Source organism: Odoribacter laneus YIT 12061 (assembly GCF_000243215.1).
Classification (GTDB): Bacteria; Bacteroidota; Bacteroidia; order Bacteroidales; family Marinifilaceae; genus Culturomica; species Culturomica lanea.
On sequence record NZ_JH594596.1, the window covers coordinates 984,968 to 1,042,638 of the forward strand.

51 protein-coding genes, 2 tRNA genes, 1 other RNA gene, 1 pseudogene and 1 riboswitch (2 of these 56 running past the window's edge) are annotated in these 57,671 nt (G+C 40.7%); of the genes and pseudogenes, 33 read left to right on the forward strand and 22 right to left on the reverse strand.

Annotated features, from left to right (window positions below; all coding sequences use genetic code 11):
• A protein-coding gene (locus HMPREF9449_RS04140) for a hypothetical protein (RefSeq protein WP_009135975.1) crosses the window boundary here: on the reverse strand, window positions 1–293 show its 5' portion. 205 nt of this gene lie to the left of the window's left edge; the window shows 293 of its 498 coding nt (coding positions 1–293); the start codon lies at window positions 291–293; its stop codon lies beyond the left edge, outside the window.
• A gap of 181 nt (window positions 294–474) precedes the next feature.
• On the opposite strand from HMPREF9449_RS04140, the gene HMPREF9449_RS04145 reads away from it, so the two are divergent.
• From HMPREF9449_RS04145 to HMPREF9449_RS04165, 5 genes are all read left to right on the forward strand, one after another.
• Window positions 475–1,560 carry an Mrp/NBP35 family ATP-binding protein gene (locus tag HMPREF9449_RS04145; RefSeq protein WP_009135976.1) on the forward strand — a complete coding sequence of 362 codons (1,086 nt, stop codon included), beginning with the start codon at window positions 475–477 and terminating at the stop codon, window positions 1,558–1,560.
• A gap of 67 nt (window positions 1,561–1,627) precedes the next feature.
• A complete protein-coding gene (gene tsaE, locus HMPREF9449_RS04150; protein WP_009135977.1) occupies window positions 1,628–2,044 on the forward strand; it encodes a tRNA (adenosine(37)-N6)-threonylcarbamoyltransferase complex ATPase subunit type 1 TsaE in 417 nt (138 codons plus the stop codon).
• A gap of 41 nt (window positions 2,045–2,085) precedes the next feature.
• Entirely contained in the window at window positions 2,086–3,300 is a 1,215-nt protein-coding gene (locus HMPREF9449_RS04155; RefSeq protein WP_009135978.1) for an alanine dehydrogenase, read from the forward strand.
• 177 nt (window positions 3,301–3,477) lie between these two features.
• Window positions 3,478–4,080, forward strand: a complete 603-nt coding sequence (locus HMPREF9449_RS04160; RefSeq protein ID WP_009135979.1) for a DUF4923 family protein — start codon at window positions 3,478–3,480, stop codon at window positions 4,078–4,080.
• Window positions 4,081–4,439: 359 nt separating this feature from the next.
• On the forward strand, window positions 4,440–6,080 hold the full coding sequence (locus HMPREF9449_RS04165; protein ID WP_009135981.1) for a M28 family peptidase: 1,641 nt from the start codon (window positions 4,440–4,442) through the stop codon (window positions 6,078–6,080).
• Between the two features lie 176 nt (window positions 6,081–6,256).
• Here the strand turns inward: HMPREF9449_RS04165 and HMPREF9449_RS04170 are convergent, their stop codons facing one another.
• The 3 genes from HMPREF9449_RS04170 to HMPREF9449_RS04180 all read right to left on the reverse strand — a co-directional run bounded on the left by HMPREF9449_RS04170 (window position 6,257) and on the right by HMPREF9449_RS04180 (window position 9,973).
• Window positions 6,257–8,050: an Ig-like domain-containing protein gene (locus HMPREF9449_RS04170; protein WP_009135982.1), complete on the reverse strand. Its 1,794-nt coding sequence runs from the start codon at window positions 8,048–8,050 to the stop codon at window positions 6,257–6,259.
• A gap of 787 nt (window positions 8,051–8,837) precedes the next feature.
• Window positions 8,838–8,942, reverse strand: a tRNA-Phe gene (locus HMPREF9449_RS16555).
• A 260-nt stretch (window positions 8,943–9,202) separates the two neighbouring features.
• On the reverse strand, window positions 9,203–9,973 hold the full coding sequence (locus HMPREF9449_RS04180) for a DUF4595 domain-containing protein (protein WP_040611206.1): 771 nt from the start codon (window positions 9,971–9,973) through the stop codon (window positions 9,203–9,205).
• A gap of 634 nt (window positions 9,974–10,607) precedes the next feature.
• Here HMPREF9449_RS04180 and HMPREF9449_RS04185 point away from each other — a divergent pair.
• Together HMPREF9449_RS04185 and HMPREF9449_RS16560 are read left to right on the forward strand one after the other, a co-directional pair.
• Window positions 10,608–11,525, forward strand: a complete 918-nt coding sequence (locus HMPREF9449_RS04185) for an IS1595 family transposase (protein ID WP_009135984.1) — start codon at window positions 10,608–10,610, stop codon at window positions 11,523–11,525.
• Window positions 11,518–11,667: a hypothetical protein gene (locus HMPREF9449_RS16560; RefSeq protein WP_009135985.1), complete on the forward strand. Its 150-nt coding sequence runs from the start codon at window positions 11,518–11,520 to the stop codon at window positions 11,665–11,667. The genes HMPREF9449_RS04185 and HMPREF9449_RS16560 overlap by 8 nt, the downstream gene beginning before the upstream one ends.
• 7 nt (window positions 11,668–11,674) lie before the next feature.
• Here the strand turns inward: HMPREF9449_RS16560 and HMPREF9449_RS16845 are convergent, their stop codons facing one another.
• From HMPREF9449_RS16845 to HMPREF9449_RS04200, 3 genes are all read right to left on the reverse strand, one after another.
• Complete coding sequence (locus tag HMPREF9449_RS16845) at window positions 11,675–12,238, reverse strand: hypothetical protein (RefSeq protein WP_009135986.1); 564 nt, start codon at window positions 12,236–12,238, stop codon at window positions 11,675–11,677.
• A gap of 523 nt (window positions 12,239–12,761) precedes the next feature.
• Window positions 12,762–13,049, reverse strand: coding sequence for a hypothetical protein (locus HMPREF9449_RS04195; RefSeq protein ID WP_009135988.1), 288 nt, complete (start codon window positions 13,047–13,049; stop codon window positions 12,762–12,764).
• 176 nt (window positions 13,050–13,225) lie between these two features.
• Entirely contained in the window at window positions 13,226–13,699 is a 474-nt protein-coding gene (locus tag HMPREF9449_RS04200; protein WP_009135989.1) for a JAB domain-containing protein, read from the reverse strand.
• 533 nt (window positions 13,700–14,232) lie between these two features.
• Between HMPREF9449_RS04200 and HMPREF9449_RS04205 the strand changes: the two genes are divergently transcribed.
• Window positions 14,233–14,442 carry a hypothetical protein gene (locus HMPREF9449_RS04205; RefSeq protein ID WP_009135990.1) on the forward strand — a complete coding sequence of 70 codons (210 nt, stop codon included), beginning with the start codon at window positions 14,233–14,235 and terminating at the stop codon, window positions 14,440–14,442.
• Between the two features lie 142 nt (window positions 14,443–14,584).
• Here the strand turns inward: HMPREF9449_RS04205 and HMPREF9449_RS04210 are convergent, their stop codons facing one another.
• The gene (locus tag HMPREF9449_RS04210; protein ID WP_009135991.1) at window positions 14,585–16,057 is read right to left on the reverse strand and encodes a DEAD/DEAH box helicase family protein; all 1,473 of its coding nucleotides are present in this window, start codon (window positions 16,055–16,057) and stop codon (window positions 14,585–14,587) included.
• Window positions 16,058–16,356: 299 nt separating this feature from the next.
• Between HMPREF9449_RS04210 and HMPREF9449_RS04215 the strand changes: the two genes are divergently transcribed.
• Window positions 16,357–16,965 (forward strand): hypothetical protein, encoded by a 609-nt coding sequence (locus HMPREF9449_RS04215; RefSeq protein WP_009135992.1) that lies wholly within the window; start codon window positions 16,357–16,359, stop codon window positions 16,963–16,965.
• 61 nt (window positions 16,966–17,026) lie between these two features.
• On the opposite strand, the gene HMPREF9449_RS04220 is transcribed toward HMPREF9449_RS04215, so the two are convergent.
• The 5 genes and pseudogenes from HMPREF9449_RS04220 to truA all read right to left on the reverse strand — a co-directional run bounded on the left by HMPREF9449_RS04220 (window position 17,027) and on the right by truA (window position 20,942).
• Window positions 17,027–17,410, reverse strand: coding sequence for a hypothetical protein (locus tag HMPREF9449_RS04220; RefSeq protein WP_009135993.1), 384 nt, complete (start codon window positions 17,408–17,410; stop codon window positions 17,027–17,029).
• 93 nt (window positions 17,411–17,503) lie between these two features.
• Window positions 17,504–18,707, reverse strand: a pseudogene (locus HMPREF9449_RS04225) (phage integrase SAM-like domain-containing protein).
• A 104-nt stretch (window positions 18,708–18,811) separates the two neighbouring features.
• Window positions 18,812–18,884: transfer RNA gene (locus HMPREF9449_RS04230), tRNA-Phe, on the reverse strand.
• 50 nt (window positions 18,885–18,934) lie between these two features.
• Window positions 18,935–20,086, reverse strand: a complete 1,152-nt coding sequence (locus HMPREF9449_RS04235) for a lipoprotein N-acyltransferase Lnb domain-containing protein (RefSeq protein ID WP_009135995.1) — start codon at window positions 20,084–20,086, stop codon at window positions 18,935–18,937.
• Window positions 20,087–20,192: 106 nt separating this feature from the next.
• Complete coding sequence (gene truA / locus HMPREF9449_RS04240) at window positions 20,193–20,942, reverse strand: tRNA pseudouridine(38-40) synthase TruA (protein ID WP_009135996.1); 750 nt, start codon at window positions 20,940–20,942, stop codon at window positions 20,193–20,195.
• A 265-nt stretch (window positions 20,943–21,207) separates the two neighbouring features.
• Here truA and HMPREF9449_RS04245 point away from each other — a divergent pair, with 265 nt between their 5' ends.
• Genes HMPREF9449_RS04245 through HMPREF9449_RS04265 form a run of 5 tightly spaced genes read left to right on the forward strand, consistent with a single transcriptional unit; the run spans window position 21,208 to window position 26,540 of the window.
• Window positions 21,208–21,909: a YggS family pyridoxal phosphate-dependent enzyme gene (locus HMPREF9449_RS04245; protein WP_009135998.1), complete on the forward strand. Its 702-nt coding sequence runs from the start codon at window positions 21,208–21,210 to the stop codon at window positions 21,907–21,909.
• 6 nt (window positions 21,910–21,915) lie between these two features.
• Window positions 21,916–22,896, forward strand: coding sequence for a dihydroorotate dehydrogenase-like protein (locus tag HMPREF9449_RS04250; RefSeq protein ID WP_009135999.1), 981 nt, complete (start codon window positions 21,916–21,918; stop codon window positions 22,894–22,896).
• Between the two features lie 24 nt (window positions 22,897–22,920).
• The gene (locus HMPREF9449_RS04255) at window positions 22,921–24,111 is read left to right on the forward strand and encodes a transglutaminase-like domain-containing protein (protein ID WP_232211404.1); all 1,191 of its coding nucleotides are present in this window, start codon (window positions 22,921–22,923) and stop codon (window positions 24,109–24,111) included.
• Window positions 24,108–25,634, forward strand: a complete 1,527-nt coding sequence (locus HMPREF9449_RS04260) for an outer membrane protein assembly factor BamB family protein (protein WP_009136001.1) — start codon at window positions 24,108–24,110, stop codon at window positions 25,632–25,634. The genes HMPREF9449_RS04255 and HMPREF9449_RS04260 overlap by 4 nt, the downstream gene beginning before the upstream one ends.
• Before the next feature lie 6 nt (window positions 25,635–25,640).
• Window positions 25,641–26,540: a transporter gene (locus tag HMPREF9449_RS04265; protein ID WP_040611207.1), complete on the forward strand. Its 900-nt coding sequence runs from the start codon at window positions 25,641–25,643 to the stop codon at window positions 26,538–26,540.
• Between the two features lie 378 nt (window positions 26,541–26,918).
• On the opposite strand, the gene HMPREF9449_RS16155 is transcribed toward HMPREF9449_RS04265, so the two are convergent.
• The 3 genes from HMPREF9449_RS16155 to HMPREF9449_RS04280 all read right to left on the reverse strand — a co-directional run bounded on the left by HMPREF9449_RS16155 (window position 26,919) and on the right by HMPREF9449_RS04280 (window position 32,188).
• Window positions 26,919–28,877 carry a thiamine phosphate synthase gene (locus tag HMPREF9449_RS16155; protein ID WP_009136003.1) on the reverse strand — a complete coding sequence of 653 codons (1,959 nt, stop codon included), beginning with the start codon at window positions 28,875–28,877 and terminating at the stop codon, window positions 26,919–26,921.
• A gap of 46 nt (window positions 28,878–28,923) precedes the next feature.
• Window positions 28,924–30,678, reverse strand: coding sequence for a phosphomethylpyrimidine synthase ThiC (thiC, locus tag HMPREF9449_RS04275; RefSeq protein ID WP_009136004.1), 1,755 nt, complete (start codon window positions 30,676–30,678; stop codon window positions 28,924–28,926).
• A 131-nt stretch (window positions 30,679–30,809) separates the two neighbouring features.
• Window positions 30,810–30,905: riboswitch (TPP riboswitch) on the reverse strand.
• Between the two features lie 107 nt (window positions 30,906–31,012).
• A complete protein-coding gene (locus HMPREF9449_RS04280; RefSeq protein ID WP_009136005.1) occupies window positions 31,013–32,188 on the reverse strand; it encodes an MFS transporter in 1,176 nt (391 codons plus the stop codon).
• A 280-nt stretch (window positions 32,189–32,468) separates the two neighbouring features.
• Between HMPREF9449_RS04280 and HMPREF9449_RS04285 the strand changes: the two genes are divergently transcribed.
• Window positions 32,469–33,377: a bifunctional enoyl-CoA hydratase/phosphate acetyltransferase gene (locus HMPREF9449_RS04285; protein ID WP_009136006.1), complete on the forward strand. Its 909-nt coding sequence runs from the start codon at window positions 32,469–32,471 to the stop codon at window positions 33,375–33,377.
• A 154-nt stretch (window positions 33,378–33,531) separates the two neighbouring features.
• On the opposite strand, the gene HMPREF9449_RS04290 is transcribed toward HMPREF9449_RS04285, so the two are convergent.
• On the reverse strand, window positions 33,532–34,239 hold the full coding sequence (locus HMPREF9449_RS04290; protein ID WP_009136007.1) for an OmpA family protein: 708 nt from the start codon (window positions 34,237–34,239) through the stop codon (window positions 33,532–33,534).
• A 176-nt stretch (window positions 34,240–34,415) separates the two neighbouring features.
• On the opposite strand from HMPREF9449_RS04290, the gene bioD reads away from it, so the two are divergent.
• The 3 genes from bioD (at window position 34,416) to HMPREF9449_RS04305 (ending at window position 38,189) form a co-directional block, all read left to right on the forward strand.
• Window positions 34,416–35,099: a dethiobiotin synthase gene (gene bioD, locus HMPREF9449_RS04295; RefSeq protein WP_071987180.1), complete on the forward strand. Its 684-nt coding sequence runs from the start codon at window positions 34,416–34,418 to the stop codon at window positions 35,097–35,099.
• A gap of 93 nt (window positions 35,100–35,192) precedes the next feature.
• Window positions 35,193–37,013, forward strand: a complete 1,821-nt coding sequence (locus tag HMPREF9449_RS04300; protein WP_009136009.1) for a peptidase U32 family protein — start codon at window positions 35,193–35,195, stop codon at window positions 37,011–37,013.
• A 3-nt stretch (window positions 37,014–37,016) separates the two neighbouring features.
• Window positions 37,017–38,189 (forward strand): hypothetical protein, encoded by a 1,173-nt coding sequence (locus tag HMPREF9449_RS04305; RefSeq protein WP_009136010.1) that lies wholly within the window; start codon window positions 37,017–37,019, stop codon window positions 38,187–38,189.
• On the opposite strand, the gene HMPREF9449_RS04310 is transcribed toward HMPREF9449_RS04305, so the two are convergent.
• Window positions 38,178–38,756, reverse strand: a complete 579-nt coding sequence (locus HMPREF9449_RS04310) for a D-glycero-alpha-D-manno-heptose-1,7-bisphosphate 7-phosphatase (protein WP_009136011.1) — start codon at window positions 38,754–38,756, stop codon at window positions 38,178–38,180. The two genes, HMPREF9449_RS04305 and HMPREF9449_RS04310, sit on opposite strands and share 12 nt — an antisense overlap.
• A gap of 68 nt (window positions 38,757–38,824) precedes the next feature.
• Entirely contained in the window at window positions 38,825–39,835 is a 1,011-nt protein-coding gene (gene holA / locus HMPREF9449_RS04315; RefSeq protein ID WP_009136012.1) for a DNA polymerase III subunit delta, read from the reverse strand.
• A 257-nt stretch (window positions 39,836–40,092) separates the two neighbouring features.
• On the opposite strand from holA, the gene HMPREF9449_RS04320 reads away from it, so the two are divergent.
• The 7 genes from HMPREF9449_RS04320 to HMPREF9449_RS04350 all read left to right on the forward strand — a co-directional run bounded on the left by HMPREF9449_RS04320 (window position 40,093) and on the right by HMPREF9449_RS04350 (window position 46,735).
• The gene (locus HMPREF9449_RS04320) at window positions 40,093–41,205 is read left to right on the forward strand and encodes an MBL fold metallo-hydrolase (protein ID WP_040611626.1); all 1,113 of its coding nucleotides are present in this window, start codon (window positions 40,093–40,095) and stop codon (window positions 41,203–41,205) included.
• 56 nt (window positions 41,206–41,261) lie between these two features.
• The gene (locus HMPREF9449_RS04325; RefSeq protein WP_009136014.1) at window positions 41,262–42,098 is read left to right on the forward strand and encodes an AraC family transcriptional regulator; all 837 of its coding nucleotides are present in this window, start codon (window positions 41,262–41,264) and stop codon (window positions 42,096–42,098) included.
• A gap of 151 nt (window positions 42,099–42,249) precedes the next feature.
• Complete coding sequence (gene araJ / locus HMPREF9449_RS04330; protein WP_040611627.1) at window positions 42,250–43,413, forward strand: MFS transporter AraJ; 1,164 nt, start codon at window positions 42,250–42,252, stop codon at window positions 43,411–43,413.
• 93 nt (window positions 43,414–43,506) lie between these two features.
• Window positions 43,507–44,073 carry a C-GCAxxG-C-C family protein gene (locus tag HMPREF9449_RS04335; protein WP_009136016.1) on the forward strand — a complete coding sequence of 189 codons (567 nt, stop codon included), beginning with the start codon at window positions 43,507–43,509 and terminating at the stop codon, window positions 44,071–44,073.
• A gap of 134 nt (window positions 44,074–44,207) precedes the next feature.
• A complete protein-coding gene (locus HMPREF9449_RS04340; protein WP_232211405.1) occupies window positions 44,208–44,897 on the forward strand; it encodes a rhodanese-like domain-containing protein in 690 nt (229 codons plus the stop codon).
• Between the two features lie 6 nt (window positions 44,898–44,903).
• On the forward strand, window positions 44,904–45,464 hold the full coding sequence (locus HMPREF9449_RS04345; protein ID WP_009136018.1) for a sugar O-acetyltransferase: 561 nt from the start codon (window positions 44,904–44,906) through the stop codon (window positions 45,462–45,464).
• Between the two features lie 128 nt (window positions 45,465–45,592).
• On the forward strand, window positions 45,593–46,735 hold the full coding sequence (locus HMPREF9449_RS04350) for an NAD(P)-dependent alcohol dehydrogenase (protein WP_009136019.1): 1,143 nt from the start codon (window positions 45,593–45,595) through the stop codon (window positions 46,733–46,735).
• Window positions 46,736–47,009: 274 nt separating this feature from the next.
• Here the strand turns inward: HMPREF9449_RS04350 and HMPREF9449_RS04355 are convergent, their stop codons facing one another.
• On the reverse strand, window positions 47,010–47,591 hold the full coding sequence (locus HMPREF9449_RS04355) for a DUF4294 domain-containing protein (protein WP_009136020.1): 582 nt from the start codon (window positions 47,589–47,591) through the stop codon (window positions 47,010–47,012).
• Window positions 47,592–47,636: 45 nt separating this feature from the next.
• On the opposite strand from HMPREF9449_RS04355, the gene HMPREF9449_RS04360 reads away from it, so the two are divergent.
• From HMPREF9449_RS04360 to HMPREF9449_RS04385, 7 genes are all read left to right on the forward strand, one after another.
• The gene (locus HMPREF9449_RS04360; RefSeq protein ID WP_009136021.1) at window positions 47,637–48,227 is read left to right on the forward strand and encodes a YqgE/AlgH family protein; all 591 of its coding nucleotides are present in this window, start codon (window positions 47,637–47,639) and stop codon (window positions 48,225–48,227) included.
• Between the two features lie 132 nt (window positions 48,228–48,359).
• Window positions 48,360–48,721, forward strand: an RNA gene (rnpB, locus tag HMPREF9449_RS15970) — RNase P RNA component class A.
• 78 nt (window positions 48,722–48,799) lie between these two features.
• Window positions 48,800–50,026, forward strand: a complete 1,227-nt coding sequence (locus HMPREF9449_RS04365) for an L-serine ammonia-lyase (protein WP_040611208.1) — start codon at window positions 48,800–48,802, stop codon at window positions 50,024–50,026.
• Between the two features lie 88 nt (window positions 50,027–50,114).
• Entirely contained in the window at window positions 50,115–50,702 is a 588-nt protein-coding gene (locus HMPREF9449_RS04370; RefSeq protein ID WP_009136023.1) for a bifunctional nuclease family protein, read from the forward strand.
• 120 nt (window positions 50,703–50,822) lie between these two features.
• The gene (locus HMPREF9449_RS04375) at window positions 50,823–52,154 is read left to right on the forward strand and encodes a glucose-6-phosphate isomerase (protein WP_009136024.1); all 1,332 of its coding nucleotides are present in this window, start codon (window positions 50,823–50,825) and stop codon (window positions 52,152–52,154) included.
• A gap of 110 nt (window positions 52,155–52,264) precedes the next feature.
• Window positions 52,265–53,476, forward strand: coding sequence for a 6-phosphofructokinase (locus tag HMPREF9449_RS04380; RefSeq protein ID WP_009136025.1), 1,212 nt, complete (start codon window positions 52,265–52,267; stop codon window positions 53,474–53,476).
• Window positions 53,477–53,629: 153 nt separating this feature from the next.
• Complete coding sequence (locus HMPREF9449_RS04385) at window positions 53,630–54,367, forward strand: hypothetical protein (RefSeq protein ID WP_009136026.1); 738 nt, start codon at window positions 53,630–53,632, stop codon at window positions 54,365–54,367.
• Between the two features lie 422 nt (window positions 54,368–54,789).
• Here the strand turns inward: HMPREF9449_RS04385 and HMPREF9449_RS04390 are convergent, their stop codons facing one another.
• A complete protein-coding gene (locus tag HMPREF9449_RS04390) occupies window positions 54,790–55,929 on the reverse strand; it encodes an acyltransferase family protein (RefSeq protein ID WP_040611211.1) in 1,140 nt (379 codons plus the stop codon).
• A 233-nt stretch (window positions 55,930–56,162) separates the two neighbouring features.
• On the reverse strand, window positions 56,163–57,347 hold the full coding sequence (locus tag HMPREF9449_RS04395; RefSeq protein WP_009136028.1) for a porin: 1,185 nt from the start codon (window positions 57,345–57,347) through the stop codon (window positions 56,163–56,165).
• Window positions 57,348–57,506: 159 nt separating this feature from the next.
• Here HMPREF9449_RS04395 and HMPREF9449_RS04400 point away from each other — a divergent pair, with 159 nt between their 5' ends.
• On the forward strand, window positions 57,507–57,671 hold the 5' portion of the coding sequence (locus HMPREF9449_RS04400; protein WP_147640019.1) for a hypothetical protein. It continues 582 nt past the right edge of the window; only the first 165 of its 747 coding nucleotides appear in the window; its start codon is at window positions 57,507–57,509; the stop codon falls past the right edge of the window.

The following is a 57,671-nucleotide window of genomic DNA, read 5'->3' on the forward strand; positions in this document are numbered from 1 at the left end:
TAGGGTAAAACAGCCGGGCGCTGCCATTCCATGTAATCAATGGTCAGGCGTACACTGTCGTCTTGAAAAGTGACGACGGAGCCTTCCTTGAAAAAAGTGTAGTCTGTCAGTGAATCGCGTAGGGCTGCTTCGTCTTCCCCGGGTCGGGGCCATACGGTAATGGTTTTGTTCTGGATGACCCAACTCCCTTGCAGTTGCTCGTTTTTAGAATCGTTATCGTCGTTTCCGCAAGCAATGAATAGAAGAAGACTGATGAGATAACTGATAAATCGAAAGTTGTTGTAAATACTCATTTCCGGTCGATTTTTTGTTGATAATAGATTACCTAGGAATAATACGGTGAAAAAAATAAGAGGTTATACAAATCCCCTTTTTTACTGAAATAAGTATGTAAAAAATCGTATCTTTGTGTCAGGAAGATATCCTGGACAAAGGGAAATTCGGAGTAAAAAAGAAAAATAAAATTTTAAAAATATGTTACAAAACCAATTAAAACACATACGGGACATTCTGTCGGAAGTAAAGTATCCGGGAACGTCTAAAGATATTGTATCCTTGGATATGGTGCAAGGAATTAAAATCGAAGGAGAAAAAGTGATTTTCCGTTTAGTGTTTCAGAAAGCAAATGATCCTTTTGTATCTGCCGTAAAAAAGAAGTGCGAGGCGGCCATACGGGAAAATACGGAGTTTAAGGACATAGACATGGAAGTTGTTTTCCAGCAGGATTTAGAACGACCTTTGTCTTTGGAAAAAGTTTCCTATATTATTGCTGTTTCTTCGGGAAAAGGAGGAGTCGGCAAATCGACCGTTGCGGCAAATCTGGCTGTTGCCTTGGCTTTGCAAGGTTATAAGGTCGGTTTAGTAGATGCTGATATTTTCGGACCTTCTATACCAAAAATGTTTGGTTGTGAAGAGGCTCAACCTTATATGACGGAAGTGGATGGTAAAGAATATATTGTTCCGGTCGAAAAATATGGGGTAAAATTGCTGTCTATTGGTTTTTTTGTAGATCCGGCTTCTGCAACGGTATGGAGAGGGCCTATGGCTTCCAACGCCTTGAAACAAATGGTGGAACAGGGGTATTGGGAAGAATTGGATTATATGCTGATCGATTTACCTCCCGGCACGAGTGATATCCACCTGACGTTGGTGCAAACTGTGGCGTTGACGGGAGCTATTGTAGTGACGACTCCCCAACAGGTTGCTTTGGCCGATGCCGTCAAAGGGATTAATATGTTTGAGTCTCCCGGTATTCAAGTTCCTGTTTTGGGACTCGTTGAAAATATGTCATGGTTTACTCCTGCCGAATTACCGGAAAATAAGTATTATCTCTTTGGGAAAGAAGGCGGTAAACTACTGGCAGAAGAGAAAGGATTGCGTTTGTTGGGACAAATACCGGTGGTACAGCGTATTTGCGAGGGAGGTGATGCCGGCACACCCGTCGCTTTGGATCCGGATTCTATTACAGGGAAAGCATTTACAGAGCTGGCTGAGCATGTCGTAGAGGCAGTAGAAGCTACTCCGGATCAGGCTCGTCGAGTGAGAGTCCAGAGACATTGAAAAGAAACCCGCGTATGAAAAATCTTTATAAAAGATCGTCTAAAGAATGCTTAAAAAGGAAGGGAATATGAAGTGGACAATAAATAGCCTGGAAGAGCTTCAGGAGGTGGCCCGGAAGTTTTTGGAATATGTGGGGGAGAGGAAAATTTTTGCTCTTTACGGGGCAATGGGTGTGGGGAAAACCACTTTTGTAAAAGCAATAGGGAATTGTGCCGGAGTTACGGATGATATCAGTTCGCCTACTTTTGCGATTGTAAATGAATATCAGACAAAGACGGGAAAAGTCATATACCATTTTGATTTTTATCGTATAAATACCATAGCGGAAGCGATGGATTTTGGGTATGAAGAATATTTTTACGGAGGAGCTCCCTGTTTTATCGAATGGCCTGAAAAAATTGCTGAGTTGTTACCTTCGGATACCGTGGGTTGCTATTTTACAGAATTACCAAACGGAAGCCGGGAACTGGAAGTAAAACTTTAAGGAAAAGGTAGATAAAAACAAGATTTATAAAACGTTCAGCTATGGATAATACCGGTAATAGGGGGCCTTTGGGAAAAGAGTGGTTATTCTGTCAGGAAAAGCATATCTTTTTGAGTAAAAAACAGAAAAAGTTGGTACTCGGTATTCCCTATGAACTGGATAAAAATGAAAATCGAGTGTGTTTGACTCCGGAGTCTGTGCAGATACTTGTCTCTATGGGGCATACCGTCTTATTACAAAGGGGAGCGGGGATGAATGCCAATTATTCGGATACAGAATATTGTGATTCCGGAGCTTTTATTGTAGAAACAGCCACAGAAGTTTATACAGCCGATATCGTTTTAAAAGCAACTTCTGTTTCCTTACCGGAAGCGCGGTTGATGCATGATAAGCAGATTATTCTTTCTCCGTTAAAATTATTTGATCTGCGGAAAGAAGCTGTTATGGAGATGATGCAGAAAAAGGTAACAGCTTTGGGGTTTGATTTTATAAAGGATGAAGATGGTTTTTATCCGGTGATGCGGATTATGAGTGAGATTGCCGGAAATTGCGCCATTATGATTGCCAGTGAATATTTGGGGAATTCCCGGGGAGGTAAAGGTGTCATATTGGGAGGGATAAGTGGGATTACTCCGACAGAGGTGGTTATTCTGGGGGCAGGGACTTTGGGGGAATACGCGGCTCGTACGGCTTTGGGACTGGGAGCAACAGTGAAAGTGTTTGATCATTCTGTAAACCGGTTACGGCAACTGACGACGAAGTTAGGACAACGAATTTATACTTCTGTCTTTCACAAACCCGTATTGGAGCGGGCTCTGTCAACAACCGATGTGTTGGTCGGTGCCATGCGGTGTTTTGGAAATGAGGAAGATATAGTGGTCAGCGAAGAGCAGGTGAAATTAATGAAAAGAGGATCCGTTATCGTCGATTTGTCAATCGATCAGGGAGGATGTATCGGTACTTCCGGTCCAACGACTCACGAACATCCCACTTATGCTTATGAAGGCGTCATCCATTATTGTGTTCCCAATGTACTTTCAAGAGTAGCCCGGACAGCTTCCATCGCTTTTAGCAATGTTTTTTTACCTTTACTACAGGAAGTAGCTTGGGCCGGAGGTTTTCCGAATGCTATCCGGAACAATGCGGGATTGAGAAATGGTGTTTATATTTATAACGGGATTCTCACTAAAGAAGCGATTGCAGATAAATTCGGCTTGCTTTCCAGAGATATAAACTTATTGATCGCCGCTTTGTAAAAACCGAACTTGCCTCTCCTTTCCGATTATCGTCGTTGGGTGAGTTACTTGTTCGCTTTAGAATGCTGCCTCTGTCAATATCGTTTATCTTATGCTGGAATTACACATTAGGGACGTGCCCTTTTGTGTAATTTTAAATAAGCTTGTACTTTTGTATGTTTTAATAAATATTATGTTATGAAAAATTTTTGTATAAAAAGCGTCGTCTTTCTGTCTTTCGTTTTGATAAATAGTGGAATACTTTGTGCTCAATCTTTAGAAGATTTGTTGAAATCTGAGACAGCAAAAAAAATGTTGAATACAGTAAAAGAAAAAACGGGAGTTAAAAGTATAGAGGGAACCTGGCAATATGAAGGGGCTGCGTGTCAGTTTAAAAGTGATGATTTGCTCCAAAAAGCCGGAGGGATAGCTATGGCAGAAGGAATGAAAACAAAATTAGAAGCGGCTTATGCTAAAGCTGGAATTGTATCTGGAAACTTATCGTATACTTTTTCTGCCGATTCAACGTTTACCAGTCAGTTTGGTCAAAAAACTTTTAAGGGTACTTATTCTTATAATGCTTCGACAGGAATTTTAACGCTTAATTATTATTCACTTTTCCGTATGGAAGCTAGTGTGGTAAAAACATTAAAGGGTATTTCTATATTGTTTGATGCCGATCGGTTGTTGAAATTTGTTACCCTGTTGTCTGGTATTTCCAAGAGCTCTACTTTAGCTGCCGTGGGTAAAGTTGCAGCACAATATGATGGAATGAGATTGGGATTTGAATTAAAACAATAACGTAACTTTGTCCGATAGTAAATTCGCCAGGCAATTCCTGTAAAGAAATTATTTTTACAGGGATTGCCTGAATTTTTAGATTATTAGGCGGTTTGCCTGTTATTTTTAATTTGTGTTTAAACTCTATTATAGAATATGAGGGGAAAAAGTAGCTATGGAATTAAAAAAGAAAATCAGGTTTATGTTGTATGATTCGGTTCCTTATGAACTTTATTTGAATATTCGGGGAAAAGGGAAAAAATTACACACTAGGGCACGTCCCTAATGTGTAAAAGTTGTATATTTACAGATAATGGGAATGCCTGGTGAATAAATTACACATTAGGGCACGTCCCTAGTGTGTAAAAAGGGAGGTTATTATGAAAAGATATATGTATGGTTTAGGAATAATGGTGGGGATGTTGGGATGTGTGGTATCTAGGTCTTCAGAGGAAATAGAATTAGCGAAACGGACTGTTACAATTGAGAAATTGAGACAGCATACAGAAATACTAGCGGATGATTCCTGTCAGGGGAGGAAACCTTTTTCAGAAGGGGCGCAAAGGGCTGTGAATTACATAGCGGGGCAAATGAAAGAAATCGGATTGAAGCCTTTTCGGGGAAATTCTTATTTACAGGAAGTTCCTTTGGTATTGTCGGTCACTGAAGTCTCGCCGGAGATGTGTCTAAGAACTCCAAAACAAAATAGGATTTTACGCAGATCTGATGATTTTATCGCTTTTACCGCAAGGATAGAACCATCCATTGAGATAGAAGAGGCTGAATTGGTATTTGCAGGTTATGGTATTGTCGCTCCCGAATATGGAAAGAACGATTATGCAGGTATTGAAAATCCCCAAAATAAAATAGCTGTAGTTTTAATTAATGATCCGGGATTGGGGAAAGGGGATGATTCTTATTTTAAAGGGGATGTAATGACTTATTACGGTCGTTGGACGTATAAATTTGAAGAGGGAGCCAGACAGGGATTGAAGGGGGTTTTGATTATTCATGAATCTTATGGAGCCGGTTATCCTTGGAGTGTACCTCAAAATTCTGCAAAAGCGAAGTTGTATATCGATGAAGATCAGCAAAATTATACCTGTGCTTTAACCGGTTGGTTACAGGCTGACGTGGCTGGAACTTTACTGGAAGATTGCGGGTTGGAGTTGGAAAAGTTGAAAGAGGCCGCAAAATTGCCGGAATTCCACCCTTTCTCCTTAAAGTCTTTTGTTTCTGTCTCTCTGAAAAATAAATTTGTAAAACAGACAAGTCCCAATGTGATCGGATACATTGAAGGTTCCGGAAAAACTGACGAGAGCATTGTTTACCTGGCCCATTGGGATCATTTGGGATACGGTACTCCGATTGATGGAGATTCGATCATCAACGGGGCTACGGATAATGCTACGGCTGTAGCTTGGTTACTTGAAACGGCCCGCTGTTTTCATGCCTTAAAGGAAAAACCTCGCCGGAATGTTATTTTTCTTTCTCCGACCTGTGAAGAAACAGGGTTCTGGGGTACGAAATATTATGTTGATCACCCGCTTTTTCCTATAACAAAAATAGCTGCTGTTATCAATCTGGACGTCATTCCTTTATGGGGAGAAAATAAGGATGTGACCATAACAGGATATGGACATTCCACTTTGGACGAAAGTGTAGCTGAATTAGCTTCTGCTTACGATCGCTACGTCCTGCCAGATCCGGACGCCCATAACGGTATGTTTTACCGTTCCGATCATTTCCCTTTTGTACAGAAAGGGATTCCTGCGATGTTTGCGAAAGGATGGAATGACAATCGTAGACATGGAAAGGAATGGGCAAAGGAAAAAATCAAGCACTATTGGATAGAAATTTACCATAAGCCTACGGATCAGACGCATCCGGAAACGGACGATTACGGTGGATTAATGCAAGAAGTAAAATTATTTTTCGATTTGGGTTATCTCTGGGCCAATACGGAAGATTATCCCCAATGGAAACCAGAATCTGAATTTGCCCGTATTTTGGAGCGATAAACAGGGATTTTTTGTCAAGAGGTAAAATGTTTATTTCTAGTGAGTAATCTTTCAATCTTTTATGGGAAAAAATAATCGTTCCACTGATGTATCTGGATTTACGGACATTTTTTATAAAAAAAGGATGACCAAAATCCTTACATTCTGGTCATCCTTCCCTATAAATTTACCTGTGTCTATTCGGCTGCAGGCATAAATATCACTTTTCCGAGCTGTGAGTTATCTACTTGGTGGAAAATCACCTGTTCGATATTTTGCTCATTTTGAACGGCTACGTTCCAAGTATTTCCTTGTGCATAGACCGTCATAGGCGAGTTATTGTAAAGGTCGTATAGTACGCCGTTATTGCCATTGTCACGGAAAATGTTGCCGCCAGGGTTATAATCGTTTCCTTGGGTAAGATTTCCTAAGTTTAGCGAAGGTCCTGTGCCTCCACTGACATTACCGATATTAGTAATACCCCACAGATGGCCTGTAATGGTGTTTCCACTCATATATATTTTTTGACCTCCTCCGGTATTATATATACTGACACCGCTACCCCCGTTCATCGGGTTCGAATCCCATTTGTTATTTTCCAGGATATTGTTGATGATGCGAATATCCATTACGCCGTTGGTCGTAATTCCGTATCGGCAGTCGCTCACCTTGTTTCCTTCAATGAGTACTTTGTTTGAACCTGCGATACTGAGCATATTGTTTACTGCGATCCCTCCATTTGTTGTGATTTCTCCCGGACCGATCACCGTATTGCCTATGATTTCCACCTTGTCATCACCTGCTACTGTCACATTAATCTGCGGCCTGTTGCGGGCATTATTAGAATTCTTATAGATGTAGTTATTTTTAAATAACAAGGGAGTTGTCATATTGGCTCCACCCATAATAGCCGGATAACCGTTTTCAAGGAAATCACATTCAGAAACGGTCATTAATCCGCTACCCCCCAGATTGATTGCTGCGTAGGAGTCGGTGATTCCTTTGAACGTACATTTTTCGATGGTCAAAGGAATAGAACCGAAGAAGCGGATCGGACATGCTGTAAAAGTTACATTGCGAATTTCTCCGCCGCCGACTTCCCCTGTAAAATAGAGCGGTGCAGGCACGGAATTATTGTCGTAAGGGAGAATCTCTGCTGAGTTTTCAGGAGTAAAATCCACCTTACCAAGTATTTTAATTTGGATGTCATGGCAGATTCGGATTTTTTCTCCATCCTCTATCGATAACGTATCTTCTTCGGCAATTATAAAATTAGCCGTAACTGTATAACCGCCTTCAACGGCTTGCACCCCGGAAGATTCCAGTTTACTTAGATCGGCAAAAGTATACTTGCGTCCTTCTCCGTCGGTCGTAAAGACGTCGGTAACTTCGAGTTCACATTCTGCTTTTAGGTTTCCCGACTGAGCTGTCACGACGGCTGTTCCGATTACGTGTGCTGTAGCCACTCCTTTGTCGTCCACTGACAGGACGGCAGGATCGGAGGAATTCCATATAACTTTTTCGGGAAGAATGGCACCTGCTGGTTCTGCTTCAACGCTTAAAGACATGATTTGTTCTATGGTGAGGCGTTTTTGAGGAGCTACAATCCGGATGGACTGTGCCTCTACAGGAGTTGCTTTTTGAATAATGCGTAAAGAAGCGATTGCTGTACCGGCGGAAATCGTTGCTTTCACTTCCCGGTCTACACTACTCTCTGTTTGCAAAAGCTTGACGGTAATCACGGCAGCTCCCGCCGGACCGCTTTCGGGCGTAATCTCTACCCAGTCGTTTTCATCCAAAGAAACCGACCACAAAGTTGTAGTAGAAAAGGAGACATCCCGACTCGTCGCGTCATCAGGCGTGAATATAATTTCAGAAACATCACCGGACAGGATAATCTGATCCGGAATCTTTTCGTCGTCACTACAGCCTGTAATAAGAGCTAGCAAAGACCACATAAATACTGAAAATCGAAGCAGTTTTGTCTTCATAAATCTAAAATTTAAGTAAATAAATAAAAGTCCACCTCTTTTAATATAAATCACCTTTTTTATTTATTTTAAATCAATAAATTAGAGAAAAATTTGATTACATAAATCTTAAAAATTTATATTTTTAAAAGAAGTTTGACGTTTTTCAACAATAAGGTTTTGGACAAAAATAATGATTTACTTTTTATTATGGGGCTTATTCCGAGAAAATATACATCTAAGGTAAATAAAGTTAATTTTACCTCGAAAGAAGGTACCAAGTAAAATTTCTCGTTGGTGAAAGTGTGAAGAAAATATAGTTCCTTAAAACAGGTATAATTTTTCATCTTTAAAAAATCTTCTTTTCTTGGTTCGAAGAAAGTTTTTGTTTCAAAAATTTATTTCTCCCCTCTTTTCATTAGTCCTTCTAAGCCTTTGTACATAATAGGTAAAATAATTGAAGGTTTCCATAGAGTACCCTTTTAACCGGATATATTTTTGATTATACTCTTAGAAAACAGCATTCGTATCCCAAATTTTTAGCGGTATTTCAATCTACTTGTTTCTTTCTCAATTTCCCCCAAGGGGACGGACCTTTTTGGCGAAAAACAGGAATCATTCTTCCACCTCCTCCTTCTGCTGGTTTTTGGAGAGTAAAATACGGTGAAAATTACACGTTAGGGCACGTCCCTAATGTGTAAAAAGAGGAGTTTGCCTGATTGGAGAAGAAGATAGGGAAGCCAATTCAGGGATTGAGAGAATAGGGAAAGAAAAAAGGATGACTGCAACAATCATCCTTCTTGCTTTGTGGTATCACCTGGAATCGAACCAGGGACACAAGGATTTTCAGTCCTTTGCTCTCTTCGGCTGTCGAAAGCTTCGCTTTCTCCTGCCCCAACTGAGCTATGCCACCTTTTGCAGTTATCTTCTTTTGTTCCAGTTTACCTCATGGTTTAACTTGTCAAATAAATGAGAGTATGTTAATACTATTGTTATTTCTCTCTGTTGTCTTGTTGTTTGTTGCGTAAAAATATACTTTATTTCCTAATTTATCAAATGGGATATTTTCATTTTTGGGTATATAAGTAATCAATTTTTCATTTTGTCTCACAAAAAAAAGAGCCGACAAACATATATTTGCCAACTCTTATATATTGCAAAAAGGGTTAGTGCTTATTTGTATTCAATTGTAGCTGTTACTTCTAATGTTTCAGTTTTGTCTATTGCTTTCATTACAGTGACATATCCGTCTTTGTCAAATTCATATTCATAATTGTAATATTGTGAACTTAATATTAAATTCTTATTTTTTGTACCAAAATAGCCAAAGCTGAAAAGTGAGTTGCAGAGTGTTGAACAGTCATAGAAATTTAACCCTGCTGTCTTGTTTTCATTGTTGTTATATGAGTAAGTATAAACACGATTTTCATAAAAATCACTACCTTCTTCTTTAGTTATATTGCCATCTTCCCAAGTAATCTTGAAATCTTCATAATTACTCTTTATGTTTATAAGTTGATTGTTCGTATTGTAAGTATAAGTTGTTATTTCATCGTTTTCTCCTTTGTATTTTTCGTTTGAATAAACACTAAGACCATCCGAATTAAGCAGATAGGTACTTTCATTGGTATAAGGTTTATTGTCACAACGGTCTATGCCTTCTGTATAACAAATAATTTTCTCATCAGTATAAGTGTAAGTACTTGTATAATACTCTTCCTTTTCTATATCACCTGTTTCTTGTATTATTCTTCCTTGTTTATCATAACTAAAGGTATATACTTCTTTCCAAGTATCACCTTTTTCCTCTTTATGAGTATATACTATTTTGCTGACTAACTTTTCTCCGTTAGCTCCTCTAACATTATCGTTTTCATCATCTTTTGAACATGACACAAACACCATAGCGACACAAGTCACTAATAACATAAAAATCTTTTTCATAGTAATAAATTATTTAGCACCTATGTTCCCTGTTCGGTAAGTTGTTATAAATAAAGAAAGCGTGGGAACTTAGTTTATTCACTTTGAGGTACGACCAAGCACCCACAGGAAAATAAACAGCCACCCACGCTTAACCTTATATATCACAAATGTGCATATACGGCAAGCATGAACGTTTGTACTGCTTATCCTTTCCTGTTAAAATTTGGTCGTTTTCAAAGTGAGGATAAAGCTAAACGCTTCTATTTTAGGTAATTATATACGAATTAACCTTGCTAAATAATACCGCTCCTAACAATTAGTTTTGGGCGGTATTTTATTTTTGTTAATAACTTTTCCGCTTTTTTGCGATGAATTTTCATACAAACCTGTTATAAGGTAGAAAACGTGGTTATGCTATGAACGACTACTTTGATACCTCATAATGTACATACTTGAATTCAAGTACAGCTATTTCGACTATTCCCCTCAACACGGATGGTCGGTGGTAGCTGTATATCGCAAGATATTTAAGTAACATCTGTTCATAGCATAACCACGTTTTTATCTATACCTGCTATACACAGATAACTGTTTTCCCAAGCAAATTTTCTTGCCAGAGTTATATATAGCAAGAACTATAAACTTTGGTAAGATGAACTTGCAATCTTTTAGCTCATTATTCGATTTACTACAAGCATTCCCAACGGAACAATCTTGTATCGAACACTACGAAAAACTACGTTGGTCGAATGGAGTTGTCTCTCCCTATGACCCTTCGTCTAAAGTCTATAACTATGGTAATGGAAAGTATCGTTGTAAGAACACTGGATTGAACTTTAATGTCAAGACAGGTACGTTATTCCAAGATAGTAAAGTTCCACTGCAAAAGTGGTTTGTAGCAATATGGTTAGATGCTTCCCATAAGAAAGGTATTTCATCTTGTCAGTTATCTCGTGATATTGGCGTTACTCAGAAAACTGCGTGGTTCATGCTACAACGTATTCGTGAATGCTTCTTTTGCGAGAATAATCATCAGTTAGAAGGAGACGTTGAATTGGATGAAACTTTCGTTGGCGGTAAAAATCATAATCGTCATGCTAACAAAAAAGTAAAGAAATGCCAAGGTAGGAGCTTCAAAGATAAAACTCCAGTCATGGGTATGCTCGAAAGAGGTGGAAAAGTAGTATGCCGTGTCGTAAAGAATACCTCAAAGAAAAGCCTTACCGCTCCGATACTCCGAACTATCAAACGTACCGCCACGTTATTTACTGATGAATGGTGCGGTTATGATACAGTTGGTAAAATATATACCCGATATATCGTTGACCATAGTCACGGACAATACGTTGACGGAGATGCTACCACTAATAGTATAGAAGGCTTCTGGTCTATATTGAAACGTGGTATTATTGGTATCTATCATAAGACAAGCCGTAAGCATTTACACAGATACGTTAATGAATTTGTATTCCGTTACAACACTCGCAAAGTTAGTGATAGTATGAGATTTAATTTGTTACTTTGCAATACGGAATATCGTATAACTTATAAGCAATTGACAAATGGCTAAAAAGAAACAAAATCAAGAAGAAGTCATGAAGATTTTAAGTGGAATCCGTCCAAAACAAAAGGAACAAACTTCTGTTCCTCTCGATGAGTTATTGCTGAAAACGATAAACGTTAAGCCACGCAAAACGAGAAAGAAGAAATAACAGCCTTCTAAAATTCGATTTTGGGAGCTTTTTCTTCCGTGGTTTTCTTTATCTTCTTAACCCAGCACTGCTTTTTGTCACTCCAATAAATACCGTTCTTTTTAAGAATAGCGTCAAAAGCTCTTTGTGATTCCTCATCTTCAAGTCCTGCACTATTCCAATCAGTATCGTTATCCCAGCCAGTGCTGGAATTGAAATAATCATTCAAATCAACTTTCCTCTCCGTATAGCTTTCTGCCCGTGGCGTAGGCATAGGTGCTACCACTTCTTCAATTTGATAACTCTTTCGGAGTTCTCTTTTTTCTACTGTACGATTGTAGAAGAATAGGGCAAATAATACAAGCGGTATAAGCACGATAGTCCATAAGACCTTGACGAGTGTATCACTTTCTCCTTTTTCTTTCTCTAAATGCTTGGAACATGCTAATACAATCAGTCCTACGATACCCCAGAATATAGATAGGAAGAACCAGTTTACAGAATTGCGTCCTTTTCGGGATGCTAATACAGCGGTGGCGATGGAAATGCCCAGTCCACACAAAATACAGAATAAACCTACAAAAAGTTCCATAATGGCGAATTTTTAACGAGTAACTCTGTAGGCAACCGATGAGAGTATATTTTTACCAATGTTACTAATAACAGAAGTGGGCTGCCATCCATGCATACTCGTTAGGTATCGCCAAACACCTGTATATACGCACAGATAGGCAGCCCACCATATATGAGCTGTCCTCTGCGCCTTGTATATACCTCTTTGATAATTTGGCGATTTCAACGAGTATAAGGCACTTCCTTTTATTTCCAAAACTTTGTCCCGAAGGACGTTGCAAAGATAATCAAAAATAAGAAAAGGGAACTATCCGTGAGGACGTTCCCTTCATATTTCCATAAATTCTTCTTATCTTTGCGATGCAATTCGCTCTCCCCAGAATGAATATGCAATCGTAAATCAAATTGGTATGTTCAACTCTTAAAAACAAAAGAATTATGGAAATGGAAATTCTTGTTGATTCTTATTGGGATGGTTACCATTTTGTAGGCAAATACATCAAAATACGAATCGGCTATGTTACCTACTTATAACTGGCTAATCATTTATCAATAGTCCTATAATCGGGATTAACCTTGATTTTACTCCGTATCTTAATATCTTCAAATAGTTTACGAATACAGAGAACGCCTAAACTATCACCAAGTTTAGGGAAATTCTTTGTGAACCTTTCTTTCAGAAGATGAAGACGCAAAGAGTGCTTTTCTTCGTCCTTATAATCAAATTGCTCCTCAAATAAAATCTGATTATTACGTTCTCCCTTTACAATGATAGTGGCTTCCTTGCCTCCGTTATCCTGTACTTCAATTGAAATTATTGTTCTGTTCATATCTACAAAGTTTATAGTTTATGAGATAGAAAACTTTGTAGGGTTAATTCGTATATAATTACCCTATTTTAAATATGTTTTGTCATTCCGTTTGTACCGAACGACACCACAAATATAGCAAATAAAAGCATCGCACAAACGTATTGTGGGTGGCTGTGTTGCAAAAGTAAACAATCTTATAGTTTTCCTTCATCAGAGTAACTGTAATAACTTTTTCTTTCCGGCGAAACTATAATGTGGTCCATTAGTTTAATATCGAATAGTGCTAATGCCTTTTTAATCTTTTCGGTTGTCATATCATCGTAAGTGCTTGGCGTTAATATTCCTGCTGGGTGGTTATGACTAATAATAGCCTGTGTTGCATTAGCCAATAAACAAGCCTGTGCGACCTGTTTAATATCTACTATTGCGCTTTCTGTTCCACCCTCACTCATATTAACTACTCCTAAAACCTTATTGGCATTATTCAATAACATGACCTTAAAACTTTCCTTATACTCAATAGTTGAAAGGTCATAACAAAATAAAGTTAATAAGTAGTTGCAGTCTTTTGAGGAGTTGATTTTGTATCTTTCCGAAACCTTAACTTTAGGCTCATAAGTAAGTTTCACTTCGCTCACTTTTAATGAATCCAGTAATGTAATTTCCATTGCTCAAAAATTAGTATTTAATTAGTATAATAATTTCAAAATAAAATTCATATTATCATGCCGTCCAAGTTGGCAAGTGTAAGCCTGTTGTGTAAATCACTCTATTAGTAATCAATAGTTGGATATTTCAAACTAATCGAAAATAGGCAAATTGTGTGCTGTCATTCCTGTGTCACTGTCAGCAATATATTTTAATGAGAGGAAGCCGAAGCTCCCCCTCACCGCATTACTGCTTATTTTTTCAAAATAAACAGTTCTGCTCCCCTATATCATGTAAATCAAATGATTTTTCTAAGATTTTCGGGAGGGGTTTAAATGGTCTCGCAAGTATAGGGAGTAACACATACACGTATTTTATATCCGGCATAGTTCGGAAACTCTCTAAGGTATAAATGAGCGTTATTTTCTAATGGTTATAATGTTTTGATTGTGTGCCCTGTTCATTCTTTTGCTGTAAATGGTCTTAGTATCTTTGTATCATAATTATGTAAAGATTATAGTTTTTCAAATTCCACTTTCAAAATCATTGCGCAATGAAACACACCAATAATGAAGTAAGCACTTCGGGTTGGTATGGAATGGAACACCACAAAGAAATTCACACAATCGACTTTTATCGGTTTATCAATATGGAAACACTTTGTAGGCTTCATCCCGAATTATTCAATCCCGATGTTTGGTTGTCCGACAATCCACTGAAAATAACCAGACCTAAAAAAGCCAAGTTAGTAAAGCGTAAGTAATCAGTAAATAGTCAGTATCCTTAAATCATACCGGATGCTGACTTTTGTTGTTTCTTCTTTTTATTATTGTTAAATCAAAATAAAGTTTCTATTTTTGAAACGCGAAACATATTCTAAATAGACCGAGCATTACTGTCTTATCTTAACGGATTATATCCGTTATTCTGATATACGGTTCTGTTCCTCCTTTAGTGGGGCGGCTTGCCGTCCTGCTGCTTCGGTCTATTTGGAGTGTTTCGCAACGGGGAGGGCGGAATCGTATTGTAAAGTAAATCGTTTCACTTTCTCCAACTGTCAGCCCTCTGTTTATATATTCTTTCTGTAAACTGTCACAAGTCAGATATATCTCATGTGTTATTTTAAAGTTCCTCATATCCAACTTAAATAAATTCCTGTCAAGCTGTAATAAATCATCTTCATAACTAAGATATTTAATATCCAATCCTTTTTGCATTAGTCCTTTAATCACAATTTGTCGGCTTGCCTTTGTCATGGTGTTAACCTCCGTAACAAGTTGTTCACTCCGTTGTAACTCATTTTCCGAGCTTGTTTTAAACTCCTCATAAGTAAGCGTAGTAGTGTACCGTGTTTCATTAAATATATGTGTTATCTCTCCTCCGTATTGGCTGTCTCTTATTCTTCCTGCAATCTGTATAAACAAGGTCGAAATATCCACCAAAGTATGCGATTTGTATTTATCACTCACAATGTAAGTTCTGCCGTCTTCATCGTAAATGTCGCATCCCTCAAAAGCGGTTGCTGTATAAAAGTTAATCTTCTTGACTGTTGTTGTCGTGTCCTCAATCGGATAGTCATTTCCTAACTTTGCTTGATTAGTCTTTTTTCCTCTGCCTTGTTTGCTATCATCGGCACAAATAACTCTGACCTGTTCCGGTGGTAGTTTTAATTGATGTATAATCGAAGCCGGAGAATCGACACTATTATAAAAGAAATGCAAGTTTCCTAATAATCTGCCCTCTAAAGCATCAGTAATCAGTTTGCAAACAACTCTATTTGGATTGTTAGTACAGTTCTGTATCACTTTAACCTCTCTAACATTTTGCCACTTAATTCTCGTAATCGGTAAGTCCTTTAGTTCATCCAGCATAAACTCCCTGTCTATCGGTGTAGCAGTCATAAAACAGACCCATTTAAACTGCTTGCTTATTTTCAATAATCCTTTAATTGCAGGATTCCTAAAAGCATAATGATTAAACAAAACGTGTTCTTCATCGACAAGTAAAAGAGTATTATCATACGGTCGTTTCCCGTATTTCTCCAATAGTCTCACAACTCGTCCGACACTATCATAAGTAACCATTATCTTAACTGTTGTATGAGAAAGTATATAACTAATAATCTCTGCATCTGTAACTCCACCGTAAACCCCTAACACGTGTTTATGCTGTGCGACCTTATTCCTAACCAAGTTCCTATAAAGCACTGCTATAATTGTAGGGTATTTATTATTAATTGCTAAATCTGTTCCTCCGCAATTCGGTTTCCCTTTGTCAAGTAATCCGTACGGGTGTCTTTCTATAACTGCATCTAAGTAATTTGCATTTTCATCTGCTTGTAAAGTTGTTTCATTTTGTTTGTAGTCTATGTTCACCATAGTAAAACGTAGTAATAGTATTATAAATTGAATAATCTTGTTACCGGATATTTTGATACTTCTTTCTTTATAAGTGATTTTCTCATTTCCGAATCAACAAATCCGGCTCATCTTGAAATTGAAACCGGATAAAATGAACTGTCTTTTTATATAAGAGAAAACCCCATTTCCCGATTAAGAAATCCGGCTCACATACCGGACAAAATGAAAAGTAGTTTCTTATAAGGAAAAAATGAAAAACTTTTGGTATGACACCTAAATAGGTGTGTTTTAGTATAAATCTTAAAAAATTAAGCACAATGAAAAATTATTCTATTTTATCACAAGACACTAAGGAGATTGCAAATTCTATTAACGTAGAGGATATTGTAACTGACTTTCTTGAAAAAGAAAGAAGAAGAGCAATTCGAGGTACTTTTTCATCGGGAAAAAAGAAAGACCCTTTCTATCTTCTAAATGAGAAGTACAGAGTATTGCTTTCTAAACAAGTTAGTCAATCTCTTGAAGTTAAAAAGGCGGTCTTTGAGCAAGCGTTGAAAGCTGTAAAAGGCATCAGCCGAGATGGTTATTTGAGCGCACTGCGTGATATAACGTTTAATCGACTGTTAGCCAATTTCAAGTTTATGCGTGATTGCTTGGAGTTGAAATTGAATCCATTTAATGCTGCTCTGAACATTGCTATGGCAGGAGCGAAACAAGTGGATAAGGTTTTGACTTTAGGTATCGAAGTTGTGTATGGGAGCGATGTAGATTCATTGAAAGACGCAATCTTTTCGGAAAAAGAATTGGCACATGCCAAATTTTCTTCTGTTTCAAATGTCGTTTCTAATAAGCAATTAACTGAAGCTCAAAGATTGATTTCTGCTATGGAACAAGTTCTCAACCTTGTGGAAACAGAGCAGAAATAATGTTTTAAAAGGATAGTTTTATTTGTTTGCAAACCTCAATTTTAATATGCTTACTATATAGTTATTTTTTCAGATATAAGATAGGTAGAGCCTTATTAGTCAATTTCAAATCTTTTCGTATAGCTTTTAATAATTCTGTCAAGTATTTATCATGTAAATCAGAATGCTTGCCAACGCCTTCGTTTTCGTAAGCTAACAATTTTATAATCACATTCTCCTTAGCTATAAGAAGTAATTTATCTCTTGCAAACACATAATTTTTCATAGTATTTTTATCAGTATTATTTGCCGCAAGATTGTGAAGGGCTTCGATATAGGCTATATAATGTTCTTCTTTTAATTTTCTTGTTTGTAGAATAATTGTATTTCTGTTAGCTAAAATCGCACCTAAAATTGATACGATGACAGCAACTAATGCCCCTATGATTGATATATATAATTCCATTTAGCATATTTTTAATATGCTTCAAAGTAATAAATAATTTCCTATATATAAAAATTCCCCTCACTTCCATTGTAGAGCAAGGGAAATATAATTTTAGAGTAAATTGCTCATAGCTTCATCAACTTGCGTATTTTCAAAACTGTCAAGGTAAATTTGTGTCACTTTCTCGCTGCTGTGTCCCATAGCTTCACAGATAATTGAAGTATTAACGCCCGAACGTTTTAGGACTGTGGCGAATGAATGACGGGCAACATAAGTAGTCAAGTCGATAGGTAAGTTTAATTCTTCGCCTATGTCCTTTAGATGATTATTGACTTTCGTAATGACCTTGTGTATTCGATTTCTTTGCTGTTGTTCCGTTTTATGGAACGTAGAAAGAATCGGGAATATATGGTCTTTCTTTTGTCCGGTATTTTTCGATTAATTCAATCGCTTTCGGTTGCAAGGGCAAATTTATTAGCTTATGTGTCTTAGTTCGGGTATATATTAATCGGTTGTCGATAATGTGCGCATGAGTAATATATGCCATATCGACAAAGTTAATACCGCCCATGAAATAGGAAAAGGTAAACAAATCGACTGCAAGTTCGGTGTAAAAGCTTTTGTTCGTGTAGTCGTAATTTATGACCGCTGTAACATTGTCCTTTGTCATGGCTCGCTTTGCTGTAACCGAATGTAGTTTGGAAACTTTATAGGATTTAAACGGATAGTAGTCCGGTTTGACTATCTTTTGTTCCAGTGCTATATTGTAAATGGCTCTTAAGGTGCGGAGCCGGATCCCGATCGTGTTTTCCGCAAATCCAGTACTGCGTAGCCATTGCTCGTATTTCTTTAGCCATGTAACGTCAATATCCGAAAAGTATATGTTTAAATGCTTGTTATACTTTATCAGCGAATTATAAACTTGCAGAATGGATAGGGCATAGCCTGTGCGCTTGGCAGTTTTGAAGCGTTCGATTTGTTCGGTAAACAGTTCGCCAACGGTTTTGGGTTTAGTCGGGTTGGTTAGTTTCTCGACTAATGTAGTAGCAGTAAACTCCTTGTTTTCGGCTTTAAACTCGATTAGTTGCTCTTGATACTGTTTCGTTTTTTCGGTGATAAGGCGTAAAATAGCATCCCGATTCGGACAACTCCGCTTAGGCTGATTCTTGGTAAAATCCCAAAATTGCGGATGAACGGACACGCCAATACTATTGTATTTTTTCTTGCCGTCTTTTGAAATTCGGAGCATTAACGGGTGTTCTCCGTTTGAAAGTGTCTTTGATGTGTAGTAAACGATTGAAATACAGGCGTTCATAGTTAAATTCCGGTTTAACTCTCGGTTTAACTTGACCGTTGAAAACGCATGAAAAACGCATAAAAAAGAAAAGCAGTTACTTTCGTAACTGCTTTATTTTGAGGTGGTATCACCTGGAATCGAACCAGGGACACAAGGATTTTCAGTCCTTTGCTCTACCGACTGAGCTATGACACCTTAAACAGGTTACAAATGTAAGGTATTTTACCGAAAAGGCCAAAATGATTTTATACTTTTCTTTTCCGAAGTAAAACACTCAGGTAAATGAAGAGGCAGAGGATCGGTAAGGTAGCGAGCGGGACAGCCGGTTGTAAAAAGAACCAGGAGGGGACACCTATTATTAACAAAATCTGATAAAGAACGAGATATTTGCGAATGAGGCCGGGTAGTTTTTTCTTTAAAAAGAAAAAAGCGGCAATGAAATTGAGCGGGTTTGCCCAGATTAAATTATAATTCGGGGCGGTCATCGGATGTAAGGTGAAATATCCTAAAAATAGCAATAACATACCAATTAATCCCGAAGTTAAAAAAAGAGGAATGGCGATTATTTTTACTGTTTTTCTGGAAGTAAATTTTTGTAAAATCAATACGATCAATACGCTACAAATGGAAAATACGAAAAAGGGAGAAAAATACCAGGGATTGAACACAGGGGTATCCGAGGCTTTGAAAACGGTAACGGCCGGTTGGGCCAGGGGTTGCCCCTGATCAGTAGCCGAAGCTAAGCCTTGCATAAGATAGTCCGGTAAAAACAGGGTCTCCTGAGGAGTGGCCACCCGGGAACCCGATTGACCCAGTATCGTATGAATTCCCCATTTTACCCAGGGCATACGGCAAAGGTATTCGTCTAACAAATTCCAGAAACTTTTATCTGTTTCCCGGATATGCCATTCTATAGGGGATTTTATACTTTCGCTGATCATGTCCCGCACCCGGGTTGAACAATTGTCAAATAAAAAATTGTAAAGATAGGTCCGATTTTCCGGTAGCTGGTTTTTCAACAGATTGTCGAAAAGTTGTTGTTTGGTTAAGGAATCGAGCTGCAAAGTTTGAGACCAGACACTCCGGTCATCTAAAATATAAAAAGAGATGAAATTTTCATACGAAGTGACGCTCAATTGATAGAGAAGGAGTCCCTTAGCATATTTCAGATAGAAATGAGGAGTTCGAAAATCGAAGGTGCCGTAATTGAATACCGCATCTATTTTCTGGTAGGGGTCGGAGACCCGGATAGCTGTATGTCCGAAGAGGGAATATAATTCTGTTCCAGGCGCGCAAGTTAGGATACTGATTTCAGCCTGGGGAGAGAGTGTAATGGCTGAGCTTGGAAGACTTATCCACAAAGTCAGGTATAAAATAAAACAACGGAGGATATTCATATAGATGTTGTTTTCAATTTTTAGTTAAAAATATGTCGTCTATTCTTCATTCTGACCTCCCGGATGTTTATACTTAAAACCTTATTTTCTGGCTTTTCGGAGGTTTCTATATTTTAATTTCTTTGGGATATTTTATGTCCCATAAAAAGAGAGCTTTTCCTGGAACAGAATTACCGGCTCGGCAACGGTCCTTGGACTCGATGATATTTTTTAATTCTGCTATTGAAATTTTTCCTTGCCCGATCTCCAGCATCGTTCCCACAATAGCCCGTACCATATTGCGTAAAAATCGATCGGCTTGTATCGTAAATACCAACTGTTCTCCGGTGTCCGTCCACTCTGCTTTCAGAATTTTACAATTATTCGTCTTCGTATCCGTATGTAGTTTTGAAAAACTTGTGAAATCAGTATATTCGAATAAAATACGGCAAGCTTCGTTCATTTTTTGCAGGTCCGGTAAAGGATAAGTTCGGATAGCATATTCTTCTGTAAAAGGATTTTTGAATTTATTGATAAAATATTTATATGTCCGGGATAAGGCTGAAAAGCGGGCGTGGGCTTCCGGCTGAACCGGATAAATAGAATATATCGCTATGCTTTTGTCTGTCAGACGATTCATTTTATAAATCGTCTGGCTGATATCCTGTAGAGACGTGGGTACGTCAAAATGAGCGACAAAAAATGCAGCGTGTACACCTGTATCCGTACGGCCTGCTCCGGTGAGACTGATCTCCTGACGTAAAAGGGTAGAAAACGCCCGGTTCAGTTCCTGTTGCACAGAGGGAGCATTTGGTTGTATTTGCCAGCCGTTATAAGGGGTACCGTTATATGCTAATTCCGTAAAATACCTGGGCATAAATAAAAAATTACGCTTCAAAGATAGTAAGAAAAAACAATAATTAATGAAGGAAGAAATACGGATTCTTATAAATTGTCAGCATAGTTTTCAGATACAGTTGTTTAAAGTGATTTGTTTTCCCGGTTTCCGGAAAGATGAATTCCCAAAAGATAAATATTTCTTCGTTAAAAAATTAACTTCGGAATTCTGTTAGAAAAAATGTATATAATTTAATATATTTGTATGCAGGATTGTAAAGTCTGAAGAACAAGAATTGGTAAAAATGAGTATTACAGAAAATATAGAGAAGATTGCGAATACCTTACCTGCACAGGTGTGTTTAATAGCTGTGTCTAAAACAAAACCGATAGAAGATATTGAAGAGGCTTATCGGTGGGGACAACGGGCCTTTGGGGAAAACAAAGTTCAGGAATTGATCCGGAAGCAGGAAGTGTTGCCGGAGGATATCGAATGGCACCTGATCGGGCATCTACAAACCAATAAAGTGAAAGAGGTCGTTCCGGTTGTCACGCTGATTCATGCGGTGGACAGCCTGAAGTTACTTTCTGTTATAAACCGAGAAGCCCATAAAATAGGACGGGTAGTAGACTGTTTACTGCAGTTGCACATTGCGGAGGAGAGCACAAAGTTTGGATTGAGTGAGGCTGAAACGGTTGAACTATTAGAAAGTGAAGCCTATCGGGAAATGCAAAATATAAGAGTTATCGGTGTAATGGGAATGGCTACCCACACGGAAGAGGAAGGGCAGGTCCGGAACGAGTTTCGCAGGCTTCGGGAAATATACGAAAAACTGAAAAGAACTTATTTTCCAACAGAGATTTCCTTCCGGGAAATATCGATGGGGATGTCCGGAGACTATTTGATAGCGGTGGAAGAAGGAAGCACAATGGTCCGGATCGGAAGTTCTATTTTCGGAGAAAGAGATTATAATAAACCAGAAGAAACTAATAACCAAAAGAAATAAGAAAATATGACTGATTTAAAAATAAAATTTGCTGGATTAGAATTAAAGAGTCCGATAATTGCCGGAAGTTGCGGATTGACGGCGGATATCAATAAGTTAAAAGAGATAGAGCGTTTCGGTGCGGGGGCTGTTATCCTGAAATCTGTATTTGAAGAACAAATTCTGATGGAGACGGAGCGGGTGATGGGGGATGGAAATTATCCGGAGGAAGGGGATTATATCCGGAACTATATTCGCGGGCACGCTCTGGGGCAGTATATCGAATTGGTGAAAGCTGCCAAATCTAATTTAAGCATTCCTGTTATTGCCAGTATTAATTGTCTGAAAAACGGTGAGTGGGTAGATTTTGCTCATCAATTAGAGATGGCTGGGGCGGATGCCATAGAATTGAATGCTTTTATTTTGCCCTTGGATGAATTTAAGGAAAGCGAAGAAATTGAGAATATGTATTATGACATTATAAAGCATGTCAAATCGCGGATTCGTATACCGGTAATTATGAAGATCAGTCATTATTTTACCAATCTCACCACATTTGTAGACAAATTAAAAGCTTATGGAGCGGATGCTGTAACGATATTCAACCGTTTTTATGAACCGGATATCGATATTGAACGGATGACAGTAGGGGTGGCCTCCGTATTCAGTATGCCGACGGATTTACGTACCACTTTGAGGTGGACAGGTATTTTGGCCGGAAAGGATCCTCAATTACAGCTGTCTGCTTCTACCGGAGTACATAGTGGGGAAGCTGTTGTAAAATTGTTGTTGGCGGGTGCAACGACAGTGCAATTATGTTCTGTCCTGTATGAGAGTGGATTGTCTGTCATTCAGACCATGAATCATTTCCTTTCTTCCTGGATGGATAGTAAATCTTTTAAAACTGTGGAAGATTTCAGAGGAAAATTGTCGTATGCAAACATAGACAATGCGGCTCGTTATGAAAGAGCACAGTTTATGAAATATTTCAGTGACCGGAAAGATTGATCAAGTCCATTCTCTTACTAAATTATGATGAAATACTGTATATTTTTTGTTGTGTTGTGTGCCTTTGCCTGTTCCGGGAATAAATACCCGGAGGTTCCGGAGAGGTATCATACGTTATTAAACGAGGCTTTGTCGAAAGCCGGTGATAATGCGGTAGAATTAAACAAGGCGCTCGATTCCTGTGATGCCCGTTATAAAGAAGGCGTCGCTTTTCTGATTGCTTATATGCCGGAGCGGGATTTAAAAGAATTGAAGGCTGGTTTTTTGATCAATAATGTGGAATATGCTTACAAAGCCCGGGAGCGTTTTTCCTGGGCGAAGGCATTGCCCGATAGTATTTTCCTGAATGAAGTGCTTCCTTACGTTTCATTGAACGAAAACCGGGAAGAATGGCGTCCGGATTTTTACGGTCGTTTTTCTTCTTATGTAGCGAATTGTCAGACGATTTGGGAAGCGATAGATTCGGTAAACCGGAACATCCGGGATGAAGTGAGGGTCGATTATAATACCAAGCGGGAGAAACCGGATCAGAGTCCTTACGAGTCTATGCGTCAGGGAATGGCATCTTGTAGCGGACTTTCTATTTTGTTGACAGATGCTTTCCGGGCTGTGGGTATTCCCGCCCGGGTGGCTGGTACCCCGAATTGGCACGATAACCGGGGAAATCACAATTGGTGTGAAGTTTGGGTAGACGGACAGTGGTATTTTACAGAATACTATCCCAATGCTCTGAATAAAGCCTGGTTTTTTGCGGATGCGGGTAAGGCTGTAAAGGGGGACGAGCAACATGCCATCTATGCTTCCTCTTTTAAACCGGCGGATACTTATTTCCCTTTGGTGTGGGACGAAAACATCCGTTATGTGCATGCAGAGAATGTGACAGACCGCTATGTGGACTTATATAAAGCGTATGAATCGACAATAAAAGCTGACGGAAGACACATTCCCGTGAAAGTGATGATGTTCCGTACAGAGCAATGTATGCAAAATTCAGATGACCGGATGGCTGCCAATGTAGATGTTTTTTGTGGTCGGGAGCAGATGGGAGGAGGGCGTACTGCCGGGTCTACTCAGGATATGAATGATGCGCTGGAATTTTTACTGGAGAAGAATAAGACTTATACTTTTAAATATACGGATGAAAAAGGAAGAGAAAAGTTAGCGGATGTGAAGGTAAAAGAGGAACCCCTAACCGTAAAACTATATATGCAATGATAAAAATAATCTTATTTATTTTATTTTTAGGGTATAGTATAACAGGCATCTATGCTCAGGAGATCACGCATACTGTGGTCCCCATCGGGAAGAATTATACGACAGGAAAAATAGTAGAAGGTCAAAAAATTGTCTTTCCTCAAGAGGTGTATCGGTTTGAAATCGATAGCGTAACGGAATATTGGTCGGTACAATTACGATCTCTTCGAAAATCCGGAGAAGGGTATGCTGTTAAAGGAGAGCTCCTTTCCTATCAGCCTTTTAAAAAGCAGGTGATATGGAACAATCAGATTTCATACAAGGGGGAAAGATTATTCTATAATTTCCCATACATTCTTCATCCCAATGGCAGCACGACAGTTTGTTACAACGGGCAGGACGGAGGAATGATATGGGAAGTGAAGGGGAGAGTTGTAGGGATATATAATTCTGTTGGTTTGTTGGCGAGAGGGGATGGGGCTGGAAAGAGGATAGCGGGTATTGATTTAGCTACGGGAAAAAGAATATGGAGTAGAAAAGTAAATGTTTCTACGGGAGTGGATGTGTATGGGCTTAATGATTCTGTTCTTGTTGTGAGAGGCATGGGGTTACATCAGATAAACTTACGGACGGGTCAGGGTTGGGATTATAAAGCGAATACCGGAGAGGGGGATATAGGCAGGGGAATAGCCTGGGGAGGAAGTATCTTTACACTGGGTATTTTTGCAACCATAGCTATCATGAGTGATGACGAAAAATATATAAAAAATGTTGCTTCTGGTTTATTGTTTGAAGACGATGATATTTATTGGGCGGGAAAAGATCGGATTGTGCGTTTGAAAAAAGACGGAAAAGTAGTGTGGGAAAAACCTTTACCCCAATCTTCTGTAAGTCGTTCCAGTTTGATTTTACAGGATTCTTTATTATACATGCTCAATTACGGAGAGACAGAAAAAGGGAAAGAAACGACTAGTTATGGGAATCCTTTTGTGGCAGCCTACAATAAAGATGATGGCAGGCAGTTGTTTTGTAATGTCGTATTCGATAAGGATGAAAAAATGAAGGATTATAGTCTTTCCGGTGCTTCTGTATGGATAGCCAATACCAATAAACTGATAAAATATACCATGCAGGATGGGTTGCCTGCGGAGAAGGTTTACAAACGTACGTCTTCCGAAAATTTCGATGCTTTTGTAGAGAAAGGGGTATATCGTAAGCGTGCAGATGATCTGTTTTATGATTGGGTACAGGCGATACCTCAATATAAGATAGTCCGGACAGATAGTTTGAAATATCTGGTTTTTGATGGAGATGTGAATTTGATAAAAACAGAAGACGGCAAAGCTATGTATACGGAATACCGTAACTGGAAAGGATATCGTTTTTTATACGGACAAGGGCAAACTTATATTATCGATAAAGAAAATAAACCTGTTGCGATTTTAAATGTTTCTCCGCAATCTGTTCTTGTCAAGAACAGACTCTATGAAAAGTATAAAAATTTAGTGATAACAGTGGATTTAAACCAGTTGGGGCTTAATTAACCAGAAGTGATTCAGACTTTAAAAAATTGGATGCTCCCGATCGCCATGTTGACGGGAGCATTATTTCATGTTTATATCGAGGTGTTGTCTTTTCTGACGCCCACCTTGATATTTTGTATGTTATTCCTGACCTTTTGTAAAATATCTCCCCGGAATATGAAATTTTCCGGGTTGCATATCTGGCTGATTTTGATTCAGTTGGCTGGAAGTTTGTTATTATACGGTTTGATTGCTCCTTTTAACGAGGAAGTGGCAGAGGGAATTCTAATATGCGTAGTTGCCCCGACGGCAACTGCTGCTGCCGTCATTACGGGAATGCTGGGAGGAAATGTGGCTTTTTTGGCGAGTTTTGTTTTTCTCAGTAATGTTACTGTGGCATTGACTGCTCCGGTTATTTTTTCGTTTTTGGGAACGAACCGGGATTTATCTTTCTGGGATTCTTTCGGTTATATTTGTCGGCAGGTCGTTCCTTTGCTGATATTGCCTTTATTGGGAGCTTGGGCCGTTCAATATATTCTTCCCCGGCTTCATCGATGGTTATTATCGGTGCAGATAGTGGCTTTTTATATGTGGTCGCTAGCTCTGACGATAGTAACCGGTCGCACCGTCAGTTTTTTATTGGTTCAGGAAAATCCTCATTATTGGACAGAAGGCATTCTGGCTTTTTTAGCTTTGATTGTTTGTGTTTTTCAATTCTGGTTGGGGCGGCGTTTGGGACGGCTTTATGGAAATACGATTGCTGGCGGACAGGGATTAGGACAGAAAAACACTATTTTGGCGATCTGGATGGCTCAGCTTTATTTATGTCCGGCTGCTGCAGTCGGTCCCGCAGCCTATGTATTGTGGCAAAATATAATCAATAGCTATCAGATATGGAAAAAGAGAAAGAAGGACGTGAAATGTTAAATAATATTCCTGAAAAGGAAACTTTTTTATTCATACTATAGAACAATTGTCTTTTTAATATACGATAAACGGAAACGATAAGCTTATGGCAGAACTGAATGTTTCTGCTGATCGTTTTATTGTAGAAAACCATTGTACAATATTTTGTAAATCAGTTAATTACAGATAATTCGAAAGGATTATCTTTGTAAGGGGAAAGAAAAAAGGTTAAACATCAGAGAGAAGCCTATGGTTTTTCTAATTTCCTGTCAGGTTTTTCTGTAAATATTTAAAATCTTGAGAAATGGTGTTATATGCTCAGACTTAAAGTTTCGTTTCCTACGTCATTTTATACAAAACAGTTTTAAGGTGCAAAAATTGAATTTCGGATTCTATTATTTATATACTTTCCAGTTCTTTTCGGATTTCCCGAACTTTTTGTTTTATATCCGGACTGTTTTTGATCAGCCCGGAGAGCGCTATTCCTTGTATTCCCGTTTGCAGAAGTGGAATAAAATCGGCATCCTGAATACCGCCGATCGCAAATACAGGTATGGAAATTCCTTCCCGGGACATAGAATGCAGGATTTTCTGGTAGCCCTCTACCCCCAGGACAGGACTTAATTTCTGCTTGGTCGTCGTATATCGGAAAGGTCCTAAACCGATATAATCGACTTTTTGAATTGCTCGTAAACGGATATCTTCCATCGTATTACAGGTTGCTCCGATAATTTTATCGGGACCTAAAATCTTCCGGGCTTCTTCCGGATTCATATCTTCCAAACCCAGGTGTACCCCGTCGGCATCCAGTTGGCGGGCTATTTCCACCTGATCGTTTACAATGAACAGAGCGTTGTAATACCGGCATATTTCTTTAATAAGCCGGCCTGTTTGCAAAATCTCCGCCTTGCTGTTTTTTTTCATGCGTAGCTGTATCCAGCGAACTCCTCCCTGACAGACGGCTTCTACCTGTTCACCGATTGTCCAGCCTTCTTTATAGTCTGTAATATATTGCAGGCGGAGGGTGGAGGGGAGAGGAATATTTTTTAGCGGGACCGGCAGATGATAGCCTAATAAACTATCGTTTGAATCCATAAAACGGGAAACATAAACCTGTGCTTTCCGGCAGGCTTCTACTAAAGAGATTCCTCTCGCCAGATAAGCAGTAATTGCTGCCGACAATATACAACCGGTCCCATGTTTTTGATAAATACTCCTTTCTACCGGAAAACAATGCAGGGTGTCGGGACCAATTAAGCGGTCCACGGAAATTTCTTCGGCATTATGTCCTCCTTTCCATAACAAATGAAATTGGTATTTTTTACATAGTTTCTGTAAGTCTGAAATACAAAGATTTTCTCCAAATAATTGATGTAACTCCTCGGTATTGGGCGTGATTAAAAAGAGTTGCCGTAAAAAATGATCCGGTAAAGAAAGCGAAGTATGGAAGGTAAATCCCGAAGACGTGCGGAGGATAGGATCCCATATAATTTTTATATCCGGAACTTTTTGAGTGAGATAACGGGTAAGGGAAAAAAGAATTTCTTGATCGGGTAATAAACCTATCTTTATAAAAGAAGGAATAGCGTAGCGGAATTGTAGTTCCAATTGGCGGATGATTTCCTCCAGACAAAAATTTTTTGTTGCCAGGTATTCTTTTTCATTTTGAAAGGTCAGTGCGGATAAAATGCCGCGACCGTAAACACTGCAACTTTCGAATGTTTTCAGGTCGGCTGTTATGCCGGCTCCTCCTGAAGGATCAAATCCGGCGATGCTGAATACAGTGGGAGTTTTCAAATCTCTGAAACGCATGACGGCTTCCTGCGGACGTTCCCAAATATAGCCTAGTACAGCTACTCCCGCGAAGCCTGCCCTTTGGCAGAGTCTTATTTTGTCCGGAGTAATGCCTCCCAATGCTATGACGGGTAAAGGAAGTTTTGCTTCTGTTATCTCCGGTAGCTCCCGGAAAGGTGAATAATAATCCGGTTTTGAAAGACTATCGAAAACCGGACTTAGAAAGCAGTAAGTCACTGTAGCGGGTAAAGTTTTTATTTCTGCTACTGTGTGACAGGAAATGCTGATATGGGAAAAATTCTCGTACATTCCTATTTTATCTCTTTGAGTGGACTTTAGATGTATCCCTCGTAAATGGTATATTGCCACTAATTCATAGAAATCATGGAGGACAATCCGGTTTCGGTAGCAAGGCCGGATTTTCTGAATAAAGTTTTCAAAAACAGTCCGGTCGGCTCCGGGTTTGCGAAGGTGAAGCAAATCCAGTCCGTAATCGAATAAAAGATTACAAATGGTTGTTTCTTCGGAGATAAAAAAAGGAGAAGTAATAAGAATTGTCAGCATAACACGGTTAAAAGGACATTTATATTTTAAACTATCTGAAGACGGATCATCCGGGGGAATTTAATTTTTTCCTCAGCTTTTGACTGGCTTGCATGGAGCAGAAGTGGGCACCACACATAGAGCAGAAATGAGCATTTTTATGTCCTTCTTCCGGTAAGGTGGCATCGTGAAAACGAAGGGCTTTTTCGGAATCCAAAGCTAGATGGAACTGGTCTTTCCAGCGGAATTCGAAACGAGCCTTACTCATGGCATAGTCACGATATGCGGCTGCCGGGTGTCCTTTTGCCAGGTCGGCGGCATGTGCAGCCAGCTTAAAGGTAATAACTCCTTCTTTTACATCTTCCCGATCGGGTAGGCCCAGGTGTTCTTTAGGGGTTACGTAGCATAGCATGGCGGTTCCGTACCAGCCGATCATAGCTCCTCCGATAGCAGAAGTGATGTGATCGTAGCCCGGAGCAATATCCGTTACCAACGGACCGAGCGTATAAAAGGGAGCTTCATGACAGTATTGTAATTGCAGCTCCATATTTTCCCGGATTTTATGCATCGGAACATGGCCCGGGCCCTCGATAATAGTCTGGACATGGTGTTTATGAGCGATTTCCGCCAATTCTCCTAAGGTTTTCAGCTCATCAATCTGTGCTTCATCATTGGCATCGGCGATACATCCCGGCCTCAATCCGTCCCCTAGGGAGATGGCTACGTCGTAGCGGGCCAGAATCTCGCAAATTTCTTCAAAGTGTTCATACAGGAAACTTTCCTGTTTAAAAGTGGTACACCAATGTGCCATGATAGAACCACCTCTGGATACGATGCCGGTAAGCCGGTTTAAAGTAAGAGGGATATCTTTCCAGCGAAGTCCGGCGTGAATCGTGAAATAATCTACTCCTTGTTCTGCCTGTTCGATAAGCGTATCCCGGAAAATATCCCAATTCAACCGGGTGACATCACCGTTTACTTTTTCCAGGGTTTGATAAAGGGGCACTGTTCCAACGGGCACGGGCGAATTCCGGATAATCCATTCCCGGGTTTCGTGGATATTGGCACCTGTAGAGAGGTCCATAATCGTATCTGCTCCCCAACGAAAAGCCCAGACGGCTTTTTCTACTTCTTCGGCAATTGTAGACGTGACCGGGGAATTCCCGATATTGGCGTTTATTTTTACCAGGAAATTCCGGCCGATAATCATGGGTTCACTTTCCGGATGATTGATATTAGCCGGGATAATGGCGCGGCCGGCAGCCACTTCCTGCCGGACAAATTCCGGTGTAATAGGAGAGGGAATATAGGCTCCCAGTGGGTTACCTGCTTCCTTTTTGTAGTTTTCCGTTATCCGGTCGATGTATTGATTTTCCCGGATAGCGATGTATTCCATTTCCGGCGTGATAATGCCTTGGCGGGCATAATACATTTGTGTGATACCATGTCCTGAACGGGCAATGCGGGGATGGGTATTGACATGTTCAAAGCGGAGAGCATCTAAGGAGGAGTCTGACTGCCGCATCCTCCCATATTCGGAACTCAGTTCCTCTAATTTTTCTGTATCCTTTCTGGCTACAATCCACTCTTCCCGGATACGGGGTAAACCTTTGCGTAAGTCAACGGCATAATCCGGGTCTGTATAAGGACCTGACGTATCGTAGACCACTACGGCCTCATTGGCTATCCGTTTCCCGTCCGCATCCAGGGTGTCGGACAATTTGATTTTTCTCATGGGAACACGGACATTGAATAATTCTCCTTTTACGTAAATCTTTTCGGAACCGGGCAAAGCACCGGAGGTGACTGTAAATTCTTGCATATTGAGGTAAACGTTTAGAATCCTTTCCGATAGCCGGATATTTCATAAATTACTGACAATTTATCAAAACATCTGCCTTCAGCATAGATCCGCAATTATACTTATAAAAGAAAAAGGAAAGTGTAAAACGGTAAGAGTGTATTCTATTTACCTCCGCCGGCATTATCCGGATCAGGTTATAGGGTATAATCTCAGCCCGTCGTATTAAGGCACCCCTTTTCTGTTGTTTACAAAGGTATATGAAATAAATGAAAAAAAGAAAAAGCGGGAAAAAATTGAATGAGAATTCTTTCGGCCGGTTGGATTTTTCCTTCTTCTTCTGTCTATAGGGCTTTTACTTTGTTTTTTTCCATTGGAGGATTAAAAAGAGCAAACCCGGGAAAAAAATGATGGCAGCCGTGACTCGTAAGGCTGTAGATAAAGAATAGGCATCACTTAGCCAGCCAATAAAAGGGGCCATAGCTGCAAATAAGAGACGGATAATAAAATTCCGGATCGAAAGTACGGTTGCCCGCATTTCGGAAAAAGTCTGCTTATTGATATAACCTTTGAGGATAGGGGTAGCGAATCCTCTGACAAGGTAAAACAAAAATAACAGGCCTAAACCCAGGTAACTGATATTATAAGAGACGGCAACATATCCGCCTGCAATGAACAAGAGAATAAAGAGATAAGTTCTGTTTTCCCCGAACCGACGGTTTAAATTGTCGGAATACAAGGCAGCCATTCCGACAGTAAGATTCAAAATTGTCCAAATAATACCGTACCAAGTGGTAGGGGTGTCTATAGCCATCAATATCGGTTGCACAAACCAGGCCATCGTCAGTGTCGCTGCTCCTATAATACCGGAAAACAGAATATCGTAGCAAAGACTTTTATTGGTAATCAAGGAATAGCGGATAATGTGGAGGATATTTCTCAAAGGATGCACGACTTTGGTACGTACGGAATATTCTTTTAGCGTTAAAGCCGCAGGGATACCGATAAAAGCGATGAGAGTTTGGCAATAAAATGGCATACGCAGGGAATAGGCAGCCAGAAAACCGCTTACCATACCGGCAGCTGCTTCCGAAAAATTTCCGATCATGGTAACCCGCCCTTCATATTTTAAATATTCTTCTTCTTTCCTGTGGTATAACATAGTATCGTACAGTAAGGCTGAGTCGGCCCCTGAGACCAGACTTTGTCCTATCCCCAAAAATACTTCCGCCAGAAAAAAAGCACCTAAAGTATAAGAAAAAGAATAACAGAGAAATCCCCCGAATGCTAAACTGCAACCTACCAATAAAGTATTTTTACGTCCCCATACGTCAGCCAGATAACCGGCCGGAATTTCAAAGGCAACGACAGCCACCGAATAAACACTTTTCAATAAAAAAATATCTTTTAATCCCAGTCCGTTTTCTTCATAAAATAAAACGATGACCGGCATCACCAAAGTAAACCATTTAGATACCTTTATAAAGTAAAGGGCTAAAATATTTTTTTTGAAAGGCGCAGAAAGTTCCATAGTTTATCAGACGAACAAAGGTATAATTAATTTTTGATTTACACTTTACCTTTATCCTCCTGTTCAGTATTCTTTGCCGGTTTCTACCAACTGTTCCGGCGCAAAGAAAAAAATATCGCTCTGACGATTGGAAATAAATTTATAAATTTTAAAAAAGGCTAAAGAATGGCACAATAATTGTATAAATGCACAAAATAGAATAAATTGTGCAATAAAGTTTTTGTTTTAAATAAAAACCTATATTTTTGTTACAGATTACAACTAATTACCTGTTTATACAATGAGAATCGAAAAAATCAGTGATATTTACGAATCACTTAAAAAAGATGTGCGTAAAAAGCGTCTGGTCGTTGCTTATGCAAATGACAGTCATTCTATTGAGGCCGTGTATACAGCTGTGCAGATGGGCTTGGTGGAGGCTATATTAGTCGGAGATCAGCAGGAGATAACCAAAGTGTGTCAGGAACAAGGGTATGATCTATCTTGTTTTGAGATCATACATGAACCTGTAGATAGCAAAGGAGCTCAGAAAGCAGTAGAATGGGTAAGAGAAGGGAAAGCCGACGTCATTATGAAAGGGTTGGTGAGTACAGATAAATACATGAGGGCTATATTAAATAAAGAGAGGGGATTAGTGGAACCGAATACCATTCTGTCGCATGTGACGGTTATGGAATGTCCTGGTTATCATAAGTTATTAGTAATAAGTGATGTAGCGGTTATTCCTTTACCGGATTTGAATCAGAAGATTGCTATGATCAAATATGTGACATTGACGGCCAAAGCATTGGGGGTAGATTGTCCAAAGGTTGCCCTGATTGCTCCGACCGAGCAGGTGTTACCCAAGATACAGTCGACGGTAGATGCGGCTATTTTGTCGAAGATGGCGGAACGGGGACAGATTTGCAGTTCTGTCGTTGTAGACGGTCCCATGGCTTTAGACCTGGCTATTGATAGGGAAGCCGCTCAGATTAAGAAGGTGCACTCTCTGGTAGCAGGAGATGCGGATTGTTTGGTATTCCCCAATCTGGAGTCGGGAAATGTCTTTTACAAAACCAATACAAAGATATGCAAGTCTAATCAGGGAGCTATACTTGTTGGGGCAAAAGTACCCAGCGTCTTATCCTCGAGGGGAGACAGCGTAGAGACGAAACTGAATTCGATAGCTTTAGCTGCTTTATTGGCATAAGAAGATCGGCCTGGAAAAGCCGGGCCGGAAAAATGACGCTTCGCCAGTTAACGTATTACGATTCTGAGAAAAGAATATTTAACTCAGAGTTCTCATTCCGTTAGTTGGCGAAGCGTCGATTGTTTTTACGGGCTCTAGTCAGATTGCCTGAATTTTAGTTAAGCGACCCGTTTTCTGCTTTTTGAATCATATCTTTATTGGCTGTAATATATATTTCCACACGGCGATTCAAGGCCCGGCCTTCTGCCGTACTATTATCTGCTACGGGCTGATCAAAAGCCAGTCCCTCTGTTTTGATACGGGAACGGCTGATCCCTTCTCCTACCAGAAAATTCGCAACAGCTTCGGCTCTTTCTTTAGAGATCCTTTCATTGACAGTCCGGCTTCCGGTATTATCGGTATGACCGTAAATCGTAATATCCGTATCCGGAGAATTTTTCAGAGAAGCTGCAAATTTTGTCAAAGCAGTTCTGGCGGCCGGACTTAATTCGCTTTTGTTGGTGGCAAATAAAATACCGTTATCAAAGGTCACTTTGATGGCCTGCAGATTGTTTGCGTCAGTAACAGTCTCCACTTTAGCTTCCTGAATAGCTTCCAGTTCTTTTTTCTGCTTGTCCATTCTCCGGCCGATTAAGGCTCCTGTACCACTTCCTACGGCCGCTCCGATAGCTGCTCCGATGGCTGCTCCTTTTCCTTTACCCGCTAAGGCGCCGATGCCTGCTCCTAAAGCTGCTCCTCCTCCGGCGCCAATGGCTGCTCCTTTCCCTGTATTACTCATACTGGCACAGCCGCCTAGAAAAGCGCCCGAAAAAATAATACTTCCGCTCAAGAGGAAGGTTACAAAAAAATTTCTTGTTTTCATTTCGTTTTAGTTTAGTTGTTTAGTATATACACAAAATTAAGAACTATCTGGCAAAGGTGAATGGATTCTGAGTGAATTTTATAATTTTGTCTGAATAAAGACAAGAAAAAAAGGAAAAGTATCTCTGGAAAATAGAAAGGTATACTATCCTCTAAATTAAAGGAAAATTAAATTATATTAAAATGGCTGTATATTTTGTTAGCGGTATTGATACGGATACGGGGAAATCGATTGTCACAGGGGTTATTGCCCGTACTTTAAGACAAAAAGGAGTAAATGTAATTACTCAGAAATTTATTCAGACGGGATGCAAAGGTATTTCGGAAGATATCCTGAAACACAGGGAAATCATGGGAATTGAGCCGGAGGAAGCGGATCGGGAGGGACTGACTTGTCCTTATGTTATGACTTATCCGGCCTCGCCTCATCTGGCTGCCGAAATAGACGGGGTGCATTTAGATAGGCAGGTAATTCACCGGGCTACAGAAAAGTTATTGCAACAATACGAGCTGGTCTTGTTGGAAGGAGCGGGAGGGCTTTATGTACCGGTGACCCGGGAGTATTTGACAATTGATTACATACAGGAGCACCATTATCCTTTAATACTGGTTTCTTCTTCTAAATTAGGTAGTATAAATCATACATTGATGAGTTTGGAATTATGCCGCTGGAGGGGAATTCAGGTGAGTCACGTGATATATAATGATTTTCCCAACGATAGTGAACAGATAAAACAAGATTCTATCCGAGTGATCCGGGATTATCTGGAAAAATATTTTCCCTGTTGTGAATTGTGGGAAATGCCGGTTGTAGAGGGAAAACAATGGCCGGAGCTTCCTATCACCTGGAAGGAAAAGTAAAATAGCGAATCTATAGATAGGTGGGTCAGGAAGGCGTGGGAAGCGGAGAATTTTATAGAAGATTGTAGCGTGCAAACAGAAAAAGCGGAAAGTATGAAAAAAATTGAGCTATTGGCTCCAGCCCGGGATGCTTTAATCGGTATAGCAGCGATAAATAATGGGGCAGATGCTGTATACATAGGCGCTTCTGCCTTTGGGGCCAGAAAGGAAGCCGGTAATCGTCTGGAAGACATTGAAACCTTGGTTGAGTATGCTCATCGCTTTTATAGCAAAGTATATGTTACTTTAAATACTATTTTATATGATGCTGAGTTGAAAATGGCCGAACAATTGGTGCGGAAATTATACGAAATCGGAGTAGACGCATTAATTATTCAGGATATGGGGTTGTTACAGCTGGATTTACCTCCCATTTCTCTTCATGCAAGTACTCAGATGCATAACTACGAATTAGAAAAAATAAAATTTCTGGATCGGCTCGGATTTCAGCGGATCGTCTTGGCCCGGGAATTGTCCTTAGAACAGATTGAAACCATCCGCAAAGAAGTAAAAGCGGAACTGGAAGTGTTTATACACGGGGCTTTGTGTGTGAGTTTAAGTGGTCAGTGCTATTTATCCCAGTATATGTTCGGGCGTTCAGCTAACCGGGGGGAATGTGCACAGGCTTGCCGGATGAAATGGACGGTGAAAGATAAGTCGGATCAAGTGTTGGTACGGGATAAGTATGTGTTGTCTTTGAAGGATTTAAATATGTCTGCTTATATAGATGATTTAATTCGTATCGGGGTAGATTCTTTTAAAATAGAGGGGCGTTTAAAGGATGCGAATTATGTGTCGAATGTGACCAATCATTATAATTCGCTTATAAATAATCAATTGAAAATTAATAATAATAAGATCGGACGCCTTTCGTCCGGAGAAGTAATATCCGATTTCACAGCAGATCCAGAGCGCAGTTTTAACAGGGGATTTACAACTTATTTTGCTCAGGGACGGCAGAAGGAACTGGTGAATAGGGAAAGTCCGAAATCGATGGGAAAACTGTTGGGTAGGGTAAAGAAAGTATATAAAAATGAATTGTGGTTGATTACAGCAGAAGAGCTGCACAATGGAGATGGACTTTGCTATATCGGGGAAGAAGGGTTAGAAGGGATACGGGTAAACCGGGTGGAAGGGGAAAAGATAATTTGCAATGAGATCTTACGGCTTATGCCCGGGACACTGATTTATCGGAACTACGACCACCAGTTTGCTATGCAGGTAGAAAAGTCAAAGACCGTAAGAAAAATCGGGGTTGAAATTCAAATCCGGGCAAAAGACGGTCGTGTAGAGTTATTTGCAGAAGATGAAGATAAAGTTGCGGTGGAATTTAAACCGGATCAGCATTTTGAGCGAGCGCAGCAGGCTCAACAGCGGGAACGGATAGAACAGCAATTAAAGAAGTGCGGGGACACTGATTTTTTATGTCGTTCGGTACATTATGAAGGAGAAGAAGTGCTCTTTATGCCGGTCGGGGTAATCAATGAGTTTCGCCGGGTTTTATTAATAAAATTAGCTCAGGCCCGGGAAGTCCGGCGACCGGTGGTGAGAATGAATCCGCTTGACCGGCAAGTTCCGTATTTACCTTATATCCCTTGGCAGGCTAATGTTGTCAACAAAGAGGCTGAGGCCTTTTACCGGGAGCATGGGGCTGTAGGAATAGAGGCGGGTTTTGAACTCACTGAAGCGATGGAAGGGAGAGTATTGATGCATACCCGTTATTGCCTGTTGTATGAGCTAGGCTATTGCCGCAAGCAATTTCCTGTTCAGACATTGAATTTTCCCCTTTACTTATGCAACGATAAATATCGGTATCGTTTGGAATTCGATTGCAAAGAATGCTTTATGAAAATTTTATCTTCAGGGAAAAGTTAAAGAATGGGAAAGCTTTATTATTTTAATCCGGATACAGAAATGGCGATAGCCAACGGGAGTCCTTATTATACGCCTCCCGCTAATATTGTCCGGATGGCTGATGAATTGGCTTATTTACCGGCTTATTTTTCCGAGCAGGGGGATGGTATTTGGATGAAACAGAGGCCGTCGCCGGATTTTTTAGCATCCCGATTGAAAATTTTCAATTTATCTCCTTCTATTTTTACAGATCAGGAGACGATTTCTCCGGATTTAAAACAGGAACCTTGGGGATGGAGCCCCAGAATGGCAAGTCTTTTGCAGACCGACCGGTGGAAGCCGGAAGACAAAGAGCATTACAGCCGAAAGGTGGCCCTTGACTGTTTGATACATCTACGGCATGTTTTACCGTTTGTGGAAGCCTCTGTTTTTCCCACTGTTTGTGCTTCCTTGGAAGAAATTACAGCGGTTTTGCGGGAGCAGAAAGATTATTTGGTAAAAGCTCCCTGGTCTTCCTCCGGTAAAGGATTATTAAAAATTCGGGGAGGAGAGGTAAATGCGAAATCCAGGGAATGGATAGGAGGAATATTGGATCGGCAAGGGTATATTATGCTGGAGGAGTTTTTAGATAAAGAATGTGATTTTGCTATGGAGTTTTATGCAGAGAAAGGAAAAGTTCGGTTTCTGGGTTTATCTCTTTTCTATTCCGGTAAAAAGGGGGAATACAAAGGAAATTACATTGGGGGACAGGAAAAAATAGAGCAAAAGCTCCTCTCTTATCTGGATGAAAGTTCTTTCGCTATGTTGAAACGACAGCTTGAAAGCGTTCTGGAGACTCATATAGGTCCGGTATATGAGGGGTATTTCGGTGTAGATATGATGATATACAGGCAGGGGGAAGGAGTATATAAAATTCATCCTTGTGTGGAGATCAATCTGCGTTATACAATGGGAATTTTAGCGTTATTTTTGTCTCAACGTTATGTACTGAAAAATACAGAGGGGGTATTTATGCTTTCTTATTTACCCGCCGAGAAAGCGGCTTGGAGAAGGCAGTTTCAGCTCGCCCGCGATTTTCCCCTATGCCTGGAATCCGGAAAGATAAAAAGCGGTTATATCGCGTTGACTCCCGTAGACCCTGATACCAAATTTATTGCAGATATTCAATTAACAGCCCCTGCTGCTTCAAAATTCTGATTCGTCTAAATTCATATTAATGCGTTTCCGGGGGGGACCTATTATTTTGTTTACAGCGGGAAGGATGCTTTGATTTTTATGGATTTTGATTGACTTAATGCCGGCGGCTTCGGCAGCTTTTATATCGCGTAGATTGTTGCCGATCAGATACGAAGCATTCCGGTCAATCTGAAAATCTTCTACCGCCAGATGGATCATATAAGGAGAAGGTTTACGACAAACACAGGTTTTTATACTTTCATGATGGGGACAATAATAAATTTCAGTGATTGTAATGCCTTTTTCAGTCAAGGAATGGCGAAGATAATCATGCACTTTCTTGACATCTTCATGGGTATATATTCCTTTGGCAATCCCGCCTTGGTTCGTCACAATAAAAAGTAGATAACCGGCTTGTTGAAGTTGTCTGAGCCCTTCTACAACCCCCTCATTTAATACGACATCTTCTGTACGGTAGATATAATGTTGTTTCCCGTTGTAAATAATGGTGCCATCTCTATTGAAAAAGACAGCTTTGTGCAGGGATCGTTGGGGCATAAGAGTGGCTGCAAGGTTTTTTTTTCTCATGATTCCCGAATTTAGTATACTTAGTTTTTGTTTTTATTTCTCCCTTCCATCAGGTGATTTCTAAAAGTTCAATGCATGATTTTAAAAATTAGCTCTTTTAGCAATTCTCCTTCTGATATCCCTACATTCCCGACGCCTTTTGATTTCATATCGTATTCTCTTAATAAAGAAATAATTGCAGCACATTTTACTGCATTATAAGCTTTGGCTCCTTCTGTATAATCTTTCATGAAAAAAGTATTGATACCTAATATGCGAGCCATTTCCTGTACATTGGGGGTCGCTTTTTTCTGGTAGTGGTAAGTCAATAAATTCAGAAAGTATTTAAAGAGCATTGCTATCGTTAATACGAGAGGATTGTTCTTTGGGTTTGCCTGAAAATAGTTTATAATACGATTTGCCTTTAAATAATCTTTATAGATAATAGCAGACTGTAATTCAAATGTATTAAAATCTTTGCTGATCCCTGTATTTGCTTCCACAAGACTTTCATTAATTTCTCCTCCTGCGGGTAATAAAAGGGTGAGCTTATCAATTTCATTGGCTATCCGGCTTAAATCAGTCCCCAAGCTTTCTGCCAAAATCCCGGCAGCTTTAGGTACGATAGCGTAACCGGCTGTCCGGCAATAGTCGATGATCCAGTCCGGAATTTTATTTTCATATAGTTTATTGGAGTCCAGCCAGATGCAATGGGGCGAAGCCGACAGTTTTTTAAATACATTTTTTCGTTTGTCCGCTTTCTTATTTTTATAAGCAAATAGTAAAACTGTTGACAATTGCAAATGGTCTATATAAGGGAGGAGATTGTCAAAATCTTTGATATTTTGTGCTTCGCGGACGATTATCACTTGTCGTTGTGCCAGGACCGGAAAGCGTCTGGCTGTATCGGTAATGGTCGTCATGTTGACTTCATTTCCGTACATCACCGTTTGGTTAAAAGCTTTCTCATCTTCGGCAAGGGCATACTTTTCGACCAACTCAGTGATCTGGTCTATAAAAAAAGGCTCTTCTCCGTTTAAAAAATAAAGAGGCTTATATTTACCGGCTTTCAGGTCTTTTACAATTTCCTCAAATGTCATTATTTCTCCGTATTTGGGTCAAAGATAAGAATAAAAAATGAGAGATTGCAAACGGAATTTCTGTTGCGCCTAGGGAATCAAAAGAAAAAAGGATAAGCGTATGGGATTGCTGGAAACGGAAATATTTGAGTGAGGGATCGTCCGACTCTGTACTATGAATATGTAAAATAAACTTTTGAGAAAAGTATAAAAAACTTTTGAGAAAAGCGTTGTGGATTAAAAAGGACTACCTTTGTATGAGGAATTTAATTAAAAGTATGAAACGAAAGAAAAAACGGATATTAGGTATTTCAGGAATTATTTTATTACTCGCTATTTTCTTTATTGGCGGTTCTATTTGGCAGAATATAGGAACACTTGACACAAAAAAGGAACGAATATTGAAATTTGGCGGCCTGTCTTATCATTCTTTACAGAATGATGTGTTTGTTAGTCCCGAAGAATTAACGTCTTATCCGGAACGGACAACAGGTGGCCGTGCAGGATTCGGACGATTTTTCAAAAAATCTCCCTATGCTCCGGCGAGAGAATTGCCGAAAGTTGTTTTGAAGAAAACGGATTTTGCAGCCAATCCATCGGCTTATGCCCTTTATTGGTTCGGACATTCATCTGTCCTCCTGGAATTAGACGGTGTACGGATACTGATTGATCCTGTATTGGAAAATGCCGCTCCGTTGCCGGGCGTCGTGCCGCGTTACACTACTTTCCCTATAAAACGGGAAGAGTTGCCTCATGTGGATGCCGTGTTGATTACGCACGACCATTACGATCATTTGGAGGTAAAGACGATCAAGTTCCTCCGGAATCGGGATACCCGTTTCATCGTGCCGTTGGGGGTTGGTGCCCGTCTGCGCGATTGGGGTATTCCGGAAGAACGAATCATTGAACTGGGGTGGGCAGAGACCACAGAGATCGGCTTGCTGCAAATAACTTCGACCCCCGGCGTCCATTATTCAGGACGCAGTAAAACGGATCGTAATAAAACCCTCTGGACGGGATATGCGATAAAGGGAACACAGAAGAATATCTTTTGGAGTGGAGATTCCGGCTACGGCAAACATTTCAAACAAATCGGTGAGCAGTATGGTCCGTTCGATCTGGCTTGTGTAGAGATAGACGGATGGAATCCCGGCTGGCCGAATACGCACCTTTTTCCGGAAGAGGTAATTTCTGTTTGCAAAGATATAAATGCGAGAAAACTATTGCCTGTGCATTGGGGTGTATTTGATCTGGCATTGCATCCGTGGGATGAATCCATTCAAAAAGTGGCAGCATTGGCAGCGGCGGATCGTATCGAATTGGTTTCGCCTATCATGGGCGAACGGATCGTACCAGGAGAGAGTGTCACCCGCATTTGGTGGCAGGATTAGCCGGTATATTCCTTGAAAAACAGTATATTTGTAATGGATGACTAAAAATAAAGAGTATGGAACCGGGTGTTGTCGTTTATAATTATATGGATACCTTTTTCTGCTGTATGGTGGAGAAAGACAAGTGGTGTGAGGAGATGATCTCCGAGCACATGTTAGTATATCTTTGTTCGGGGGAAATGGAATTGATTGCTCCCGAAAAGAAATACCATTTGAAGAAAGGGGATGCCTTTTTCGTGAAGCGCAATCATTTAGTCCGCAAAATCAAGCAACCGTCGAAAAGCGGCGAGCCTTTCAAGGGGCTGTTTCTGCAATTGAAAATGCCGTTTCTGAAACGTATGTTGAGCGAACATCAGATAACTGTGCCGCTTGTGAGCAATCCTATGACGGCGAAATCTACTTATGTACTGCTGGAGAAGCATCCGTTTTTGAACGGGCTGTTCTCATCGCTGGAACAATATTTCGGTGCGCAGCAATATCCCTCGAAAGAGTTGATGGAATCCAAATTGGCCGAGGCCGTTTTTACGCTTCTGCAACTCAAACCCGATTTGGGGCAAGTGTTGTTTGATTTCGCCGAACCGTGGAAAATCAATCTGGAGGAGTTTATGAACAAAAACTATAAATGTGATCTTTCGGTCGAAGAGTTCGCGCACTATACAGGACGAAGTCTGTCCTCGTTCAAAAAAGATTTCTCGCAGCTCTTTCATCTCACGCCGAGCCGTTGGATCATTAAGCGGCGGTTAGAGGAGGCCAAATGTATGATGGACAAGCTGGGGCGCAAGCCTGCCGATGTCTATCTGGAGGTTGGGTTCAAAAACCTGTCGCATTTTTCGACCGCCTTCAAAAAGGAATACGGCTATCCGCCATCGGCCATACCGGTGAGTGCTGTATAGCGAAAAAGACTTTTCAGCAAAGCAGATAGAACGTTTCGGAAAACCTCTGTTCTTTATTATCCCTCTACTTTTGCATCATCGGATCAGCTAAAAATCCGATGATGTTTTTTATGGGTATTTCCAAACGTAATCTATTAGCATATACATAATGATGAAAAAAAGTCTGATGGCAATGGCATTCGGCACATTTGGCCTAGGAATAGCCGAATTTGCCATGATGGGTATTTTAGGCAGTATCGCACAGGATTTACAGATTAGCATCACACAAGCAGGACATTTGATTTCAGCATACGCGTTGGGCGTGTGTGTCGGTTCTCCGGCCTTATTGCTGGTGCGGAAATTTCCGTTGAAACGGATTCTTTTGTTATTGTCGGTCGTCATTCTGGCAGGCAATCTTTGCGCTGCCGTAGCCCCGAATTTCACGATGTTGCTTATCGCCCGTTTCCTCTCCGGTTTTCCGCACGGAGCTTATTTCGGCGTAGCGTCCATCATTGCCCAGCGGTTGGCTCCGGAGGGAAAAGCAACGCAAGCGGTGTCGATCATGATGGCGGGGATGACGGTCGCTACGGTTTTCGGCGTGCCGTTGGGAACGGCTTTGAGCAATGCGATTTCGTGGCGGCTTACTTTTGTGTTAGTTTCCTGTTGGAGTATCATCAGCCTTTACGGAATCTGGCGTTGGGTTCCCCGTATGGACGCATTGCCCGATACGGGGTTCAAAGGACAGTTCCGTTTTATGAAATCTCCTGCCCCGTGGTTGATTGTCTTTGGTACGCTGATAGGCGGAGGCGGTGTTTATTGCTGGTATAGTTACATCAATCCATTGCTGACGAATGTTTCGGGATTCTCCGTGAGTAGTCTTTCATGGCTGATGGTGTTGGCGGGACTTGGCATGGTGGCCGGAAATCTGATAGGCGGACGTCTGGCAGACAAATATCCGGCAGGATTGGTGGCTGCCGTTGTCCAGTCGTGCATGGTGGTTACGTTATTGTCGATTTTCTTCTTTGCATCTGTTCCGTGGCTTTCGGTCCTTCTGATGATGATTGGGACAGCCGGACTTTTCGGGGTGGGCAGTCCGCTGCAATATTTGATTGTCCGCTTTTCGAAAGGCGGGGAAATGTTGGGTGCGGCAAGTATTCAGATTGCCTTTAATGTCGGTAATGCATTGGCCGCATGGTGTGGTGGTTTGGCCTTGCAAGCAGGGTGGAACGACCGTTATCCGGCATTGGTCGGCGTTCCATTGGCTTTTATCGGTTGTATGCTGCTGTTTACGTTGCATTATAAATATGAACGGCAACTTTCCAAACAGACAGAATGACGTTTCGGAAAACTTCAAAATGACGTCTGGAAAAACCTGCAGGGAAGTGCCTGCCGGTATCTTTGCAGCAAAGAAATAATTAAAAACAAGTGCATGAAGAAGATACTTATATCCGCTATTGGGATGTTGGCAATCGTTACGGTACAGGAGGTCAAATCACAGGAGCATATCCCGGAAACGGATATTTACCAAACAGAGGAACGAAATGATATGATGGAAAAAGTCAGGGTTGAAATCATCCGGTTGCGGGAACAAAACTATTCCTGCTCGCAGGCAACCCTATTGGGAATATGCAGAACACTCGGCAGCAATCTGCCGGAACAGCAAATCATGGCGTTCTCGGCAGGTTTTCGGGGCGGTATCGGACGCTCCTATAACGAGGGAACCTGCGGAGCACTCTCGGCTGGAATCATGGCTTTGGGTATATACCTGCCTGATGAAAACGAGAAAACAATCGCTTTGTCCAAAGAGTTGTTCGACCATTTCAAGCAGGAGAATGGAACGGTAATTTGCGGTAATATCGTGCAAAAGTACGGATTCTCCCGATGTACGGGTTGTTGTTTGTGTATTGGGAATAAAGTCGCTGAGTTGTTGCAGCGCGAAAAAGCGCAATTCGGCACAGTACAAATGTTTCGACGGAATGGCAGAATCAACAAATAATATAAGTGAAAATGAAAAAAAGAATAGCAATGATGATGGCAGCGACGCTTCTGATAGAATGCACAAGCTGCGAAGCCAAGAACCATCCGGCAGCCGGAGATTCTGATACTCCTACGCCTCAGTTTCTTGGTGCAATGTCCCCACAACAGGCATTGGCGTATATGAAAACAACCGAGAACCTGATTATTGTCGATGTTGCTTCGAGGAACAATTTTGAACGTAAGCATTTCCTAGGAGCGATCAATATTCCGATTGAGAATCTGAATAGTCAGGAGGAACGGGAATTGTATCTCGGCATCCCTGCGGGACGTCCGGTAATATTGCATTGTCGGCTGGGTATGATTGTGCCCGGTGCTTACCGCAGCTTGAAAGAGTTACGCTCCGATATTCCGGCAATTTCCTACATTGACGGTGCGCCATTGTTCGATGAGTATAATTCGTGGAAAAACGAACAGGAGCATAAAAACGAGAATGGTCTCACTGGGAGCGAACGTTATCTGGGCGGACTTACTCCATCCGATGCGCTTGAATACATGAAATCTACTCCCAATTTGTATATCATCGATGTGCGCGAAGACGACTGGTATGAGGGCTATACCCAATTCGTCGGTAACATTCACATCCCACGCACCCAATTGCCGGAGCGTTATACGGAAATTCCGTCTGATCGTCCTGTGATTCTCAATTGCGGAGCAGGGGTACAAGCTCCACGAGCTTATGATTTTTTACGGGAGAAGCGCGCGGACATCAAACAACTCTCTTATATCGCAGGAACTCCGCTGTTCGCCGCATATAATAATTGGCTGAAAGAACTAAAGAAATAACCGGTTATGAAAGAGATTGAAAAATTGCAGGTTGGGGCATATTACCGCATGGACGATGCAGAAATAGCTGAAATCCAGAACAAAGCCATCGCCTTGTGTCAGAAAATAGACACAGTATCCATTCTGGATCCTTCAATCCGGGAACAGCTGTTTCGTAAACTGTTTGGAAGCGTAGGAAAAAATCCGAGCATCAAACCCGGTTTCAGATGCGATTTGGGTGTCAACATCCATATCGGCGATAATTTTCTCACGAACTACAACGTGATGATTCTCGATATGGCTACTGTTACCATAGGCGATAATGTGTGGATCGGTCCCAATACCGGCATTTTTGCCGTATCGCATCCGATGGAGGCTGTCGGTCGGCAGGAAATGTTGGCCATTGCCAAACCGGTTACCATTGGCGACAGCGTATGGATCGGCGGTAATGTAACGGTATTGATGGGCGTTACGATAGGGAAGAATGCTGTAATCGGAGCCGGAACCATCGTAACCTGCGATGTACCGGAGAATGCGGTGGTCGTGGGAAATCCGGCTCGCATAGTCAAATATATTGAAAATAAATAAATCATGGAAAAGCAATTTGAATTGCAAATTACTCCTGAGGAACTCCTGTTATTCTTCTCCGATTTTTTCAAAGGAAGAGTAACTACCAGAAACATTTAGATTATTAACGAATAAAAACAAGGAAGAAAATGAAAAAGATTTTTTATTTGCTGTTTGCTCTCTTACTGACAAGCTTTGTAAACGCACAGGCGCAGCACCATCCCTCTCATGGAGGAGCTATTCACTCGAAAGGTTTTGCTACAATGGATAAAAGCGGCGTATTGACCGCTTATGAATTTGAGCGCAAAACAGTCGGCGACAATGACGTTCTGATTGAGATTCTTTATTCTGGTATCTGTCATAGTGACATCCATCAATCTCGCGACGAATGGGGCGGTTCGATTTTTCCTATGGTTCCTGGCCATGAGATTGCCGGACGTGTCATAGAAGTCGGCAAGAATGTAACGAAATTCAAGGTCGGTGATTTGGCTGGTGTAGGCTGTATGGTCAATTCCTGTGGCGTATGTGATCGTTGCAAGGCCGGAGAAGAACAATATTGCGAGAACAACAAGACAGTCTATACCTATAATTCCCGTGATTTTGAGGGCGATCCTACTCTCGGAGGCTACTCGAACAACATCGTCGTAACAGAAAAATTCGCACTGAAGATTCCGCAGGGGGCTGACCTTGCCCGTATTGCACCGTTGCTGTGTGCTGGAGCTACAACCTACTCACCCTTGCGCTTTACGCATGTGGGACAGGGGGATAAAATTGCTGTGGCCGGATTTGGAGGTTTGGGACATTTAGCTGTACAGTACGCCGTTTCATTCGGTGCAGAGGTTACCGTATTCGATATTTCAGAGGATAAGCGGACTGATGCTATCCGTATGGGAGCCACAAAATATGTCAATGTTAATAATCCGGAGGAATGGAAAGGGCTGGAAAATTCGTTTCGCGTAATCCTCAGCACAATTCCTGCAAAATTCAATGTAGAACAGTATGTGCGTATGCTGAAAGTGGACGGCGAAATGGTATTAATCGGTATGCCTGCCGCAGACCAGATTCCGTCGGTTCATACGGGTGCATTGGCCGGACGTCGTAAAATTTACGGTACGTTAATCGCCGGCATCCCCGAAACGCAGGAGATGCTCGACTACTCGATTGCGCACAACATCTACCCCGAAATCGAACTGCTTGACGCTGATGCCGACGCAATCAATCGTGCGTATCAGAACGTAATTGACGGTAAAGTGAAATTCCGGTACGTGATCGATATGAATACGCTGAAATAGAAAAATATACAATTAAGAAAGGACGACCGGCATAGTTCAAGGTCGTCCTTATTGTAGTGGATTCAAGTGCTTATTTTGGACATTTATCATCGGAACAACATTCTATAAATGAAACTTTTGTTGCAACATAAGGCATTATTGAAATATATCCTTTTAATATGCTACCTACCGCAGATACATGAAATTCTCTGATCCGAAATAATAAAGAATTACGGATTTCTTTCTGTCCTTTCTGTTCTTTTTCCTCTTTGTTCGCCTTTTGTGTATAAAAGTTCTACAATTCTCCTCTTTCTATTCTTTTTACGATATCTTCTATTTCACGGTCTTTTCCGTAAGGTGCATAATCGGCTTTTAGATTATTTCCGAACAAAAGAGCGAGAGATTGCCAGAAATAGGCGTTGACACTGCCTTTGTATTCCTTGATATGGGCAAAGGCACTGTTATTGGTTTCCCGGTAGATTAATCTTACCAGAATGCGTCCCTGAGTAATCGACAGTTTCATTAAAGGTTGTTTGAACGATTTCATCAGGGCTTTGTATTCTTTTTTAATTATTTCTTTTCGTTTGGATTTATCTTTTGTTTGGTCTATCTGCCGGTCTATTTGTTGAATTTTCTCTGCAGCAATCCGGGCGTAGGGGTATACTTTTTTTACATTGTATTCCAATCGGGTTTGGCGTCGTGCGGAACGGATATATTTTTTTTTGTAGAGATTTTTACCTTTCACTTTTACTTCCTGTAGATACACATGGGGCAGGGTATCTGCTTCAGATACGGCAACCGGAAGAAGAGGTTCCTGTGCATTTAAAGCGTTTGCGTAAAATAAAGATAAAAGTATGCTACAGATTATTCTTACCATACCAAAATAATTTGCTATTTTTGACAGGTAAAAATACGAATATTTGTGGACGAACAGTTTCAGGATTTGTTTAAAATAAAGCCTAATCGTAAAAATGTTGCGGTAGGGGATATCTTAATCGCCGAGCCTTTTCTGGAGGGTCGGTATTTTTCCCGTGCTGTGGTCTATATCGTAGAACACGATGAAAAAGGGAGTATCGGGTTTGTCTTGAATAAGCCGATATCCTATACGACGTCGGATCTGGTGACAGAATTGAAAGGGATGGACTTTCCGGTATATTTAGGAGGACCGGTGGAACAAAATCAGTTGTATTATTTGCATACTCATTCGGAACTTCCGGATGCTTTACATATTGATGACGGAATTTATTGGGGAGGAGATTTTGTGCATCTTACCCGTTTGATAAGGGAGGGAAAAGTTCTTCCGGAAGAAATTCGTTTTTTTGCTGGTTATAGCGGTTGGGAAGCCGGACAGTTGCAAAAAGAGCTGGAGGAGAATTCGTGGATGGTGGGGAATATGGAACGCACTCGTCTTTTGCAATTACCTTGGTCTGAACTGTGGGAGAAATCGATGTCGGATCTGGGAGGAAGGTATAAAATTTGGGCAAATTTTCCGGAAGATCCTATTATGAATTAAAAGGAGGAATCCGGAGATTCGTATACAGAATAAGTACACTATCAGAATTAGTGATACATTTCAGGAATATGATAAACTGAAATGAAGGAGTTTATAAAATTATTAAATAAGTCGGAAGACTTAAAGGAATAAATAGCAGGTCGTTCTATCGCTGTCCTGAAAAGGAGAGAGGAAAGTCCGGGCAACACAGGGAGCCGTGCTTCTTAACGAGAAGATGTCTGTGAAGGCATATCCAGCGTAACAGAAAAAAACCGTTCCAGATTTGTGTAAGCAAGTCCGGAATAAGGGTGAAAAGGCGGAGTAAGAGCCCACCGGTGCTCCGGGTGACCGGGGCAGCCGTACGTCTCACGGGTTGCAAGACCATGTATACCGATGTTTTAAGCTTTCCCGGCTGAATCGGGGGGTAGGTCGCTCGATCTGCAGAGTGATCTGCAGACTAGATAAATGATAGAAACCGAAAGGAACAGAACCCGGCTTACAGACCTGCTATTTTTAATGAAAAGACAAGAGATAAGACAGCAATTCAGGTGTTTTTATCGTTTAATAATAGGTGTTAAGATTTAAATTGGCAAATGAAATCAATAAAAGAGATTTTCAGAATGGGCTATGGGCCTTCTTCCAGTCATACCATGGGGCCTAGTCAGGCAGCTGAGTTTTTTAAAAACAAACATCCGGAAGCCGATAAATACCGGATCACTTTGTATGGGAGTCTGGCGCTGACGGGAAAAGGACATGGTACAGATACGGTTATAAATAAGGTGATTGGCAGACCGGAAGATACGGAGATTGTATGGAGGTCGGATGTTACTTTACCTCGCCATCCTAACGGAATGGTGTTCGAATGCCTGGTCGGAGAAGAGGTAACGGATAAATGGGAAGTTTATAGTGTGGGTGGGGGTGCTTTGTGGGATGCTGAGGGAACTTTCGATTCAGAGGAGATTTATCCGGTCACTACGATGGGGGAAGTCTTGGAGTGGTGTAAGCGGGAAGGATGTACGCTGGTCGATTATGTGGCCGCCCACGAGTCTGCTGATATTTTCGATTATCTGGCGGAAGTATGGGCCCAGATGCAGCAAACCATTAAAAACGGATTGGAAAATGAAGGTGTCCTGCCGGGCACTTTAAAATTAGCCCGTAAAGCGAGTTCTTATAATATCAAAGCTATGCAGTCGGCAGGTTCCTCTCGTCCGATGGGAATGCTGTTTGCGGCGGCACTGGCCACTTCAGAAGAAAATGCCGGAGGAGGACGGGTGACTACGGCTCCGACATGCGGGGCTTCAGGGGTTGTACCGGCGGTGATGTATTTTTTGAAACACGATCAGGGAATGACGGATCATCGGTTGATACGGGGCTTGGCGACGGCCGGACTGATCGGGAATGTCGTGAAAAGTAACGGTTCTATTTCCGGTGCTGAAGTAGGGTGTCAGGGGGAGCTCGGTACCGCTTGCGCCATGGCTGCGGGGGCTGCCACCCAAGTACTCGGAGGCACTCCCCGTCAGATTGAATATGCTGCAGAGATGGGGTTTGAGCATAATCTGGGATTGACGTGCGACCCGGTATGTGGGTATGTGCAAATCCCCTGCATCGAACGAAATGCTTTTGTAGCTCAAAAGGCTCGTGAATGTGCTATTTATGCCTTGTTTTCGGATGGAAGACATATGGTTACTTTTGACGATGTCGTTAAAACCATGATGGAAACGGGTCGGGATATGCAGGCAAAATACCGGGAAACAAGCTTGGGCGGCTTGGCCAGCGTATGCTTGAAACGGATGAAATGTAATTTTAATGATAATATGTAACTGAATAGTGAAACTAAAACAGGCAGATGTCGTTAATCTTTTTACGAGGTCCGAGGGGCGGGAATATGAAATTTAACGGTTTATAGATATGGATCGAATTAGGTTGAAGGTTTTAGGGTTATCATACAGTATGTCGCAAACGGGAGCTTATGCACTGATATTGTCGGACGAAGCAGATTTGCACCGGATTCCTATTGTTATCGGTATGCCTGAAGCACAATCGATTGCCATTCAATTAGAGAAGTTGCAGCCGCAGCGTCCTTTAACCCATGACCTGATCAAATCATTGACAGACAGCCTGGAGGTGACATTGAAAGAAGTTTTGATTTATCGTTTGGATGCGGGTATATTCTATTCGGAACTTTATTTTGAAACTCCCCTGCGTATTGTAAAGGTTGATTCGAGAACCTCCGATGCTGTGGCACTGGCTTTACGATATGGGGCTCCTGTTTATACGACACCTGAAATTATAGAAAAAGCCGGAATTTTAGTGAATCAGGATGTGAGAGAACAACAACAGGGAGCTATACATACCGGAGTAGTAAATGTAGAAGAAAATCAGTTTAAAGAATATACGATACAGGAATTGACCAAATTAATGGATGAAGCTATTCGGAATGAGGATTACGAACAGGCATCTAAATTCAGAGATTTGTTGAAAGCAAAGAAAAAATAAACCTCCTGTACAGGTAGTAAAATAAATCAGTCCGTCGTTTGGGAAGTGCTTTAAGAAAAGAGGGGAATTGGTTTAAAAGACCCGACAAGCAGGTGTACATTAATTGTAAATATATCGCTTATGAACAGTATTAAATTTGATTACAGTTCTGTCTGTAATTTTGTAAAAAAAGAGGAGATCGGCATGTTGTTTCCGGAAGCAGAGAGAGCGCTGCAAAGTTTGAAAGACGGAAATTGTAAAGGAAATGATTTTTTAGGATGGTTGGATTTACCGGAACAAATTACGGTAGAAGAATTGAAAGATATGGAAGAGACAGCCCGGGCTTTACGGTCCCGTACGGAGGTTGTCGTAGTCATTGGTATCGGTGGGTCTTATCTCGGTGCCCGGGCCGTGATAGAAGCTTTGGCCGGAAGTTTTCATAATTTTGGAAAAGCGGACATGAAAATAATTTTTGCAGGCCATAATATAGGGGAAGATTATTACTATGAATTGCTGAATTATCTGGAAGATAAAGAGTTCGGTATTTGTGTAATTTCCAAATCCGGGACGACTACAGAACCTGCTATAGCTTTCCGGTTGTTGAAAGAAATGCTGGAAAAGAAAGTAGGGAGAACAGAAGCCGGAAAACGGATTGTCGCCATTACGGATGCTCATAAAGGAGCCCTTCGTACATTAGCGGATCAGGAAGGTTATAAATCCTTTATTATTCCGGATAATGTCGGAGGACGTTTTTCTGTTTTGACTCCGGTAGGTTTATTGCCGATTGCTATTGCCGGATTTGATATCAGGGCTTTGGTCAAAGGAGCTGTAGAAATGAGGAAACTCTGCCTGGAGCAGGAAATAAATCCGGCGACAGAATATGCGGCTGCCCGGACGGCTTTGCATCGCAAAGGATATAACATAGAATTGTTGGCTGATTTTAATCCTAAGTTACATTATATTATCGAATGGTGGAAGCAATTGTTCGGAGAGAGTGAAGGGAAAGATCACAAAGGAATCTTTCCGGCCGGTGTCGATTTTACGACAGATTTACATTCTATGGGGCAGTTTATTCAGCAGGGGCCTCGTATGATGATGGAAACTGTCATCTCGGTAGAAAAACCGCATCATCGGGTGGACATACCTGCTGACGATGCCAATTTGGATAAATTGAATTTTCTGGCAGGTAAGCGTGTAGATGAAGTAAATAAAATGGCAGAATTGGGAACGAGACTGGCTCATGTAGATGGAGGAGTTCCCAATATGTTGGTTACTTTACCGGAGTTGACGGCAGAATATATCGGCCAATTGTTTTATTTCTTTGAACTGGCTTGTGGTATTTCCGGTTGCATGTCGGGGGTGAATCCTTTTGACCAGCCCGGAGTGGAGGCTTATAAAAACAATATGTTTGCTTTGTTGGAAAAACCCGGCTATGAGGAAGCTTCCAAAGCTATTCAAAAACGGTTGAAATAATACCCGCTCTTTTTTATAAAGTCCCCCAGGCATTTTTACAGCTTAGGGGATTTTTTTATTTTTGTTCCCCCAATAAAAGGAAAATAAACACACAACAGTAAAGAAAAAATATGAAGACAATAGCCATTCTATGCGGAGGCGGTCCGGCTCCCGGTATTAACACGGTCGTAGCTACGGTTACTAAAGTATTTTTGAAAGCCGGTTACCGGGTTTTAGGAATACACGAAGGATACAAAGGATTGTTTACAGACCATCCGGAAGTAGAAGAATTGACTTTTGAAAAAGCCGATCAGATCTATACCCGGGGAGGTTCTTTGATTAAAATGAGCCGTTTTAAGCCGAAAGACGAAGATTTCTCCTGTACCTTTTTCCTGCGCTATCAGGTAAAATTGTTAGTCACCATAGGAGGAGACGATACGGCTTCGACAGCCAACCGCCTGACAAAATATCTGGTGGAAAACCACATCCCGATACAAAATATACATGTACCCAAAACGATCGATAACGATCTGCCCTTACCGGAAGGGGTTCCAACCTTTGGCTTTATGTCGGCAAAAGAGATGGGAATGAACATTGCTAAGGTGGTAAAAGCAGAAGCTGCCACTACTCAAAATTGGTATATCCTCATGTCTATGGGGAGAGAAGCCGGTCACTTGGCTTATGAAATCGGTAAGGGAATTCAGAGTGCTATGATTATTATTCCGGAGATGTTCAGTGGATTGAAGATTACTATGGACAGGGTGATCCGGTTAATTGTCTCCGCTATGATTAAAAGGCGTATTTTAGGACAGAAATCCGGAGTAGTTGTCATTAGTGAAGGGATTTTCCATTTTCTTCAGGAAGAGGATATCGCCGCTTCGGGGATTGTCTTTGGACAAGATGCCCATGGACATCCGGAGCTCAGTGATGTGGGAAAAGCTTATATCCTCAATAAAATTGTACGGAACTGTCTGGAAAAATACGGTTTGACGATTATCAGCCGTCCCGTAGAAGTCGGATATTCTTTACGTTGTGTGGACCCTTGCGGATTTGATCTGACTTATTGTACGACTTTGGGGATAGGGGTGAAGAAACTCTATGAAGCCGGATGTTCCGGATGTATGGTTGCTGTAGATGTGCACCAAAACGTGATACCCGTATATCTGCAGGAGGTGGAAGACGAAAATGGGAAAATACCTCCCCGTATGGTAAATATGCAGAGAGAAGAAGTAAAAAGTACATTTTCAGAAATGATTTATTACCTGACAAAAGCCGATCGGGAAGAAGCCAGTCATTACCTTTCCGTACCGGAATATTTCGAATGGGAAAATATAATGAAATGAAAATTTCGCTGTGATGAAAGTTTTCTGAAATTTACAAAGGAATAGCTGAAAATGTAATGTCCTAAGAATGTTTCTCTTGCAAGATTCAAAAAAAATGCTGATCTTCGCAAACGATAAAAATTGGGAAAAATTTTAATTTTAAAACAATTAGGAATGAAAAGATTAATGTATTTAAAGAATTTATGGGTCGTGGTCGTGCTCCCTTTTTTCGTAAGTGGTTGTCTGAAGTCGAAAGATGATCCCTTTGATTATAATGTGGACATTTACGTTTTGCAAAAAAACAACGAGGTAGACGGAGTAACAGAAGCGAAGTTTGCTACCTATATCGGCATCTACAATCCGATCGGGGATTTAGCTTCTGCTGAAGTCAACGGTCCGACTTCTATGAGTATGGTAAAAACGGGCATTAATGCTTACGAGACAAAATTAGCAGACAGTGAGTTCAGTACGACTCTGCCGCAAGGTGTCTATCGGATTACTGCTGCCAACAGCCAAGGACAAGTAGCTTCTCATAATCCTTCTATTCGAATAGATAAGCCTTTAGGAAAATTGGTTGTAGAAAGTTTTGAATACAATGCTGCGACAAATACAGTAAAAGCTAAATGGTTGCCTGTAGAGAATGCGAACGCTTATTATATGATGTATTCACTACAATCTTCGCAAAGTAATTATTACCGGGTTAATAACAGGTACATTTACTGGCACGACAAAGACGAGCAAGGGGTAACGAGAGGGGAAATATGCTTAGATGGTATGGAACTTATAGCAGGAACTCCTTTAAAGATAGCTGTTGTAGCAGGTCGTGAAGGGGAACAAGGTACTTTAATGCTGGAAAGTGAACCTTTATATATTAAAATAAAAGTAAACGAAGAATCTAGTATTCCGCAATAAGGGAAAAAAGAAATTACTGAAAAGACTATTCTGCACAGGTTTACGGTGAGAAATCTGTAAAAATAATTGATAACGCGTTAATTTTAGGGGGATATGCCGATTAGGGGCCGGAGAATGGATTAAAAAATCTATTTCCCATAAGCCGAAATAATTGAGCCCCGGCTGATCCGGTTCCCAACTTTGAAATTAACGCGTTATATTTTTGTTAAGCTTGCTAAAATTCTCTGATCGTGAAAAAGCCGGTCTTTGCCAACGTAAATGTTCTTAAAGATGCTGATAAATAATTTTGTTAAATAAAGACAGTTTCTAAAGAGAGTTAAACCCTCTAGCGTTATTCTAAGAGGGTAAATGTGTTTAAAAAATCCCGGGTATAAAATTTGTCCTTTCTACAGATAAAAAACAACTTCAAAGATCGAAAAAACTTATACTTTCAAAAAGATCCCTCTCTTGTACATCATCCACAAAATTACGTAAATCGCAGCTACATTCCATAATGTTATCAAGAAGGAGTAATAACTTCCCATATAGGGTTGCAGGCCGTATAGTAAAGATTGACCTATACATCTGAAGTCTATCACATTTGCCAGCATATAAGCCAGGATGGAATTCATTCCATATACTTTCAACCAAGTGATGCCCGAACGATGCCCCTTGTAGTCGATCCAATAATAGAAAAGCCCCATCAATAGAAAGCAGTATCCACTGCTAACCAATACCATTGAGCTGGTCCAAATAGTCTTGATAACCGGCATTTGAAAGTTCCATAACCAGCCTATAGTCACCATAGTAGCACCTATCCCGAAATAGAGCTTCAATTTACGTTTCTCCTCTATTTTGTCCTTGGCGATGTAGCCGGCAAAGAGTCCTGTCAACACAGTGACTCCGAAATTCAGGCTGCTTAAAATCCAGGTATAGTGATACCATTCCGCTACAACTACTTTTCCATCAACGAGCTGTGCCGTGTCGCGGAAACGTCCCAATACCACCTTATCTATCCACTCGGCCAAGTTGCCTTGAGGAGTATAATTGCCGCCCCCGTAACCATCGACCTGGATAAATTGCATGGCTGCCCAATATATCAGTAACAGCAGTACAGCGGTGATTAATTGTGTCCGGCGGCGGGTAAAGAGAAAGAGAAGAGCTGTTATCAGATATCCGGCAGCAATGGCTTGCAAGGTATTCGAATAGAGATAGATCTTATCTGGATTCAATCCCAGTAAATTTCCCTGACAGATCATACCGAAAATCCACAGCAATAGAATGCGTTTACCCAAACGGCGCAGCAACGGCCTTTTGTCCGGCATGGATTTATAGCGGGCCAGGGCAAATGGCATGGAAATACCCGACATAAACAAGAACAACGGCATAATCAAATCCCAAGGAGAGAATCCTTCCCAGGAGACGTGATTAAATATCCCCATCCAATTATTGAACCATTCCGCATCGGCTGCTCGGGCCAGTGAATTCATTAGCGGACCTAAGGCAACCAGAAAAAATAGATCGAATCCGCGTAGTGCGTCCAAGGATTCCAAGCGTTTGGCAGCAGAATGCGTAGATTTCATTGTGTCCATAGATTGATGGGTACAAAAGTAATACTTACTGACCGGATTTACCCCAATTCTGTGGCACAAAAAATAATTTAATTGAGGGAGGGGGACGGGATTTCGTATAACTTCCCTTTTTGCTGGTAAATCTCAGGAATATCCCACACTTTTGAATATAAGATGACAGGATTACTTCAGCGTCATCTGTTTATTCGATGTGCTAAAATTCAAAATTCTCACTTAAAAATTATTTAAAATATAGGAATCTGATAAATAATACCGGCAGAAATACGTTGGGGATTTGTATTGGAGGCTCCGAAATTTCGGGCACATTGGGTATAATCATACGAACGTCCTACGTAAGTCAGAAAAAAATGTAAATTTTCCCGCATAGGATAATATTCTATCCCTCCGATATATCCCCAGGAAGTACTATATTTCCCCTTTGAATACTCTTCGTTGGTATGGGTGACGGAAGCTGTTTCGTACATTCCTTTGAAGAACAGATTCAGTTTGGGAAGAATTCGGTAATTGAAATGGGCGACTAAAGCCATATAGCGGACGTCTTCCGCCCTGTTGGTAAAACCGGCAGCATAGGCTAGCCTGGAGATAATGCCTTTCCTGTCTAATTCTTCTTTCGATAACATAAAATCGAAATACATATGAAAACGGTGCAGATTTAATTCTGTCCCGAGGGCATAGTAATACATATTCTTATGGGTCGCATCGTGAAATACGGAGACAGACCAACGGGTCCGTATTGTATTTTCCCAAAAACTTCCGTTCCAATTCAGTGTGTATCCTAAAGGGGTTTTAGCCGCTTTAACAGTAGAGTCTGTTTTCCCGAACATATCTTCAAAAGAACCGTTACGGGAGTTTACGACTTGAAATTGAAGCTCGTGGTTCTCTGTAAGCCAATACGAAAAATCTACTCCCATTTGAAAACTATGCATATTAGCTAGTAAATCGCAATATTCGTAAACTTCTATCGGATTCAAGTCGAACTCCATCCCTCCGAAAACGACTGATTCTTTACCGGCAAAAATGGAAAATTTCTCTGTAATTTGAAATCCGATGGCAGCATAGTCGATGGAATGAGGTAAATTATCCAAAGATTCGGGATTATTGCTTCGGTTTAGGCGCTGTCGATAACGGTAAAAAATCCAGGGATTGATGTTACCTTTAATTTCCAGCCGAAGCTGATTCATTTTAAAAGTAGCCTGTTCCGTGCTATTTCCTTTAGGATACACATTGAAACTTCCTTGTGTATTTAAAAATACATTCAATTTTTCTGTTTTCTTTTCAATTTTAGTAATGCGTTCGAATAAAGTTTTAGCGTCCAGAGAATCCACCTTGGAAGATTGAAAACTTAAATGTTGAGCAAAACCGGTGGTTAACCAAAAAAGAACGGTAAGGAGTAAAAGCAGTTTTTTCATTATTGAAAATAAAATAAATGTTTAAAATCCTGTTTAAATTCTGTAGATTGTACCTTCTTTGTGTATAAAAAGTTACATAAAAATCTTTTTTCTTGTAGCTCTGAAAAAAAATACAGATATTCGCAAGTTTAAAATGGGAAAATAAAAACAACAATGAGTATGAAAACTTTAAAAAATGGTTGGTATGGGCTGTTAGTAGCAGCTTTACCTTTTTTGGTGAGCGGATGTCTGAAATCCGACAATCATGTTACTTTTACGATTAGTACCGGCGGATATGTGCTCCAAAAATTCGAAGAAGGAACTCCTGTGTATGCTCCTTATATA

Bases quoted from the DNA above. Each gene is read 5' to 3' on its own strand.
- HMPREF9449_RS04145 (WP_009135976.1), top strand. From the start codon at position 475: ATGTTACAAAACCAATTAAAACACATACGGGACATTCTGTCGGAAGTA.
- tsaE (WP_009135977.1), top strand. From the start codon at position 1,628: ATGAAGTGGACAATAAATAGCCTGGAAGAGCTTCAGGAGGTGGCCCGG.
- HMPREF9449_RS04155 (WP_009135978.1), top strand. From the start codon at position 2,086: ATGGATAATACCGGTAATAGGGGGCCTTTGGGAAAAGAGTGGTTATTC.
- HMPREF9449_RS04160 (WP_009135979.1), top strand. From the start codon at position 3,478: ATGAAAAATTTTTGTATAAAAAGCGTCGTCTTTCTGTCTTTCGTTTTG.
- HMPREF9449_RS04165 (WP_009135981.1), top strand. From the start codon at position 4,440: ATGAAAAGATATATGTATGGTTTAGGAATAATGGTGGGGATGTTGGGA.
- HMPREF9449_RS04170 (WP_009135982.1), bottom strand. From the start codon at position 8,050: ATGAAGACAAAACTGCTTCGATTTTCAGTATTTATGTGGTCTTTGCTA.
- HMPREF9449_RS04180 (WP_040611206.1), bottom strand. From the start codon at position 9,973: ATGAAAAAGATTTTTATGTTATTAGTGACTTGTGTCGCTATGGTGTTT.
- HMPREF9449_RS04185 (WP_009135984.1), top strand. From the start codon at position 10,608: ATGAACTTGCAATCTTTTAGCTCATTATTCGATTTACTACAAGCATTC.
- HMPREF9449_RS16560 (WP_009135985.1), top strand. From the start codon at position 11,518: ATGGCTAAAAAGAAACAAAATCAAGAAGAAGTCATGAAGATTTTAAGT.
- HMPREF9449_RS16845 (WP_009135986.1), bottom strand. From the start codon at position 12,238: ATGGAACTTTTTGTAGGTTTATTCTGTATTTTGTGTGGACTGGGCATT.
- HMPREF9449_RS04195 (WP_009135988.1), bottom strand. From the start codon at position 13,049: ATGAACAGAACAATAATTTCAATTGAAGTACAGGATAACGGAGGCAAG.
- HMPREF9449_RS04200 (WP_009135989.1), bottom strand. From the start codon at position 13,699: ATGGAAATTACATTACTGGATTCATTAAAAGTGAGCGAAGTGAAACTT.
- HMPREF9449_RS04205 (WP_009135990.1), top strand. From the start codon at position 14,233: ATGAAACACACCAATAATGAAGTAAGCACTTCGGGTTGGTATGGAATG.
- HMPREF9449_RS04210 (WP_009135991.1), bottom strand. From the start codon at position 16,057: ATGGTGAACATAGACTACAAACAAAATGAAACAACTTTACAAGCAGAT.
- HMPREF9449_RS04215 (WP_009135992.1), top strand. From the start codon at position 16,357: ATGAAAAATTATTCTATTTTATCACAAGACACTAAGGAGATTGCAAAT.
- HMPREF9449_RS04220 (WP_009135993.1), bottom strand. From the start codon at position 17,410: ATGGAATTATATATATCAATCATAGGGGCATTAGTTGCTGTCATCGTA.
- HMPREF9449_RS04235 (WP_009135995.1), bottom strand. From the start codon at position 20,086: ATGAATATCCTCCGTTGTTTTATTTTATACCTGACTTTGTGGATAAGT.
- truA (WP_009135996.1), bottom strand. From the start codon at position 20,942: ATGCCCAGGTATTTTACGGAATTAGCATATAACGGTACCCCTTATAAC.
- HMPREF9449_RS04245 (WP_009135998.1), top strand. From the start codon at position 21,208: ATGAGTATTACAGAAAATATAGAGAAGATTGCGAATACCTTACCTGCA.
- HMPREF9449_RS04250 (WP_009135999.1), top strand. From the start codon at position 21,916: ATGACTGATTTAAAAATAAAATTTGCTGGATTAGAATTAAAGAGTCCG.
- HMPREF9449_RS04255 (WP_232211404.1), top strand. From the start codon at position 22,921: ATGATGAAATACTGTATATTTTTTGTTGTGTTGTGTGCCTTTGCCTGT.
- HMPREF9449_RS04260 (WP_009136001.1), top strand. From the start codon at position 24,108: ATGATAAAAATAATCTTATTTATTTTATTTTTAGGGTATAGTATAACA.
- HMPREF9449_RS16155 (WP_009136003.1), bottom strand. From the start codon at position 28,877: ATGCTGACAATTCTTATTACTTCTCCTTTTTTTATCTCCGAAGAAACA.
- thiC (WP_009136004.1), bottom strand. From the start codon at position 30,678: ATGCAAGAATTTACAGTCACCTCCGGTGCTTTGCCCGGTTCCGAAAAG.
- HMPREF9449_RS04280 (WP_009136005.1), bottom strand. From the start codon at position 32,188: ATGGAACTTTCTGCGCCTTTCAAAAAAAATATTTTAGCCCTTTACTTT.
- HMPREF9449_RS04285 (WP_009136006.1), top strand. From the start codon at position 32,469: ATGAGAATCGAAAAAATCAGTGATATTTACGAATCACTTAAAAAAGAT.
- HMPREF9449_RS04290 (WP_009136007.1), bottom strand. From the start codon at position 34,239: ATGAAAACAAGAAATTTTTTTGTAACCTTCCTCTTGAGCGGAAGTATT.
- HMPREF9449_RS04300 (WP_009136009.1), top strand. From the start codon at position 35,193: ATGAAAAAAATTGAGCTATTGGCTCCAGCCCGGGATGCTTTAATCGGT.
- HMPREF9449_RS04305 (WP_009136010.1), top strand. From the start codon at position 37,017: ATGGGAAAGCTTTATTATTTTAATCCGGATACAGAAATGGCGATAGCC.
- HMPREF9449_RS04310 (WP_009136011.1), bottom strand. From the start codon at position 38,756: ATGAGAAAAAAAAACCTTGCAGCCACTCTTATGCCCCAACGATCCCTG.
- holA (WP_009136012.1), bottom strand. From the start codon at position 39,835: ATGACATTTGAGGAAATTGTAAAAGACCTGAAAGCCGGTAAATATAAG.
- HMPREF9449_RS04320 (WP_040611626.1), top strand. From the start codon at position 40,093: ATGAAACGAAAGAAAAAACGGATATTAGGTATTTCAGGAATTATTTTA.
- HMPREF9449_RS04325 (WP_009136014.1), top strand. From the start codon at position 41,262: ATGGAACCGGGTGTTGTCGTTTATAATTATATGGATACCTTTTTCTGC.
- araJ (WP_040611627.1), top strand. From the start codon at position 42,250: ATGAAAAAAAGTCTGATGGCAATGGCATTCGGCACATTTGGCCTAGGA.
- HMPREF9449_RS04335 (WP_009136016.1), top strand. From the start codon at position 43,507: ATGAAGAAGATACTTATATCCGCTATTGGGATGTTGGCAATCGTTACG.
- HMPREF9449_RS04340 (WP_232211405.1), top strand. From the start codon at position 44,208: ATGTCCCCACAACAGGCATTGGCGTATATGAAAACAACCGAGAACCTG.
- HMPREF9449_RS04345 (WP_009136018.1), top strand. From the start codon at position 44,904: ATGAAAGAGATTGAAAAATTGCAGGTTGGGGCATATTACCGCATGGAC.
- HMPREF9449_RS04350 (WP_009136019.1), top strand. From the start codon at position 45,593: ATGAAAAAGATTTTTTATTTGCTGTTTGCTCTCTTACTGACAAGCTTT.
- HMPREF9449_RS04355 (WP_009136020.1), bottom strand. From the start codon at position 47,591: ATGGTAAGAATAATCTGTAGCATACTTTTATCTTTATTTTACGCAAAC.
- HMPREF9449_RS04365 (WP_040611208.1), top strand. From the start codon at position 48,800: ATGAAATCAATAAAAGAGATTTTCAGAATGGGCTATGGGCCTTCTTCC.
- HMPREF9449_RS04370 (WP_009136023.1), top strand. From the start codon at position 50,115: ATGGATCGAATTAGGTTGAAGGTTTTAGGGTTATCATACAGTATGTCG.
- HMPREF9449_RS04375 (WP_009136024.1), top strand. From the start codon at position 50,823: ATGAACAGTATTAAATTTGATTACAGTTCTGTCTGTAATTTTGTAAAA.
- HMPREF9449_RS04380 (WP_009136025.1), top strand. From the start codon at position 52,265: ATGAAGACAATAGCCATTCTATGCGGAGGCGGTCCGGCTCCCGGTATT.
- HMPREF9449_RS04385 (WP_009136026.1), top strand. From the start codon at position 53,630: ATGAAAAGATTAATGTATTTAAAGAATTTATGGGTCGTGGTCGTGCTC.
- HMPREF9449_RS04390 (WP_040611211.1), bottom strand. From the start codon at position 55,929: ATGAAATCTACGCATTCTGCTGCCAAACGCTTGGAATCCTTGGACGCA.
- HMPREF9449_RS04395 (WP_009136028.1), bottom strand. From the start codon at position 57,347: ATGAAAAAACTGCTTTTACTCCTTACCGTTCTTTTTTGGTTAACCACC.